Annotated in this window: 52 protein-coding genes; 35 read left to right on the forward strand and 17 right to left on the reverse strand. The window is 72.7% G+C overall.

Going from position 1 to position 55423, the window contains the following annotated elements:
• Positions 1–164: 164 nt before the first annotated feature.
• From ACZ6JT_RS18680 to ACZ6JT_RS18725, 10 genes are all read left to right on the forward strand, one after another.
• Complete coding sequence (locus ACZ6JT_RS18680; RefSeq protein ID WP_351292112.1) at positions 165–335, forward strand: LxmA leader domain family RiPP; 171 nt, start codon at positions 165–167, stop codon at positions 333–335.
• 188 nt (positions 336–523) lie between these two features.
• Positions 524–1573: a methyltransferase gene (locus ACZ6JT_RS18685; protein WP_469211063.1), complete on the forward strand. Its 1050-nt coding sequence runs from the start codon at positions 524–526 to the stop codon at positions 1571–1573.
• The gene (locus ACZ6JT_RS18690; RefSeq protein WP_469211065.1) at positions 1566–2453 is read left to right on the forward strand and encodes an ABC transporter ATP-binding protein; all 888 of its coding nucleotides are present in this window, start codon (positions 1566–1568) and stop codon (positions 2451–2453) included. The genes ACZ6JT_RS18685 and ACZ6JT_RS18690 overlap by 8 nt, the downstream gene beginning before the upstream one ends.
• Entirely contained in the window at positions 2450–3673 is a 1224-nt protein-coding gene (locus ACZ6JT_RS18695) for an ABC transporter permease (protein ID WP_469211067.1), read from the forward strand. The genes ACZ6JT_RS18690 and ACZ6JT_RS18695 overlap by 4 nt, the downstream gene beginning before the upstream one ends.
• The gene (locus ACZ6JT_RS18700) at positions 3670–5556 is read left to right on the forward strand and encodes an ABC transporter ATP-binding protein (protein ID WP_469211069.1); all 1887 of its coding nucleotides are present in this window, start codon (positions 3670–3672) and stop codon (positions 5554–5556) included. The genes ACZ6JT_RS18695 and ACZ6JT_RS18700 overlap by 4 nt, the downstream gene beginning before the upstream one ends.
• On the forward strand, positions 5553–6515 hold the full coding sequence (locus tag ACZ6JT_RS18705; protein WP_376612011.1) for an LLM class flavin-dependent oxidoreductase: 963 nt from the start codon (positions 5553–5555) through the stop codon (positions 6513–6515). The genes ACZ6JT_RS18700 and ACZ6JT_RS18705 overlap by 4 nt, the downstream gene beginning before the upstream one ends.
• Positions 6512–7243 carry a flavoprotein gene (locus tag ACZ6JT_RS18710; protein ID WP_469211072.1) on the forward strand — a complete coding sequence of 244 codons (732 nt, stop codon included), beginning with the start codon at positions 6512–6514 and terminating at the stop codon, positions 7241–7243. The genes ACZ6JT_RS18705 and ACZ6JT_RS18710 overlap by 4 nt, the downstream gene beginning before the upstream one ends.
• Positions 7240–8232 carry a hypothetical protein gene (locus ACZ6JT_RS18715; protein ID WP_469211074.1) on the forward strand — a complete coding sequence of 331 codons (993 nt, stop codon included), beginning with the start codon at positions 7240–7242 and terminating at the stop codon, positions 8230–8232. The genes ACZ6JT_RS18710 and ACZ6JT_RS18715 overlap by 4 nt, the downstream gene beginning before the upstream one ends.
• Complete coding sequence (locus ACZ6JT_RS18720) at positions 8232–10772, forward strand: insulinase family protein (RefSeq protein ID WP_469211076.1); 2541 nt, start codon at positions 8232–8234, stop codon at positions 10770–10772. The genes ACZ6JT_RS18715 and ACZ6JT_RS18720 overlap by 1 nt, the downstream gene beginning before the upstream one ends.
• Positions 10769–11101, forward strand: a complete 333-nt coding sequence (locus tag ACZ6JT_RS18725) for a hypothetical protein (protein ID WP_469211078.1) — start codon at positions 10769–10771, stop codon at positions 11099–11101. Before ACZ6JT_RS18720 ends, ACZ6JT_RS18725 begins: the two co-directional genes overlap by 4 nt.
• Positions 11102–11143: 42 nt before the next feature.
• Here ACZ6JT_RS18725 and ACZ6JT_RS18730 read toward each other — a convergent pair whose 3' ends face one another.
• Positions 11144–12106, reverse strand: a complete 963-nt coding sequence (locus ACZ6JT_RS18730; protein WP_469211080.1) for a TrmB family transcriptional regulator — start codon at positions 12104–12106, stop codon at positions 11144–11146.
• A 231-nt stretch (positions 12107–12337) separates the two neighbouring features.
• Positions 12338–13546 (reverse strand): NAD(P)/FAD-dependent oxidoreductase, encoded by a 1209-nt coding sequence (locus ACZ6JT_RS18735; protein WP_469211082.1) that lies wholly within the window; start codon positions 13544–13546, stop codon positions 12338–12340.
• 427 nt (positions 13547–13973) lie between these two features.
• Between ACZ6JT_RS18735 and ACZ6JT_RS18740 the strand changes: the two genes are divergently transcribed.
• On the forward strand, positions 13974–14747 hold the full coding sequence (locus ACZ6JT_RS18740) for a VOC family protein (RefSeq protein WP_469211563.1): 774 nt from the start codon (positions 13974–13976) through the stop codon (positions 14745–14747).
• On the opposite strand, the gene ACZ6JT_RS18745 is transcribed toward ACZ6JT_RS18740, so the two are convergent.
• Positions 14731–15603: a YhjD/YihY/BrkB family envelope integrity protein gene (locus ACZ6JT_RS18745; RefSeq protein ID WP_469211084.1), complete on the reverse strand. Its 873-nt coding sequence runs from the start codon at positions 15601–15603 to the stop codon at positions 14731–14733. The two genes, ACZ6JT_RS18740 and ACZ6JT_RS18745, sit on opposite strands and share 17 nt — an antisense overlap.
• 179 nt (positions 15604–15782) lie before the next feature.
• On the opposite strand from ACZ6JT_RS18745, the gene ACZ6JT_RS18750 reads away from it, so the two are divergent.
• Both ACZ6JT_RS18750 and ACZ6JT_RS18755 read left to right on the forward strand, forming a co-directional pair.
• A complete protein-coding gene (locus ACZ6JT_RS18750) occupies positions 15783–16979 on the forward strand; it encodes a DUF2254 family protein (protein ID WP_469211086.1) in 1197 nt (398 codons plus the stop codon).
• A 96-nt stretch (positions 16980–17075) separates the two neighbouring features.
• Positions 17076–17633 carry a potassium channel family protein gene (locus tag ACZ6JT_RS18755; RefSeq protein ID WP_469211088.1) on the forward strand — a complete coding sequence of 186 codons (558 nt, stop codon included), beginning with the start codon at positions 17076–17078 and terminating at the stop codon, positions 17631–17633.
• A 94-nt stretch (positions 17634–17727) separates the two neighbouring features.
• Here ACZ6JT_RS18755 and ACZ6JT_RS18760 read toward each other — a convergent pair whose 3' ends face one another.
• From ACZ6JT_RS18760 to ACZ6JT_RS18770, 3 genes are all read right to left on the reverse strand, one after another.
• Positions 17728–18153, reverse strand: a complete 426-nt coding sequence (locus tag ACZ6JT_RS18760; protein ID WP_469211090.1) for a hypothetical protein — start codon at positions 18151–18153, stop codon at positions 17728–17730.
• Positions 18154–18269: 116 nt separating this feature from the next.
• On the reverse strand, positions 18270–19640 hold the full coding sequence (locus ACZ6JT_RS18765; protein WP_469211092.1) for an FAD-binding oxidoreductase: 1371 nt from the start codon (positions 19638–19640) through the stop codon (positions 18270–18272).
• Between the two features lie 66 nt (positions 19641–19706).
• Positions 19707–19952 carry a hypothetical protein gene (locus ACZ6JT_RS18770; protein WP_469211093.1) on the reverse strand — a complete coding sequence of 82 codons (246 nt, stop codon included), beginning with the start codon at positions 19950–19952 and terminating at the stop codon, positions 19707–19709.
• A gap of 205 nt (positions 19953–20157) precedes the next feature.
• On the opposite strand from ACZ6JT_RS18770, the gene ACZ6JT_RS18775 reads away from it, so the two are divergent.
• From ACZ6JT_RS18775 to pucL, 7 genes are all read left to right on the forward strand, one after another.
• Entirely contained in the window at positions 20158–20898 is a 741-nt protein-coding gene (locus ACZ6JT_RS18775) for a PP2C family protein-serine/threonine phosphatase (RefSeq protein WP_469211095.1), read from the forward strand.
• A 343-nt stretch (positions 20899–21241) separates the two neighbouring features.
• On the forward strand, positions 21242–21445 hold the full coding sequence (locus tag ACZ6JT_RS18780; protein WP_030011983.1) for a cold-shock protein: 204 nt from the start codon (positions 21242–21244) through the stop codon (positions 21443–21445).
• A gap of 365 nt (positions 21446–21810) precedes the next feature.
• On the forward strand, positions 21811–23337 hold the full coding sequence (locus tag ACZ6JT_RS18785; RefSeq protein ID WP_469211097.1) for a DEAD/DEAH box helicase: 1527 nt from the start codon (positions 21811–21813) through the stop codon (positions 23335–23337).
• A 68-nt stretch (positions 23338–23405) separates the two neighbouring features.
• A complete protein-coding gene (locus ACZ6JT_RS18790) occupies positions 23406–23714 on the forward strand; it encodes an SCO5918 family protein (RefSeq protein WP_469211098.1) in 309 nt (102 codons plus the stop codon).
• 24 nt (positions 23715–23738) lie between these two features.
• Positions 23739–24110 carry a hypothetical protein gene (locus ACZ6JT_RS18795; protein WP_469211100.1) on the forward strand — a complete coding sequence of 124 codons (372 nt, stop codon included), beginning with the start codon at positions 23739–23741 and terminating at the stop codon, positions 24108–24110.
• Positions 24111–24290: 180 nt separating this feature from the next.
• Positions 24291–25640 (forward strand): aminotransferase class III-fold pyridoxal phosphate-dependent enzyme, encoded by a 1350-nt coding sequence (locus ACZ6JT_RS18800; RefSeq protein WP_469211101.1) that lies wholly within the window; start codon positions 24291–24293, stop codon positions 25638–25640.
• A gap of 230 nt (positions 25641–25870) precedes the next feature.
• On the forward strand, positions 25871–26788 hold the full coding sequence (pucL, locus tag ACZ6JT_RS18805; protein WP_469211103.1) for a factor-independent urate hydroxylase: 918 nt from the start codon (positions 25871–25873) through the stop codon (positions 26786–26788).
• A 65-nt stretch (positions 26789–26853) separates the two neighbouring features.
• On the opposite strand, the gene ACZ6JT_RS18810 is transcribed toward pucL, so the two are convergent.
• Positions 26854–27315, reverse strand: a complete 462-nt coding sequence (locus ACZ6JT_RS18810) for a histidine phosphatase family protein (RefSeq protein ID WP_469211105.1) — start codon at positions 27313–27315, stop codon at positions 26854–26856.
• 188 nt (positions 27316–27503) lie between these two features.
• Here ACZ6JT_RS18810 and ACZ6JT_RS18815 point away from each other — a divergent pair, with 188 nt between their 5' ends.
• The 6 genes from ACZ6JT_RS18815 to ACZ6JT_RS18840 all read left to right on the forward strand — a co-directional run bounded on the left by ACZ6JT_RS18815 (position 27504) and on the right by ACZ6JT_RS18840 (position 30453).
• The gene (locus ACZ6JT_RS18815) at positions 27504–27719 is read left to right on the forward strand and encodes a CbtB domain-containing protein (protein WP_469211106.1); all 216 of its coding nucleotides are present in this window, start codon (positions 27504–27506) and stop codon (positions 27717–27719) included.
• Positions 27720–27761: 42 nt separating this feature from the next.
• Positions 27762–28511 (forward strand): CbtA family protein, encoded by a 750-nt coding sequence (locus ACZ6JT_RS18820; protein ID WP_469211108.1) that lies wholly within the window; start codon positions 27762–27764, stop codon positions 28509–28511.
• Positions 28512–28533: 22 nt separating this feature from the next.
• The gene (locus ACZ6JT_RS18825) at positions 28534–28776 is read left to right on the forward strand and encodes a hypothetical protein (RefSeq protein WP_030718623.1); all 243 of its coding nucleotides are present in this window, start codon (positions 28534–28536) and stop codon (positions 28774–28776) included.
• 219 nt (positions 28777–28995) lie between these two features.
• Entirely contained in the window at positions 28996–29604 is a 609-nt protein-coding gene (locus tag ACZ6JT_RS18830) for a class F sortase (RefSeq protein ID WP_469211110.1), read from the forward strand.
• A 197-nt stretch (positions 29605–29801) separates the two neighbouring features.
• Entirely contained in the window at positions 29802–30161 is a 360-nt protein-coding gene (locus ACZ6JT_RS18835) for a hypothetical protein (protein ID WP_469211112.1), read from the forward strand.
• A 100-nt stretch (positions 30162–30261) separates the two neighbouring features.
• Complete coding sequence (locus ACZ6JT_RS18840) at positions 30262–30453, forward strand: hypothetical protein (protein ID WP_469211114.1); 192 nt, start codon at positions 30262–30264, stop codon at positions 30451–30453.
• 81 nt (positions 30454–30534) lie between these two features.
• Here ACZ6JT_RS18840 and ACZ6JT_RS18845 read toward each other — a convergent pair whose 3' ends face one another.
• Complete coding sequence (locus ACZ6JT_RS18845) at positions 30535–30942, reverse strand: hypothetical protein (protein WP_469211116.1); 408 nt, start codon at positions 30940–30942, stop codon at positions 30535–30537.
• A gap of 59 nt (positions 30943–31001) precedes the next feature.
• Positions 31002–31151: a hypothetical protein gene (locus ACZ6JT_RS18850; RefSeq protein ID WP_469211118.1), complete on the reverse strand. Its 150-nt coding sequence runs from the start codon at positions 31149–31151 to the stop codon at positions 31002–31004.
• 112 nt (positions 31152–31263) lie between these two features.
• On the opposite strand from ACZ6JT_RS18850, the gene ACZ6JT_RS18855 reads away from it, so the two are divergent.
• The 4 genes from ACZ6JT_RS18855 (at position 31264) to ACZ6JT_RS18870 (ending at position 36188) form a co-directional block, all read left to right on the forward strand.
• Complete coding sequence (locus ACZ6JT_RS18855) at positions 31264–32091, forward strand: hypothetical protein (RefSeq protein ID WP_469211120.1); 828 nt, start codon at positions 31264–31266, stop codon at positions 32089–32091.
• An 80-nt stretch (positions 32092–32171) separates the two neighbouring features.
• The gene (locus ACZ6JT_RS18860; RefSeq protein ID WP_469211122.1) at positions 32172–34166 is read left to right on the forward strand and encodes an FUSC family protein; all 1995 of its coding nucleotides are present in this window, start codon (positions 32172–32174) and stop codon (positions 34164–34166) included.
• A gap of 64 nt (positions 34167–34230) precedes the next feature.
• Positions 34231–34932, forward strand: a complete 702-nt coding sequence (locus tag ACZ6JT_RS18865; RefSeq protein WP_469211123.1) for a hypothetical protein — start codon at positions 34231–34233, stop codon at positions 34930–34932.
• Entirely contained in the window at positions 34920–36188 is a 1269-nt protein-coding gene (locus ACZ6JT_RS18870; RefSeq protein WP_469211125.1) for a sensor histidine kinase, read from the forward strand. Before ACZ6JT_RS18865 ends, ACZ6JT_RS18870 begins: the two co-directional genes overlap by 13 nt.
• A gap of 63 nt (positions 36189–36251) precedes the next feature.
• Here ACZ6JT_RS18870 and ACZ6JT_RS18875 read toward each other — a convergent pair whose 3' ends face one another.
• The gene (locus tag ACZ6JT_RS18875; protein ID WP_469211127.1) at positions 36252–38339 is read right to left on the reverse strand and encodes a PhoX family protein; all 2088 of its coding nucleotides are present in this window, start codon (positions 38337–38339) and stop codon (positions 36252–36254) included.
• 410 nt (positions 38340–38749) lie between these two features.
• Between ACZ6JT_RS18875 and ACZ6JT_RS18880 the strand changes: the two genes are divergently transcribed.
• Complete coding sequence (locus ACZ6JT_RS18880) at positions 38750–40321, forward strand: VWA domain-containing protein (protein WP_469211129.1); 1572 nt, start codon at positions 38750–38752, stop codon at positions 40319–40321.
• A gap of 78 nt (positions 40322–40399) precedes the next feature.
• On the opposite strand, the gene aspS is transcribed toward ACZ6JT_RS18880, so the two are convergent.
• Positions 40400–42217 (reverse strand): aspartate--tRNA ligase, encoded by a 1818-nt coding sequence (gene aspS, locus ACZ6JT_RS18885; RefSeq protein WP_469211130.1) that lies wholly within the window; start codon positions 42215–42217, stop codon positions 40400–40402.
• A 158-nt stretch (positions 42218–42375) separates the two neighbouring features.
• Here aspS and ACZ6JT_RS18890 point away from each other — a divergent pair, with 158 nt between their 5' ends.
• On the forward strand, positions 42376–44634 hold the full coding sequence (locus tag ACZ6JT_RS18890; protein WP_469211132.1) for a SpoIIE family protein phosphatase: 2259 nt from the start codon (positions 42376–42378) through the stop codon (positions 44632–44634).
• A 71-nt stretch (positions 44635–44705) separates the two neighbouring features.
• Here the strand turns inward: ACZ6JT_RS18890 and ACZ6JT_RS18895 are convergent, their stop codons facing one another.
• From ACZ6JT_RS18895 to ACZ6JT_RS18910, 4 genes are all read right to left on the reverse strand, one after another.
• Positions 44706–45698 carry a pirin family protein gene (locus ACZ6JT_RS18895; protein WP_469211133.1) on the reverse strand — a complete coding sequence of 331 codons (993 nt, stop codon included), beginning with the start codon at positions 45696–45698 and terminating at the stop codon, positions 44706–44708.
• A gap of 118 nt (positions 45699–45816) precedes the next feature.
• Positions 45817–46200, reverse strand: a complete 384-nt coding sequence (locus ACZ6JT_RS18900; protein ID WP_469211135.1) for a hypothetical protein — start codon at positions 46198–46200, stop codon at positions 45817–45819.
• A gap of 99 nt (positions 46201–46299) precedes the next feature.
• Positions 46300–47286 carry an ArsR/SmtB family transcription factor gene (locus tag ACZ6JT_RS18905; protein WP_469211137.1) on the reverse strand — a complete coding sequence of 329 codons (987 nt, stop codon included), beginning with the start codon at positions 47284–47286 and terminating at the stop codon, positions 46300–46302.
• Between the two features lie 84 nt (positions 47287–47370).
• Positions 47371–47829, reverse strand: coding sequence for an SseB family protein (locus tag ACZ6JT_RS18910; protein ID WP_030302361.1), 459 nt, complete (start codon positions 47827–47829; stop codon positions 47371–47373).
• A 172-nt stretch (positions 47830–48001) separates the two neighbouring features.
• Here ACZ6JT_RS18910 and ACZ6JT_RS18915 point away from each other — a divergent pair, with 172 nt between their 5' ends.
• Together ACZ6JT_RS18915 and ACZ6JT_RS18920 are read left to right on the forward strand one after the other, a co-directional pair.
• Positions 48002–49828 (forward strand): acyl-CoA dehydrogenase, encoded by a 1827-nt coding sequence (locus ACZ6JT_RS18915; RefSeq protein ID WP_469211565.1) that lies wholly within the window; start codon positions 48002–48004, stop codon positions 49826–49828.
• A gap of 168 nt (positions 49829–49996) precedes the next feature.
• Positions 49997–50722: a hypothetical protein gene (locus ACZ6JT_RS18920; RefSeq protein WP_469211139.1), complete on the forward strand. Its 726-nt coding sequence runs from the start codon at positions 49997–49999 to the stop codon at positions 50720–50722.
• A 127-nt stretch (positions 50723–50849) separates the two neighbouring features.
• Here the strand turns inward: ACZ6JT_RS18920 and ACZ6JT_RS18925 are convergent, their stop codons facing one another.
• Positions 50850–52115: an RNA-guided endonuclease InsQ/TnpB family protein gene (locus tag ACZ6JT_RS18925; protein ID WP_469211566.1), complete on the reverse strand. Its 1266-nt coding sequence runs from the start codon at positions 52113–52115 to the stop codon at positions 50850–50852.
• 98 nt (positions 52116–52213) lie between these two features.
• On the opposite strand from ACZ6JT_RS18925, the gene ACZ6JT_RS18930 reads away from it, so the two are divergent.
• Positions 52214–53506, forward strand: a complete 1293-nt coding sequence (locus ACZ6JT_RS18930) for a M18 family aminopeptidase (RefSeq protein ID WP_469211141.1) — start codon at positions 52214–52216, stop codon at positions 53504–53506.
• 20 nt (positions 53507–53526) lie between these two features.
• Here ACZ6JT_RS18930 and ACZ6JT_RS18935 read toward each other — a convergent pair whose 3' ends face one another.
• Positions 53527–55377 carry an NHL domain-containing thioredoxin family protein gene (locus ACZ6JT_RS18935; RefSeq protein ID WP_469211143.1) on the reverse strand — a complete coding sequence of 617 codons (1851 nt, stop codon included), beginning with the start codon at positions 55375–55377 and terminating at the stop codon, positions 53527–53529.
• Positions 55378–55423: the final 46 nt, after the last annotated feature.

Consider the following 55423-nt stretch of genomic DNA (forward strand, 5'->3'; position numbering starts at 1 on the left):
TGAGATCGAGGTCGACGCGGTGACCGGCGCCCCGGCCACCACCCCGTTCTGCGGCGCCGTCGCGAGCTTCGCGCTCAGCTACGTCACCACCAACGGACCCGGCTAAGCCGGAGCATCGCCCCAACTCATCCTCCACACCAACCCTTTGAAGGGAGACGAACACCATGAGCAACGACCAGAGCACGCTCGAAGACCTGGTGACCGGCTACGAGTCCTACGCCGACGCCGACGAGATCGAGGTCGACGCGGTGACCGGCGCCCCGGCCACCACCCCGTTCTGCGGCGCCGTCGCGAGCTTCGCGCTCAGCTACGTCACCACCAACGGGCCGGGCTAAACCGCCCGCGGCGGGTGCCCGACAGCGGGCACCCGCCGCCCCCCGGGGCCTCACCGCCCCCGACCCGGGCCTCACCGCCCCGCCCCCGGGCCCCGCGCCCGTACCTGACTTTCCGGGCATCGTGCCCGCCCCACATCCGGGCCCCGTGCCCACAGCCCCCTCACCTCCACAACGGGAAGCCCAGGCGAATGACCGACAACAGCGCACACGCCCAGACCCTCCTCGACATGGCCGACCTCCTCAAGCCCAACGCCGTCCGCGTGGCCGCCACCCTCGGCATCGCCGACCTGGTGGCCGAAGGAGGCGGCACCGCCGCGACGCTGGCCGAACGGGCCGGCGCGCACCCGGAGGTGTTCGCGAAACTCCTGCGCTACCTGGTGGAGCTGGGGCTGTTCACGGTCGACGCCGACGGCGTCCACGCCCTCACCGACCTGTCCCGCCCCCTGCTGCGCGGCAACGAGCCCAGCCTGGCCCAGTACCTCAGCATGGAGGGCCTGTTCGGCCGGGTCTCCCTCGGACTGGTGGGCCTGCTGCACACCGTGCGCACCGGCGAGGCCTCCCACGCCGCCGTGTTCGGCCGCGACTACTGGGACGAGATCAACACCGACCCGGTCTACGTCAGAGCCCTGGAGGCCGAGGGGCCGACCGAGGCCGGCTGGGACGCCGACGCCGTGATCAGCGCGTACGACTGGTCCGCGGTCCGCAGCGTCGCCGACGTCGGCGGCAACAACGGCACCCTACTCATCGAGCTGCTGCGCGCGCACCCGCACCTGCGGGGCACCGTCATCGACCTGCCCAACGTCGCGGGGATCGCCGCCCGCCGCATCGAGGAGGCGGGCCTGGCCGACCGCGGCACCGCCGTCGCCGCCAGCTTCTTCGAGGAACTGCCCAAGGGCCACGACGTCTACCTGCTGTCGGGGATCCTCGCCGACTGGAGCGACGAGAAGTCCGTGGCCATCCTGCGCCGCGTCGCCGAGGCCGCCGGCCCCGACGGGCGGGTGCTCCTCGCCGAGATCAACCTGCCCGAGACGGGCACGGGCCTGGCCGCCGCCGACACCGCGCTGCGCGTCGCCGCCACCGTCCCGGTCCCCGCCCGCACCGTCGAGGCCGTCAAGGACCTGGCCGACCGGGCCGGTCTCACCCCGACCTGGCAGGGTCCGGTCACCCCGGTCCGGTCCGTCGTCGAGTTCGCCCCGGCCCTCGCCGGGGACCGCGTCCCGGAGGTGGCCGGTGCTTGAGTTCGACGCCCTCACCAAGGCGTTCGGCGACAAGAAGGTCCTGCGCGGACTGTCCTTCCAGGTCCGCCCCGGTGAGCTGTACGGCTTCTGCGGCGCCAACGGCGCCGGCAAGACCACCGCCATGCGCATCGCGCTCGGCATGCTGGCCGCCGACACCGGCGAGGTCCGCTTCGAGGGCCGCCCGGTCGACAGCGCCGGCCGCCGCCTCATCGGCTACATGCCCGAGGAGCGGGGCCTCTACGGCAAGATGCGCCCCCGCGACCAGCTGGTCTACTTCGCCCGACTCAGCGGCATGGGGGCCCGCGAGGCCAAGTCCCACGCCGACGAGTGGATCGAACGCCTCGGGGTCAAGATGGGCCCCAAGGACGTGCTGGACAAGCTGTCGCTGGGCAACCAGCAGAAGGTCCAGCTGATCGCCGCGCTGATCCACCGCCCCGGTGTGCTGATCCTGGACGAGCCGTTCTCCGGCCTCGACCCGGTCGCCTCCGACGCGATGGCCCAGGCGCTCACGGAGTTCACCCGCGACGGCGTCCCCGTCGTCTTCTCCAGCCACCAGCTCGACCTGGTGGAGCGGCTGTGCGACCGGGTGGGCATCGTCCGCGACGGCGCCCTGGTCGCCGAGGGGACGGTGGAGGAACTGCGCGGCAGCACCACCCGTCGCCTGGAGATCGCCCTCGAGGGCGCTCCGGCCGGGTGGGCGTCGGCCGTCGCGGGCGCCCGCGTCGTCGAGACGCGGCACGACCGCTACACGCTGGAGGTCGACGAGCAGGTCCCCGTACGGGAGATCCTCTCGGCCGCCCAGGCCCACGGCGACATCGTCCACTTCGCCTGGCGCGAGTCGTCCCTGACCGAAATCTTCCGCGAGGCGGTGGCAGCATGAACCGGAACACCCCGCACGGGCCGCTCACCCTCGTCGGGCTCGTCGCCTGGCGCGAGATCGTCACGCAGTTCCAGCGCAAGGAACTGTGGGCTTCCCTGGTCATGATGATCCTGGTGTTCTGCGGCGCCCTCGGGCTGCAGAAGGTGTTCAGCGGCGCGGCCGACCGTCCGGTCCTCGCCGTCGTCGGCGAGCACCGGGTCCTGACCGACGCGCTGCGCGCGCAGACCGCCGGGGCATCCGGCGACGGTGGCGCGGGCGGCGTGGAGGTCGTCTCCTACGACGACGACGCGGCCGCGGAGGCCGCCGTACGGAAGGAGAAGGCCGACGCCGCACTGGTCGGCGACGGCCGCGTCCTGGTCCGCGAGAAGCTCCCCGAGCCGCTGGCCGGCCCGCTGTACGAGGCCCACCGCACGGCGCAGACCACCGAGCGGCTGCGGGAGGGCGGACTGTCCGACCCGGCCATCGCGCGGGCCCTGGCCGTACAGCCGCTGACCGTGTCCGCGCTCGACCCGGACGCGGACCGCACGACCGAGCGGACCATGACCGCCGCGATCGGCGTGATGGCCCTCTTCTTCCTGACCTTCATGTTCGGCCAGGGCATCGCCCAGGGCGTCCTGGAGGAGAAGTCCAGCCGCATCGTGGAGGTGCTGCTGGCCAAGGTGCACGCCTGGCAGCTGCTGGCGGGCAAGGTGCTCGGCATCGGGCTCGTGGCGTTCGTGCAGATCAGTGCCATGGCGGCGGGCGGCGTCACCGTCGCCATCGCCGCCGACCTGGTGGACGCGCCGTCCGACGCGATCGCGACCAGCGTGTCCGTGGTGCTCTGGTTCATCCCCGGCTTCCTGGGCTTCGCCGCCCTGTGGGCCGTCGCGGGGGCCCTGGCCTCCCGGGCCGAGGACCTCCAGCACGCGGCCGGCCCGGTCAGCATGCTCCAGACCCTGAGCCTGATGGCCGCGCTGGCGCCCTTCACCGGGATCAGCGACACCCTCACCCGGGTGTTCTCCCTGGTGCCGGGGCTGTCCTCGGCCGTGATGCCGGTCCGGATGGCGAGCGAGAACGTGCCGTGGTGGGAGATCGCCCTGGCCGCCGTCCTGTTGCTCGGTTCGATCGCCGCGCTGCTGCGCGTCGGCGGCCGGATCTACATCGGCGGCCTGCTCCAGCACGGCGGCATCGTCAAGGCGCGGGCCGCCCTGCGCAACGCCCGACTGGGGGGAATGTCATGACCGTCACCACCGAGACCAGGGCGGCCGGGGCGCAGGCCCGGGCCACCGCCGACCGCGCCCGGGCCACCGCCGACCGCGCCGAACGCGCCGCCGACTCCTGGGACGGCGAACTGCGCATCCTGCGCGAGCTGTTCCGGCGCGGCAACCGGCTCCAGATGGCCGTGATCGCCCTGCTCGCGGCGGTCTCCGCCGCCGCCACCCTCGCACTGCCGCTGGTCGTCGCCGAACTGGTCCAGCAGGTCCAGCAGGGCCAGGGCCTCACCGGGGCCGCCCTGCTGATGATCGGCACGGGCCTGGGCTCCGCCCTGGCGGGCGCGCTCGCCGCGTTCCTGCTGTCCCGCCTCGGCGAGCAGCTCGTCCGCCGGCTGCGCATCACCACGATGCGGCGCGGCCTGGCCATGCGGCTGTCCGACGCCAAGGCCGTGGGCAGCGGCGACCTCGCCACCCGGCTGACCGCCGACGCCATGCAGCTCAAGGGCGCCATCAACATCGGGCCGATCCAGCTCCCGATGGCCGCGATCACCCTGCTCGGCACCATCGTCATCATGGGCGTCCTGGACTGGGTGCTGTTGCTGATCACCCTGGCCGGGTTCGTGTGCGCGCTGGCCATCGTCGCCGTCGTGATCCGCGGTCTGCGGCGCACGTACAAGAACATGCAGGACGACATCGGCACCCTGACCCACCAGTTCATCACCGCGCTCGACGCCCTCGTCATCATCAAGGCCTACCGGGCGGAGGAGCGGGTCGGCCGGACCCTGGACGGCCACGCACGACGGCTGGAGAAGCTCGGCGTCGACGCGGCGCGCATGGAGTCGCTGGTCGTCCCCGTGATCAACCTGGGCCAGCAGATCGCCCTGCTGACCGTACTGCTCGGCGGTGGCGCCCGGCTCGTCTCCGGCGACCTCGCCCTCCCCGACTTCGTCGCCTTCCTCCTCTACCTGCTCCAGCTGACCGCGCCCCTGATCATGGCGGCCTCCGGTGCCGCGCAGATCCAGGCCGGGCTCACCTCCCGGCAGCGGTTCAACGACGTCTTCGCCCTGCCGGTGGAGGACCTGACGCCCGGCACGGCGGAGCCGACGGCGACGGCGGCCGGCCGGCACGTCCCCGGCCCGGCCCCGGCCGTCCGCTTCGAGGACGTGACCTTCGGCTACGGCGACGAACCCGTCCTGCGCGGCGTGGACTTCGAGGTGCCCGCCCAGGGCCTGACGGCCGTCGTCGGCCTCTCCGGCGCCGGCAAGTCCACCGCGCTGGCCCTCATCGAACGGTTCATGGAGCCGCAGTCGGGCCGTGTGCACCTGTTCGGCGAGGAGGCCGCGAGCCTGCCGCTGAACGAGCTGCGCGGCCGGATCGCCTTCGTCGACCAGGCGTTCACCCTGCTCGGGGACACCGTACGGGCCAACCTGAGCCTGGGCCTGGCCGCGGCCGTGACCGACGAGGAGCTGTACGCGGCGCTGGCCGCGGTCGGCCTCGACGCCCCCGTCCGGGCCCTGCCCGACGGCCTGGACACCGTCCTCGGCGGCGCCCACGACCTCTCCGGCGGTCAGCGCCAGCGGGTCGCCCTGGCCCGGGCGGTACTGGCCGACAGCAGCCTGGTCCTCCTCGACGAGCCGTCCTCGCAGCTCGACAGCGTCAACGAGCAGCGGTTGCGGCAGATCGTCGACACCCTCGCCGAGGACCGCGCCGTCCTGGTGGTCGCCCACCGCCTGTCCACCGTCCGGCACGCCGCCAAGGTCGTCGTCATGGACCGCGGCCGGGTCATCGCCGAGGGCACGCACGACGAACTGCTCGACTCCAGCCCCGCCTACATCGAACTGGTCAGCGCCCAGTTGCTCAGCGGTGCCGCCGCCCCGGCGGCCCGGTCCACGAAGGAAGTCACGGCATGACCAAGTACTCGATCATGATGCCGTTCATGCCGACCCGGCACGAGCAGGCGCTCCCGCTGGCCGCGCTGGTCGCCTCCGGCGCCGCGGACCGGCTGTGGCAGGGCCAGGCCCTGATGTCCGAGCCGTACCAGACCTTCACGTACGCGGCGGCCTCCGGATTCCGGATCCCGGTGGGCACGGCGGTCACGCTGATGCCCTTCCGGCACCCGATCGAGGCCGCGCTGCAGGCCAAGTCCCTCGCGGTGACCACTGGCCACCCGGTGGTGGCCGGCATCGGACCGGGCGCGGCGATCCTCCAGAAGAACGTGCTGGGCGCGCCCTACCGCAGCCAGCTCGGCGCGGTCCGCGAGTACTTCACCATCATGGGCGGCCTGCTGGCCGACCGCGAGGTCGAGCTGCGCGGCGAGTACTTCGACTGCCGCATCGGGCTGCCGTCCCTGCCGGGGCCGCGGGTCGAGCTCGGCGCCGGGGTGCTGCGGCCGAAGATGGCCCGGCTGGCCGGCGAGGTCGCGGACGTGGCCATCACCTGGCTGACCCCGCCGAAGTACCTGCGGGACGTCATCGTCCCCGAGCTGCAGGCCGGGGCGCAGGCCGCGGGCCGGCCGATGCCGCGCCTGGTGGCGATGGTGCCGGTGGCGCTGACCGCGCCCGACCGGGACCCGGCGAAGCTGGTCCTCGCGGGCAACACCGGGCACCTGTCGATGCCGCACTACCAGGACATGCTGCGCCGCTCGGGCATCGACATCGACCAGCCCGACCCCCTGTCCGTCGCGAAGGCCGTGATCGAGGGCGGCGCGTTCGTCCACGGCGACATCAGCGAGGTGCGGGACCGGCTCGTGGAGTACGCGGCGGTGGGCGTCGACGAGATCGCGCTGAACCTGACCGGTGTGTGCCAGGTCGAGGGGCTGCCCTCCGCGCTGGCCGACCTGCGGGCGATGCTGCCGGAGCTGACCCGGTGAGCGCCGGTACGCAGGCCGTCGCGACCCCGCTCGCGGCGGCCCCGGCGGCCGTTGCGGCGCCCCCGGCGGCAGTCCCCGCGGCGGTCCCCGCCCCCGGTGCCGTGTCCGCCGTACCGGCGCCCGCGCTGGGGATCTCGCGGCTGCTGCTCGTGGTGACCGGGGCCGTCGCCGCCGCCGAACTGCCGTACTGGCTCGGCTGGCTGCGCAGCACCTACCCGGCCCTGGAGCTGCGGATCGCGGTGACCGCGAGCGCCGAACGGTTCGTCAGCCGGGTCACCCTCGCCGGGCACAGCGGCGCCGAGGTACTGCCCGACCGGTGGGCCGAGGACGAGGTGCACGCGCGGCACGTGCTGTGGACCGAGTGGGCCGAGGCCGTCGTCGTCGCCCCCGCGACCCTGCACTTCGTGGCGCGCCTGGCCCTCGGGCTGGCCGACAGCCCCGCGCTGCTGGCCGCGCAGTGCACCACCGCGCCGGTGGTGCTGCTGCCCGCCCTGCCGCCGGGCGGGCTGCACAGCGCCGCCTACCGGGCCCACCACGCGGCGCTGGCCGCCCGGCCCAACGTGGCCGTGCTCGCGCCGCGTCCCGGGCTCTCCATGACCACGGGCCGCGAGGACGCCTGGGCGCCGGCGCCGCTGCCGGACGCGCTCGCCATGGTCGAGCAGCGTCGCGGGGAACTGGCCGCCGCGGCCCGGTCCGCGCCGCTCCCGCCGCCGTCGAGCACGCTGTGACCGCCACCGCCGTCGAGGGCGCCGTCGAAAGCCTCGCCGAAGACGTGGCCGAGAACGGGGCCGTCGGTCCGGTCCGCTTCGGGACCGGGCTGCTGCGCACGACCGTCCACGGCGGCCTGTGGATCCGGGAGCCCGGACCGCTCGCACCCGCCGGCTTCCACCCGCTGCCGGCCGCCCTCCCCGAGACCCCCCGGACCCCGGGCGTACGCCTGGTCTACGGGGAGGAGCTGCCCGGCGGCGCGCGCGCCTACCGGGGCCTGTCCGGGGACGAGTCCGTGGCGGGCCACCTGCTGCGGCACGGCCCGCACCCCGGGCTGCGCCCGGCCCTGCACGGCCTCGGCCGCGCCCTCGCCGCACTGCACACCGCCCCGGTCCCGGCCCCGGCCGGTCCGCCGGCCCCGCCCACCGCCTCGCGCGGCTGGGACCGGCTCGACGCGTGGCTCGCCGGCCGCGCGCCGGAGGTCTGGGCCGCGCAGGCCGCGTCCGTACTGCGCGAGCGGCTCGGCGCCGAACGCTGGCACCGGCTGCGCGACTGGACCGCCGAACTCGCCGCCGACCAGGCCCTCGTCGTCTCCCACGGCGCGCCCGGCCTCGGCTCGCTCGTCGCGCACCCCGTATCCGACCCCGCCGAATCCGACCCCGCCGAAGGCCCCGTGCAGCCGGCCCCCGTGGAGCTGCTGACCGGCGAGGACCTGTGCCTCGCCCCCTGGTACTCCGACATCGGCTGGGCCGTCGGCGAACTCACCGAGCTCGCCTGGCAGCTCGGCGGCGACAGCGCGGCCTGGCAGCGCCTCGTCGACGCCGTCGAGGAGGGGTACGGGCGCCCCCTCGGCCCGCTGCGGCCGCGGCTGGCGGCCCTGCGCATCGCCCTGCACCTGCACGACTACACCGCCTACGTCGGCTGGCAGCCGGAGACCGTCGAACGCTTCGCCGGCTTCCTCGGCTACCTCACCGGTTTCGGCGGTCCCACCGCACCAGGAGACCACTGATGCACCGGTTCACCCTGCCCAACGGGCTCCGGGTGCTGCTCGCCCCCTCCCACCGCCACCCCCGGGTGGCGGTGGCGGTGCACTACGGGGTCGGCTTCCGGTCCGAACCCCCCGGCCGCGAGGGCTTCGCGCACCTCTTCGAGCACCTCATGTTCCAGGGCAGCGAGCAGCTGACCGGCGGCGAGTTCTACGACCGGATCCACCGGATCGGCGGCTCCGCGAACGGCACCACGCACCAGGACTACACGGACTACTACCAGGCCGTGCCCGCCTCCGCCCTCGACGGGGCGCTGTTCGCCGAAGCCGACCGGATGCGGGCTCCGCTGTTCACCGAGGAGGCCCTCGCGGAGCAGCTGGAGGGCGTCGCCCTGGAGATCCACGGGACGACGGTGGAGCGCCCGTACGGCGGCTTCCCCTGGCCGCTGCTGCCCGCCGTGCTCTACCGCTCGTACGCCAACGCGCACGACGGGTACGGGGACGCCGCGCGGCTGCGCACGGCGACCGTGGAAGACTGCCGGGCCTTCTTCGCCGAGCACTACGCGCCCGGCAACGCCGTGCTGACGCTCGCCGGCGGCTTCGACGCGGCCGAGGCCCGCGCACTCGTCGAGCGGCACTTCGGGGACATCCCGGCGCGGCCCGTGCCCGCCCGCCCCGACCTGCGCGAGAAGGCCCCGGAGGCCGACCGGTGGGCGTACGGTACCGAACCGGGCGTGCCCGCGACCGCCGTGGCGCTCGGCTACCGGCTGCCCGACCCCGCCGAGGACCTGGCCGGGTACCTCGCGCACACCGTGCTGGCCCGGCTGCTGCGCGCCACCGGCGCGCAGGGCGGCGGCGGTCCCGTCGAGACGAGCTGCGGCTTCTTCGGGCCGCTCGACGCCCTGGCCCCCGAGACCCTCGTGGTCACCGGGCTGCTGCCGCCGGACACCGCGCCCGAGCGGTTCGTGGAACGGGTGGACGCGGGGCTGGCCCACTGGGCGGATCCGGGCACGCCGGGCCACGGCGAGGCGGTCCGCACCGCCGTCCGCGACCTGGCACTGGACCACGTGCGCCGGCACGACGACCTCCAGACCCGGGCCCGCGCGCTGGGCCGGCTGGAGCTGCTGTTCGGCCGCCCCGGACTCCTCGCCGAGCTGCCGGACCTGCTCGCCGGGGTCGCCGCCGCCGAAGTGGCCGCGGCCGCACGGGCGTTGCGCGGGACCGCGCGCGCCGTGCTGGTGCTGACGCCGGGCCCGGAGCGCACGCGCCCGGCGCCGTACGAGGCCCCGGCCGCGCCGGCCCGGTCCGCCCGCGCCACCGGCGAGCCGGTCGTGCCCGCGTGGGCCGAGACCCTCACCCCGGCCGGCACCCGCGTGGTCTGCTACCGGGACGAGCGGACCCCGCTGGCCGAGCTGCGGATCAAGGCGCCGCTCGGTCCGGGCGGCTGGCGTGCCCCGGGCCGGGTCCGGCGGCTCGCGTACGAGGCCCAGCTGCGGGCGGGCGCGGCCTGGCGGGCCACGGGCCACTTCGGCACGGTCCAGGTGACCACGGACGACCAGTGGCTGGAAGTGAGCGGTCACGCGCCGGCCGAACGGGCCGGGGACTGGCTGCGGACGGTCGTCGGTACGGTCCTGGCAGCCGGCCCGGCCGGATCGGGCGGATCGAGTGGATCGGGCGGGTCCGCGCACGCGCCGGCCTTGCCCGCCCCGCCCGCGACGGCGCTCCAGCGGACCGCCGACGCCGCGCTGCGCCTGCGGCTGCTCCCGGCTGCCGGCGGCGCTGCCGCGCCGCCCGGGCCCGCGGGCGCCGTGGTCGTCGTGACCGGTCCCGGTGACCCGGACGCCATGGCCGCCCTCGTGACCCGTACCCTCGCCGGGTGGAGCGCCGCCGACGCCGCCACGCCCGGGAGGGCGGCGCCGGGGCCCGGAACCGCCTACGGGGAGGACACCGTGCTGACCCTGCACCGGCCGGGTGCCGCCGAGGCGCACGTGACCCTCTGCGCGCCCGCGTCGATGAGCACCGCGACCGAGGCCGCGGACTACCTGGCCACGGCCGCGCTGGGCGGCTGGTTCGGCTCCCGGCTGGCCGTCGACCGCACCCCCGGCCTGACCGTGATCACCGGCCGGGACACGGCCGCGGCGGGCCACCGCGCCTACCTGCGGGCCTGGTACGAGGGACCGCACCGGCCGCAGACGGTACGGGAACTGCGGGAGCGGGTGCGCCGGATGGCGCGAGAGCCGTTCACCGCGGCCGAGGCGGACGCCACACGGGTCTTCTGCGCGGGCCAGGTGCTGAGCGTGTTCGACACACAGGAGACCCTTGCGGACATGCTCTGTCAGACCGCCGCCTACGGGCACGACGCGACCTGGCTCATGCGCCTGCCCCGGGCGCTGCGCGAGGTACCGCTCGCCGACGTCTCCCGCGCCGCCGTACGGATGTTCGCGGAGCGGCCGCTGACGGCCCTCGCCGTGCAGACCGACGCGGTGGCCGCGGACGCGGTACGGACGGACGGCGTCGGCACGGACGAGGCGGCGCGGGACCTGCCGGGCGGGCGGGCGGCATGACCGACGGCCCGCACGAGCCCGCACCGCGGGACACCGGTGAGCTGACGTTCCTGCGCGTCCTGGTGATGCCGTCCCCGGCGGCGGCGTCCGGGCCGGCCCACGAGCGGCCCGGGGCGCCGGAGACCACGGCGGTGCGGGTGTCGTCCCTGCTGCCGCCGGGATGGCGCGGAACGGTCCAGTTCTTCGCCGTGGGCTTCTCGTTGGCGGTCGTCCTGCCGGAGGCGACGCCCGCCGACGCGGTCACCGAGGAGCTGCGCAGGCTGTGGCAGGACCCGGGGCTGGTCGGGTGGGAGTGGCTGCTCGATCCCGAGGACACCCCGGGCCGCTGACGCGGCCCCGGGTGCCCCCGGCCTCACGGGATCCGGCCCTCGTCAGATCCAGCCGCGGTCGCGGGCCAGCAGCGCCGCCTGGAAGCGGTTGGCCGCGTCCAGGCGGCCCATGAGCGCGGCCACGTACTTGCGGTAGGTGCGGACGGAGACGCCGACCTCGCGTGCGCCGATCTCGTCCTTGTCGACCATCTGCATGGTGGCCAGGATCTGCCGTTCCAGCTCGGACAGTCCGCCCTCGGGGCCCCCGCCCCCGGCGGGGCTGCCCACGACCTCGTCCAGCTCGCGGCTCTCGGCCCAGATCCGGTCGAAGAGCGAGATCATGCCGCCGACGAGGCCCGGCTCGCGGACGGCCACCGCGCCCAGCGTCGAGTCGTTCGGGTCGATGGGTGCCAGCGCGGTCTGCCGGTCGAAGATCAGCAGCCGTTCGGCGGTCCGTTCCACGACCCGGATCCTCACCCCCTTGGTGGTGAGTTCCTGTAGGTAGGCGGCGGTGGCCGGATCGGCGACGGCGCCGCTCTCCACGATGGTGCGCATGGCGACCCCGCGCCGCAGCAGCTGCTCGGTGAGCGGCCGGGCGGCGGCGATGTTGTCCTTCGTCATCGGCCCGCCCGGCTGGGTGGAGAGCAGTTCGGTCCGGCAGAAGAACGACAACTCGTCGAGTTTCTCCCTGACTTTGCCCAGACCTTCGAGCCGTTCGATGAGCGGCGCGTCGGTCCCGGAGCCGGCGTACAAGCCGTCGTTCTCGAATTCCTGCTCGCGCAGCAGGGATTCGAGCAGGTCCCGGGTCTCCGAGACGTGTCGCATTTCCTCGTGGAGGGCCTTGAGCCGCCGCTCGACGAGCCGGGCCACGACCGTGCTCGGGGCGACCGGCCGGTAGGCCTCCGTCCCGTCGGCGGTGGCCATGCCCATGGCCACGAGCGTGTTCAGCACGGATTCCACGGCCTCGGCGTCGTCACGGCCGAGGTGGACCGCCAGGGTGTGGGGCGTGGCCCGCGTGCAGCGCAACAGGCCTCTGTACGCCTGCTCTTGCTTTTCCTCTACTCCGAGCCGACCCAAATGGTGATGCATGTGATTCCCCCGCATCGCTTTCACCTGGGCTTCTGGTCAAGCCCAAGCAAAATCGGATGATAGTGCGGTGATCGTTCGAGGGCCATGCTTTCCACTTTCGGACAGCATTTTCACGCCATGAGCCCGCCGACCCGAGCGTCATGGACGGCGGGCGGGCAAGGCGCCCTGCTATGCGGCCCGTTCGGGGGTGAGAGTCAGGGTCTCGGCGCGCTTGGCGGCCAGGCGCTGTCGGCGCCCGGGGCCGCCCGAGACGCGGTGCAGGCCGTAGCCGCCGGGCTTGTGCGCCTCTTCGGCCAGGTGCTTGACGATGCCCTTGCAGATCGCCTCCTTGACCTTCGCACCGAGGCGGCCGTCGACGTGGAACCACACCGCGACGTCGGACCGGTTGCCGAGCTGGAAGATGCCGGTGCCCCGCCCGAGGCTCATGCACTGGGCGCCGAAGGACTGGTTGAGGGTCTCGGGCCGCTCGCCGGCGATCCGGCTGAGGACCGTGTCGGCGGCGCGCGCGCCCATCGGCATCGCGGCCTGGCAGCTCATCCGCAGCGGCAGGTCCGACGGCGCGGCCGAGTCTCCGGCCGCGATGACGCGTACGTCGTCCACGCTGGTCAGCGTCTCGTCCGTGAGCAGCCGCCCCTGGGCGTCGGTGCTCAGCCCGCTGCGCGCGGCCAGGTCCGGCACCGCGAAGCCGGCGGTCCAGACGGTCACCTCGCTCGACAGCGTCCGGCCGTCGGCGAGCCGTACGGCGTCGCGCGTCACGGCCGTCACCTTCGTGCCCGGGCCGTCGAGCACGGTCACCCCGAGCCCGGCCAGCCGCGCGGCCACCGAGCGCCGGCCCCGGGCGTGCAGGTACGGCCCGAGGACCCCGCCGCAGACGAGGGTCACCGCCCGTCCCCGCTCGGCCAGTTCGGCGGCCGTCTCGATGCCGGTCGGACCGCCGCCGACCACCGTCACGGCGGCCGCCAGGGGAGCGCGGTCGAGCACCGGCCGCAGCCGCTGCGCCTCCTCCAGCGTGCCGAGCGGGTAGGCGAACTCCGCGGCTCCGGGCACGCCCGGGTCGGCGCTGCCGCTGCCCACGGCGTAGACCAGGTAGTCGTAGCCGACGGCCCCACCCGAGGCCAGCGCCACGCTGCGCCCGGCCGCGTCGATCCGCGCGACGGTGTCGACCACCAGCCGCACCCCGTCGGCCAGGACCTCGCGGTAGTCGACGACCGCGCTGTCGGTGCCGCCGACGAGCTGGTGCAGGCGGACCCGGTGGACGAAGGTCGCACGCGGGTTGACCAGCGTCACGCGCACGTCGCCGCGCCGCGTCAGCCGGTTGGCCGCCATCACACCCGCGTACCCGCCGCCGATCACGACGACGTCGAAGTTCTCAGCCATGGTGTCCTCCGCTCGTTGGGGTTACGCCATGTGGACAAGGGCCGCCCGCCCGCTGTGACAGCATGTGAGCCAGATCACTCCAGCGAAGCGGCTCCGCTCGCCCCGGGCCCCAACGGGTCGGACCCGGGCCCCGGTTCACGGGGACGACGGGCGCTCGGCCGGCGTGAAGAGCCGATCCAGGTGGTGATGGAGCAGCGCGAGGGCCGACTCCGGGCCGCGCCGGCCCACGAGCAGGCCGGGCCCCGGCCGAGGGTGGCCGCGCTGCGCCGCCCGGGTGCCCGTACGCCGTGTCGCCCCGGGGCCGCCGGGCGGCGGTACGAGGATGGGGCCGACGGACGGGCTCCCGGGGGCGCACCAGCGGATGGGGTGGACAGGCGTGTCGACATCGAGTCACGAGACGTTCGGCGCACCCTGCTGGGTCAGCCTGATGGCCCGCGACCCCGGCGCCTCGCAGGCGTTCTACGGCGCGGTCCTCGGCTGGCAGTTCGGCGCGGCCCGGCTCGGGGAGGGCTTCACCGTCGGCTTCAGCGACGGCGTACCGGTGGCCGGGATCGGCGCCCTGCCCCCGGCGGTCGCCGGCCCCGTCGCCTGGACCCCGTACTTCGCCGTGGACGACGCCGACGTCACGGCGGCGCGCATCCGCGAACGCAGCGGAACCGTCGCCGTCGGCCCCCTGGCCTTCGGCACCGGCCGGGCGGCGCTCGCGTCCGACCGCGACGGGGCGGTGTTCGGGATCTGGCAGGGGGACGCCATCCCGGACTGGGGCATGGGCGGGGAAGCCGCCCCCGCCTGGCTGGAACTGCGCACCCGGGACGCCTTCGACGCCGCCATCTTCTACGGCGAGGTCCTGGAGTGGGCCTGCGGGCAAACCGGCTGCTGCGAGGTCGCCTACGTCGAGGAGAACAACCGCATCCAGCTGCGCCACGCGGGCCGGACGGTGGCCCGCCTGCACGGCGGGAGCCTCGCGGCGGCCCCCGATCCGGCGCTGCGGCCGCGCTGGCACGTCCATTTCCGCGTGCCCGACGTGGAGACCGCGGTGAAGGCGGCCACCGCCCTGGGCGGCGGCACCGTCCCCGCGCCCCCCGCGGGCAGCCCCGCCACCGACTCAGGTCTCCTCTCGCACGAGGTCACCCTGCGCGACCCCGACGGCGCCCTGTTCGCCATCGCGGGCCCGGCCGGCCCGATCAGCCGGAGGGCGTGAACTGCTCCGTGACGCCGTCTCCCCGCGGGGTACCGAGCCAGCGGGCCGGCAGGGGCTCGCGGGCCACCACGTACCCGACGGCGATGGCGAGCGTGAGGACGACGAACAGCACGATCAGCCAGGACATCAGGGCGAAGACCGAGCCCAGGCTGCCGAACTGGCGCATGCTGCGCTCCACGGCGTGCGGCATGTAGAGCTTCGACGCCATCGACAGCAGTTGCACCCCCGTCCCGGCCAGCACCGCGCCGGGCAGCAGCGGCAGCCACGGGATCCGGCCGCCGAGCAGCAGGTGCTGGGTCCACCACCAGAGCAGCGTGCCGCTGACCACGGCGAGCACGAAGCCGGCGACGGGCCCGGCGCCGAAGGCGCTCTGGACCGGCCCCTGGAAGAGCAGTGCGCTCAGCCAGACGAGGAGCCAGGCCAGCCACCGCCAGGCCGCGAGCCTGGCCTTGGCCTTGGGCAGGTGCCAGGAGCGCTCGCAGGTCAGCTGCAGGGCGCGGCTGCAGGCGGTGGCCGAGATCAACGTCACCACGACGCCCACCGCGCCGGTGCTCGCGATCGCGGTGGAATCGGTGGCCGAGTACACCTGGCGCACCTGGTCCAGGGCGGCGTCCTGGAGCCCGAGCGTGGCCCGGATGGAGGTGATCAGCTCCTTCTGGAGCCAGTCGGGTGCGAGGGCGCCGATGACGAAGAGGGCCGGCAAGGCGCCGAGGAAGGCCTGCGCGGCCAGCCTGAACGCGCAGTCCAGGACCTTGACACTGGCGAGCTGTTCGAGGAGCCGGGTCAGCAGCGGCGTGTGCTTGCGCATCCACGGGGGCAGCCGCAGCCGGCGCGCGGTGGGCTGCGGACCGGACACGGTGCACTCCTCAAGGGGACGGTTGCCGACGTCGGTGACCACCCTTCCACGAGAAACAGAGAAACAGCACATATCCTGCATTTCACCGCCCGGTCCCGTCACTCCCGTGATTGCATCCCTCCCATGACCCGCAACCCGTGACCCGACCCGTGACCGTGACCGTGAGGGGGCTTGGCCGCATGTTCCAACGGCCGACGCGCGCGAAGCGCCGGGACGTGACCCAGCTGATCTGCGCGCTCGGCGGGCTGGGGCTCGGGCTGCTGGCCCCCCTGGCCGACGTGGGACCGCAGGTGGAAGCCGGACGCGTGACGACCATGCTGTTCTCGGTCGGGTTCGGCGTCATCAGCCTGGTGAGCATCATCTACTCGATGCTGTTCCTGGTCGTGCAGTTCTCCGCGAGCACGTTCACCCCGCGCCTCGCGTTCTTCCGCGACGAACCGATCGTCTGGCGCGCCTTCGCCTTCGCCGTCGGGGTCTTCGTCTTCTGCGTCGCCGCGGGCCTCGGCATCGGCACCCGCAAGCAGGTCGCGGCCCTCCTCCCCTGCACCGCCATGATCCTCACGCTGATCGCCCTCGCCCAGATGAGGACGCTACAGACGAAGGCGTTCGACTCGATCCAGCTCGCCCATTCGCTCACCGCGATCGCCACCCGCGCCCACCGGTCGTACGACACGCTGCACCTGCGGCCGTACGTTCCCGGCCGTACGGCCCCGGCGCCGCCGCCCCCGGGGAGCGGCGCCACCTCCACCGTGCGCTGGTCCGGGCCGGCGACCGTGGTCCAGCAGATCGACGTACACGCCCTGGTGGCGCTGGCCCAGCGGCACGACTGCGCGATCGACTTCCGGGTGACCCCCGGCCGGACGGTCTCACGGGGCATGGTCCTCGCCGAGGTGACGGGCGCCGAACTGACCGAGGAGGCCCTGCGCGGGGCCGTGTTCACCGGCGTGGAACGCACCTTCGACCAGGATCCCGAATTTCCGTTCAGGCTCCTGGCCGACATCGCGCTGCGCGCGCTCTCCCCCGCCGTCAACGATCCCGCGACGGCGGTGGAGACCGTGGACCGGCTGGGGGACCTGCTCACCCGGCTCGCCGACCGGGAGCTGGACTTCGGCCGGTTCACCGACGGGGCGGGGCGGGTGCGGGTGACGGTCCCCGTCCCCGACTGGGAGCAGTACGTCCGGACGGCCTTCGACGACCTCCTCTTCGCCGCCGCGGGATCCCCGATGGCCCTGCTCCGCGTACGAGATTTCCTCGGCCGGCTGGCGGAGGAGAGCCCCGAGAGCCGGCGGGCCGTCGTACGGGAGCGGCTCGAATGGGCCGAACGCACCGGCAGCGCCGCGTATCCGCTCATCTGGACGCCCGCGGCGCTGCCTTGACCCGGCCACCCGGTCATCCGCGTGCGGAGATGCGCGGCACAGCGGCGGGTGCTGCAATGACCGGGGGGCTCCGCCCGCCTGCGCGAGGAGTGGTCCATGGACGGCACCACCACCGCAACACCCTGGGTGCGCCGGCGCGCCCTGTGGGGCTGCCTGCTCCGCTCGGCGGCCTCCGTCGTCCTGATTACGGCGCTGTACTACCTGGCGCCCCTGGACGGCGAGATCGTCCTGCGCACCCTCGTGTCGCTCGTGCTGGGCCTGGGGCTCTTCGGCTGGCTGGTGGTCAGGCAGGTGAACGCCGTCGCCCGCGCGCCGTTCCCCCGGCTGCGCGCGATGGAGGCGCTGGCCACCGCCGTACCGCTGTTCCTGGTGATCTTCTCCGTGGCGTACTTCCTGCTCGCCAAGGAGGTGCGGGGGACGTTCTCGGAGTCGCTGAACCGGACGGACGCCCTGTACTTCACCGTCACCGTGTTCGCGACCGTGGGCTTCGGCGACATCGTCCCCGTCTCGGAGACCGGCCGGGTGCTGACCACCCTGCAGATGGCCGCCGACCTGCTCCTGGTGGGCGTGATCGCGAAGGTGCTCTTCGGCGCGGTCGAGATCGGGATCCGCCGGCGCGGGGAGGGCGCCGCCGCCCGGGACGACGAAGCCTGAACGGGACGCCTGAACGGACGCCTGAACGGACGCCTGAACGCACGCGGCGGGACCCCGGCCGGGGAGCCGGCCGGGGTCCCGCGTGCTCAGCCCGTCAGCACCGGAGGCCGGTGGAGGCCTCCGTCGTGGTCTCGTCCAGCTTCTGGATCTGCGGCTGGAGCTGGGTGAGGGCGTCCTTGCCGGTGGTGTCGCCCGGCAGGTCCTCGTAGCCCTTCTTGAGGTTCTCGGCGGCCGACTTCACCGCCTCCCGCTCCGCGTCCTTCAGCTTGCTCAGGTTCTCCTTGACCCCGTCCCAGTCGTCCTGGACGGCGTCGTAGGCCTCCTTGACCTGGTCCTTGGTCGCGGTGGCGGGGTTCAGGGCCTTCAGCTTGGCGTTGTCGGCCTTCAGCGCGGTCAGGTCGGTGCAGAGGTCCTTCGCCGCCTGGGTGGCCTCCTCCTCGGGCGAACTGTCGTCGGAGCAGGCCGAGAGACCGAAAGCCATGCTGACGCAGAGCAGACCGATCACGGGGAAACGCTTCATGGGGGCCTTCCTCAGTCAGACAAACCGGATGTACGGGATCTTCCGGTACACCTGCCAAAATATGCAGATCCCATGACATTCCGCATCCGCATGACTCCGGACGGCAGCGGCCCCCGCTACGGCTTGATGTTCTGGTTGAGGTGGAACAGGTTCCCCGGGTCGTACGTCCGCTTGACCTCGGCCAGCCGGTCGTAGTTCCCCCTGTAGTTGGCCCGGATGCGCCCCTGGTCGTCATCGGCCATGAAGTTGATGTAGCCGCCCTCCTCGGAGTGCGGGGCCGTCGCCTCGTAGTAGTCCCGGACCCAGGCGGTGTTGGCCTCGTTGTCGGCGGGGTCCGGCCACATGCCGGCGATGACCGTGGCGAACGAGGCGTCGCGGTAGGCGTAGGCCGTCGCGTCCGGGGCGACGCGGTGGCAGGCGCCGTTCACCGGGTAGATGTGGACCGTCGAGTTCACCGCGGGCAGCCGCGGGGCGTGCTCCAGGTGCGCCGCGATCGCCTCGTCGGTGAGCTCGGTGACGAAGTTGGCCTTCCAGTAGTGCTGGAGGCCCGGCGGCACCAGGGCGTCGAAGGCGCTGTTGAGCGCGGGGTACGGCATGGGACCCACGTGCTCGGCGACCACCGGCGCGAAGTCGTGGAAGGCCTCCAGGGCCCGCGGCCCCTCCTCGAGCGGCCCGGCCCAACAGGCCACGATCAGCGCGAACGGCTGACCGTGCCGGTCCTCCGGGATGAAGGGCAGCGGCGGCGCGATCTGGAAGGCCGGGAACCCGCCCAGCTCCTCCGGGGCGTCGGCGATGTGGTCCGCGAAGGAGCGCAGCACGGTGGCGGCGTCCTCCAGCTCGAACAGCATCGGCCCGCCGTAGATGTCCTTGACCGGGCCGAGCCGGTACTCGAAGGAGGTCACCGCGCCGAAGTTGCCGCTGCCGCCGCGCAGCGCCCAGAAGAGGTCCGCGTTCTCCTCCTCGCTCGCCACGAGGAGCCGGCCGTCCGCGGTCACCACATCGGCCGAGATCAGGTTGTCGCAGCTCAGACCCATTCCGCGGCACAGGTAGCCGATGCCGCCGCCCAGGGTGAGCCCGCCGATCCCGGTGGTCGAGATGATCCCGCCGGTGGTGGCCAGCCCGAAGGCGTGCGTCGCCGCGTTGAAGTCTCCCCAGGTCGCGCCGCCCTCGGCGCGCGCCGTCCGGCGCGCCGCGTCCACGCGGACCCCGCGCATCCCCGACAGGTCGGCGACGACGCCGTCGTCGCAGGTGCCGAAGCCGGGCACGCTGTGCCCGCCGCCGCGCACCGCCAGATCGAGCCCGTTCTCACGGGCGAACTCGACGGTGGCCATGACGTCGCCCGCGTTGGCGCAGCGCACGACGGCGGCCGGCCTCCGGTCGATCATGGCGTTGTTGACCTTGCGGGCCTCCTCGTAGGCCGCGTCTTCGGGCGTGACGACCGCCCCGCGGACCCGTTCGCGCAACTGGTCGATCGAGAGCTTGCCCATGGCCGTCGCTCCTCGTGCCTGGTGCTCTGAAGCTGGTCCCGTAGCCGGCCCGCGTGCCGGTCCGCGCTACGGCTGGAGGTGGCTGAAGCCCACCTCGAAGCGTTCGACGGAGACGATCCGCTGGCCCTCCCGCCGCGCCGTCTCCTCGCGGATGCGGGCGGCCTGCTCCTCGCTGTCGTCCATGGCCCGCTCGTCCTCCCACAAGGTCAGCGACTTGGCCTCCCCCGTGGCCCGGTCGACGAGGTAGTAGACGCCCCGGAAGCCGGGAGCGTCCTTGACCTGGCTGACGACCGCCTCCGAACTCGCGGTCACGTCTCCCCCCGCGGGGACCGGTGATCCCTGGTAGGTGCTCAGCCTCGCGAACATCTCCAGTCCTTCCTGGCCGGGCCGCCGGTCGGCGAACAGACGGCTCCACGACCAGGGTGCTCCGGCAGACCGCGCCCCGCATGCCGGGACGGCGCGACAATGGGGGAGGTACGCGTCTGCCGTTGCCGTTGCCGAGAGGCGGGTCATCGACGTGCCCTACATAGCTGTGACCGCCCTGAGTCATGTCGGGCTGGTGCGCGAACACAACGAGGACAGCCTCGTCGTCGGTCCGTGGACCCTGTGCGGGACCGTGACCCAGAACCCCCAGACCCTGCTCTTCCCCTTCGGCAGACCCCTCGTCGTCGCCGTCGCCGACGGGCTCGGCGGCCAGCCGGCCGGCGAGGTGGCCAGCGAGCTGGTCGTACGCCACCTCGCCTCGCTCGGCGCCGAACTGGACGGCGAGGACGCCCTCGCCGACGCCCTGCGCCGCTGCAACCAGGCCGTGCACTCGGCCACCGACGGCCGGCCGGACCTGGTCTCCATGGGCACCACGATCGCCGGGGCCCTCGTCCTGCCCGAATCGCTGGTGGTGTTCAACATCGGCGACAGCAAGGTGTACCGCGCGGCCCCGGACGGCCTCCACCAGGTCAGCGTCGACGACAGCCCGTCGCCGGCCCCCGGGCACCGCACCACCTCGGCGGTGACCCAGACCCTCGGCGGCAGCCGCGGCTACCACACGATCGCGCCCCACATCGCGGCCTTCGAGCTGACCGAGGGCGACCGCTACCTGGTGTGCACCGACGGGCTGACCGACCCGGTGCCCGACGAGGAGATCGGGGACCTGCTGCGCGTGCACGACGACGGCAGGGCCGCCTTCGAGCTGTGGCGGGCCGCCATCGACGCCGGCGGCCCCGACAACATCACGCTCGCGCTGGTGCGGATCAGCGCCTAGGTGTGTCGTCCGGGCGGGCCCGACCGGTCCGTGAACCCACGCAGCGGCACACGTGTTTATACGATTTTCACGCGTGGATTTCTCTCCCCGCGGGTGCAGAATTTCGCCACACCTGCTACAGGAAAAAAATTTAAGCCCCGCGAGCCAACGCCCGTGCTACTGTGAAGTCAGTTGCAGTTGTGGTTCCCAAAAACTTACAAGTGCTCTCACCGGATTTTCGGTGGGCGCACTTTTTATTTCCGGTGCATGCAGTGAGATTTGCACATTCCGGTCGGGGCAATCATCGCGGCGACGCCGGGCTCGCACAGTGCGGACCCGGGCACTGCCCCAAGGGAGAATTCATATGGCATCTGGCACCGTGAAGTGGTTCAACGCGGAAAAGGGCTTCGGCTTCATCGAGCAGGAGGGCGGCGGCGCTGACGTCTTCGCTCACTACTCGAACATCGCCTCTTCCGGCTTCCGTGAGCTTCAGGAAGGCCAGAAGGTTACCTTCGACGTCACGCAGGGCCAGAAGGGCCCGCAGGCCGAGAACATCGTTCCCGCCTGACGCTGACGCGTACACGCAGCTGAGGCCCGCACCTTGGGGTGCGGGCCTCGGCGCGTTGCTTTTTCCCCGCTCACGCCCTGTCGGCCTCCGACGAGCCGCGTGAGCGGCGGGTGACGGCGCTCGGCGCCGACCCGCCTCAACGTCCGGCCGGGCGGCAGTGTCTCCCACGACGCACCGCCCCGCCCCCCGTCGCACACCGTCCGCCGCACCCCGGCTCTCCGACGCGCAGCGCGGCACCCTCTGCCCGACGGACCGGCCCGCCTTTACGGCACGGCACGGCCCGTCCCGGTTTTACTCCGGCTCGTTCTCGCGAATCCCCCTGCCCGGGAATTCCTCGATACGCGCCGCATCGAGGAAGGTTCTGCATGAACCGCACCACTCGCACGAACGACCGCACCTCCCGCACCTCCCGCCAGGGCGGCTCCGCGGGCTTCGGCGGCTCCGGCCGCGGCAGCCGTTTCGGCTCCTCCGCCGCCAGCCGCTCCGGCGGCTCGGGTTACGGCGGCTCGGGCGGCTCCGGCCGTTCCGGCGGCTACGGCGGCCGCCGCCGCCCCGCCGCCCTCCAGGGCGAATTCGCCCTCCCCGAGACGATCACCCCGGCGCTCCCCGCCGTCGAGTCCTTCGCGGACCTCGACATGCCCGAGCAGCTGTTGGCCGCCCTCGGCGCGCAGGGCGTGACCGTGCCGTTCCCGATCCAGGGCGCCACCCTGCCGAACTCCCTCGCGGGCCGTGACGTGCTCGGCCGCGGGCGCACCGGCTCCGGCAAGACCCTGGCCTTCGGCCTCGCCCTGCTGGCCCGCACCGCCGGCCAGCGCGCGGAGCCCCGCCAGCCGCTCGCCCTCGTCCTCGTCCCCACCCGCGAGCTCGCCCAACAGGTCACCGACGCCCTCGCGCCGTACGCCCGCGCCATGAAGCTGCGCACGGCCACCGTCGTCGGCGGCATGCCCCTCGGGCGGCAGGCAAACGCGCTGCGCGGCGGCGCCGAAGTCGTCGTCGCCACGCCCGGACGGTTGAAGGACCTCATCGACCGCGGCGACTGCCGACTGAACCAGGTCGCGATCACCGTCCTCGACGAAGCCGACCAGATGGCCGACATGGGCTTCATGCCACAGGTCACCGCGCTACTGGACCAGGTGCGCCCCGAAGGCCAGCGCATGCTCTTCTCCGCCACCCTCGACCGCAACGTCGACCGGCTGGTCCGCCGCTACCTGACCGACCCGGTCGTGCACTCCGTCGACCCCTCGGCCGGCGCCGTCACCACGATGGAGCACCACGTACTCCACGTCCACGGCACCGACAAGCACCGCACCACGACGGAGATCGCGGCGCGCGAGGGCCGGGTGATGATGTTCCTGGACACCAAGCACGCCGTGGACCGCCTCACCCAGGACCTCCTCAACAGCGGCGTCCGCGCGGCGGCCCTGCACGGCGGGAAGTCCCAGCCGCAGCGCACCCGGACCCTGGCCCAGTTCAAGACCGGGCACATCACCGTCCTGGTCGCGACCAACGTCGCCGCGCGCGGCATCCATGTCGACAACCTCGACCTCGTCGTGAACGTCGACCCGCCCACCGACCCCAAGGACTACCTGCACCGCGGCGGCCGCACCGCCCGCGCCGGCGAATCCGGCAGCGTCGTCACCCTGGTCACCCCCAACCAGCGGCGCGAGATGACCCGTCTGATGGCGGCCGCGGGCATCGTCCCGCAGACCACCCAGGTCCGCTCCGGCGAAGAGGCCCTGAACCGGATCACCGGCGCCCAGACCCCTTCCGGCATCCCGGTCACCATCACCGCACCGCAGCCGGAGCGGTCCGGGCGCAGCGCGCGTTCCTCCCGCGGCCGGCGCAGCCGCCCCGCCCAGGAGCGCCGCCGCTCCCTGGGCATGGCCGCCTGACCCGCGCCCCGCGACGCCCCTGTTCCCGCCGGCCCGTCCCGCCCTCTTCGTCACGTCTGTGAGGCATCATGCGCTTCGTCATCGCCCGGTACCCCTTCGACCTCGAAAAGAGCGAGGTGGAGGAGAAGATGAAGGGCGTCAAGGCCGAGCCCGTCACGGGAGCGTCGGTGATCATCAGCCGCCGCACCTACCCCGTCAAGCAGGTCGGTGAGGTCATCACCCGGCAGGACCGGCGCGACTTCACGGCGGCCGAGGTCACCCGGGCGCTGACCCGGCTCGGCTTCACCTGCCGCGATCTTCCGGCACCGGTGCCGGTGCCCGCGCTGACCCCGCTCCAGGAGGCCGCGGCACTGTTCGGAAGCCCGGCCGATGCCTGACCGCGCTTGCTAGAGTCGGTGTCCATGTCGATCCCTGACGACCTGCTCCTCGATCTCGCCGCCATGGTCGAGTCGGAGCAGACCAATCAGATGTCCCTGACCGTCGTGGTCCACGGTGCCGTCATCACGGGCCGGCTCGCCCCCGAGAGGGTCTGGCGTCAGCGGGTGGCCGAGGTCCTGCGGGACTCCGACCAACTGGGCCCGTTCGCCGAGATCTTCAGTTCCGCCGGCCGCCGTGACAGACAGGCCGCGGCGGCACCCTCGCACCTGCACTTCCACGTGGCGCGCATCCTCCAGGGCACCCTGGGCATCCCCGAGACGGGCGGGATGTACCGGATCGCGGTGAAGGACGTCAGCGCGTGGACCGTCGGGGATTTCAGCTACTCCGACAAGTAGGCCCTCGCCGCGGAACGCGGAAGGAAGGCTCCCGCATTTCTTCTGCGGGGGCCTTCTCGTAGCCGGCGCCGCCCGTTCGGCCGTCGCGTCCGTCGTCACCGCCTGAGATCGCCGCCCTGTACGGCGAGGCCGGTGGGCGACCCCCGCCATGTCCACATCCTGGACAACTACGCTCGTTTCATGAACGCAGAAGCCGACGCCCTCGCCACCGTGAAAGACGCTGACCGGAAGCACGTTTTCCACTCCTGGTCGGCGCAGGAGCTCATCGACCCGCTCGCCGTCGCCGGCGCCGAGGGGTCGTACTTCTGGGACTACCGGGGCAACCGCTACCTCGACTTCTCCAGCGCCCTCGTCTACACCAACATCGGCTACCAGCACCCCAAGGTCACCGCGGCCATCCAGGAGCAGGCGGCCAGGCTGTGCACGGTCGCGCCCGGCTTCGCCGTCGACGTGCGCTCCGAGGCGGCCCGGCTGATCGCCGAGCGCACCCCGGGCGACCTCGACAAGATCTTCTTCACCAACGCCGGGGCCGAGGCCGTGGAGAACGCCGTCCGCATGGCCCGGCTGCACACCGGCCGGCCCAAGGTGCTGTCCGCGTACCGCTCGTACCACGGCGCCACCTCCACCGCGATCAACCTGACCGGTGACGCCCGCCGCTTCGGCAACGACTCCGCGACCGCCGGCGTCGTGCACTTCTGGGGGCCCTTCGCCTACCGCTCGCCCTTCTACGCGGCCACGGAGGCCGAGGAGTGCGAGCGGGCCCTGCGGCACCTGGAGGACACCATCGTCTTCGAGGGCCCGCAGTCCATCGCCGCGATCATCCTGGAGACCGTCGGCGGCGCCCCGGGCGTCCTCGTGCACCCGGACGGCTACCTGGCCGGCGTGCGCGAACTCTGCGACCGCTTCGGCATCGTCTTCGTCCTCGACGAGATCATGGTCGGCTTCGGGCGCACCGGTAAGTGGTTCGCCTCCGAGCACTGGGACGTGCGCCCCGACCTGATCTGCTTCGCCAAGGGCGTGACCAGCGGCTACGTTCCGCTCGGCGGTGTCGCGATCTCGACCGCCATCGCCGAGACCTTCGCCCGCCGGCCCTACCCGGGCGGGCTGACCTACTCCGGGCACGTGCTGGCCTGCGCCGCCGCCGTCGCGACGATCAACGTCATGGAGGAGGAGGGCACCGTCGAGCAGTCCGCCCGCACCGGCGCCGAGCTGCTCGGCCCCGGCCTGCGCGCGCTGGCCGAACGGCACCCGTCGGTCGGCGAGGTCCGCGGCCTCGGCACCTTCTGGGCCTTGGAGCTCGTACGCAGCCGGGAGACCCGCGAGCCGCTGGTCCCGTACAACGCCGCCGGGGCGGACAACGCGCCGATGGCCGAGTTCGCCGCCGCCTGCAAGAAGGGCGGGCTCTGGCCGCTCGTCGCCGGCAACCGGATCCACGTCGCGCCGGCCTGCAACATCGCGCCGCAGGACGTGGCCAAGGGTCTGGAGATCCTCGACCAGGCCCTCTCGGTGGCCGACGCGCACACGGTCTGACCTGCCCAACCATACGGTCGCCCAATCCGTGGGTGCCTGTCTTGGACGTTCCGCGCCATTACGAACACCACGTGAACGTGCTGAAATCCGAACAGAGCACCTACGGACCGGGATGCACGTCAGTCCCGGGGCGGTCTCCGTGACCGAACGGCGGGGAGCGGGCCTTCCGCTGGACGCCGGGCGTACGGGATCCACTCAGCCGGACTCCGTGTACCCGAAGGAAGACAGCCATGAGCAAGCACGTCCTGGCACAGAACCAGTACGGCAAGGCCGAGAACCGCATCGTCAAGGTCACCCGCAAGGGCGGCGACAGGTCCTGGCACGAGATCCGCGACCTCAACGTCTCCGTCGCGCTCCGCGGCGAGTTCCGCGACGTCCACCTCACCGGCGACAACGCCAACTGCCTACCGACCGACACCACCAAGAACACGGTGTACGCCTTCGGCAAGGAGCACGGCATCGACTCCCCCGAGGCCTTCGGCATCCTGCTCGCCAAGCACTTCGTCTCCTCGCAGCAGCCGATCCGCGAGGCGCAGATCCGCATCGAGGAGTACGTGTGGGACCGCATCCCGGTCCCGACGCGCAAGGAGCAGCACTCCTTCGTCCGCAAGGGCCAGGAGGTGCGCACCGCGCAGATCACCTACAGCGAGACGACGGGCCTGCAGGTCATCTCGGGCCTGAAGGACCTGACGGTGATGAACTCGACCAACTCCGAGTTCCACGGCTACATCAAGGACAAGTACACGACCCTTCAGGAGGCGTACGACCGCATCCTGGCGACCAAGGTCACCGCGCGCTGGGCACACTCGGCGCTCGCCGCCGACGACGCCTCGTACGACTGGGACCAGTCGTACAAGAAGGTCCGCAAGAACATGCTGGAGGCCTTCGCGGAGACGTACTCGTACTCGCTGCAGCAGACCCTGAACCAGATGGCCGAGCGGGTGCTCGACAACTGCCCCAAGGTCAACGAGGTGCGCCTCAACCTCCCCAACAAGCACCACTTCCTCGTCGACCTGGAGCCCTTCGGCCTCAAGAACGACAACGAGGTCTACTTCGCGGCGGACCGGATGTACGGCCTGATCGAGGGCACCGTGCACCGCGACGGCGTACAGCCGGTGATCGCCACGTCCGACTGGATCGTCGCGTAGCGCTCGACGAGAAGGCCAGATCGTCGGCCCGGACCGCGTCGCGGGGTCCGGGCCGAAGCGCTGCGTCAGCCCTGATCCGCTTCCTCCGGGCCGCCCACGAGGAGGTTCCAGCGCCCCGCCCGCCCGGTGAGGGTGGTCACCGACTCCGGCCGGACGTCCAGCCGCCAGAAGACCGGCGCCGGCAGCTCCAGGGCGTACACCACGGCCGCCCGTACGACGGCCTGCTCGACCGCCGGCCGGTGGGTGCCGGCGGGCAGTGCGGCCAGCTCCGCCCCGACGCGCGCGATCAGCGCGGCCGTGGACTCCCCGCCGGGGGGCGCGTATCGGGGGTCCGTCATCCACGCCTGCAGGGCCGCCGGGTCCCCGGCCGCCACCTCGTCCAGGGTGCGCCCCGCCCATTCCCCCGCGTCCAGGCCGCGCAGCCCCTCGTACCCGGGGCAGGGCCGGGCGTGACCGAAGCGGCCCTGGCGGGCGGCCGTGTCCAGTGGGAGCGCGGAAAGACGGACACGTACCAACGGGGTCTTCATAAGGGGAGCGTAAGCGCGGTACGGTCCGGACGACACAACTGCATGACGACGGTCCGACGGAAGCACCGGTGAGAATCCGGCACGGTCGCGCCACTGTGAAACCTCCCGGAGGGGGAGGCGAGTCAGACCCGTCACCGTCGTCGAGAGCACCACTGACCGGGACGCGTGTTCCCTCTGGAGGTTCTGCCATGGCCCACCCCGCCGTGCCCACGACGAACGCCCCCGCCATCGCCCCCATCTCGCTCTCCGCACTGGCCCCCTGGGCCGTGTTCGTCGGAATCCTGATGCTGGTCCTGCTCTACTTCGTCGGCGCCGAGCAGGGCGCCACCGCGGTCTTCCAGGGCGAGACGATCCACGAGTGGTTCCACGACGGACGCCACCTCCTCGGGTTCCCCTGCCACTGACTCCCCTGCACCTGACCTCCGTCTCCGCAAGGGAACCGACCCATGAACGTTTCCCCCCGCACGCTGCTCGTCAGGGGCATGCTCGCCGGTCTGCTGGCCGGCGCCGCCGCTTTCCTCGTCGCGTACCTCCTCGGTGAGTCCAAGGTGGACGCGGCGATCGCCATCGAGGAGGCCTCCTCGGCCGGACACCACCACGGCGAGGAGGCACCGGTCAGCCGGGCCCTCCAGGCCACGGCCGGACTCGGCACCGGCGTCCTGCTGTACGCGGTCGCGCTCGGCGGCATCGCCGCGCTCGTCTACTGCTACGCGCTGGGCCGCATCGGCCGCTTCGGCCCGCGGGCCACGGCCGCGCTGGTCACCGCGGCCCTGTTCGTCACCGTCACCCTGGTGCCGTTCCTCAAGTACCCCGCCAATCCCCCCGCCGTCGGCGACCCGGAGACCGCCGGGCGGCGGACCGCCCTCTACCTCCTGATGATCGTCCTGAGCGCGCTGCTGGCGGCGGGCGCGCTGATCCTCGGTCGGCGGCTCGCGCCCGGACTCGGCAACGGGAACGCGTCGGTCGCCGCCGGTGCGGCCTTCGTCGTCGCCGTCGGCGTCTCGTACGCCCTCCTGCCCGGCGTCAACGAGGTCCCCGCGGGCTTCCCGGCCGCGTTGATCTGGGACTTCCGCGTCACGTCCCTGGCCGTCCAGACCGCACTGTGGACGACTTTCGGCCTGGCCTTCGGCTATCTAGCCGAACGGGCCCTTGCGCCCACCTCCGCCCCCAAGGAGGCTGTGCAGCCGACGAGTTGACGACGAGGGGGGCCGGTAGCACATGCCGACGGCGATCAGGGAATGGCGGGGCTGGACGGGCGCCGCCCCGTTCTGGCTGAACTCGTTCCTGCTGCTCCTGGCCCCCTGCTGCGCCGTCACGCTGTTCGGCCAGATCGGCGTCATCGCCGCCCTGGCCGCCCTCGGCGGCCTGGTCCGTCACCTCTGGTACGGCGACTACGGCCACCCTGCCGTGCACCTCGCCGCCGTCGTGATGGGCGCGGGCACGGCCGCCGTCGTCATGTGAGACACCGGCGCCACCTTCCCGTCACCCTTTCGGGCGCATCGCCCGCGGGCTCGGGAAGGGGCCCGGGCACACGGTGCGAGCTGGGGAAACGCGGGAATCCCGGGACGACACGCCAGTGACGGAACGTCAGTCCCCCGTGTTTCACAGGGTGCCGGTGGGCACAGGAGGTGTCCACTGCTCACATGACCCGGCCGCACGCGCCGGACAGGAGGGATTCCCATGCCCCGCGCCCAGTGGGTCGTCGCCTCGCTGACGGTGGCTCTGTTGTCCACCGGGATCGTGGTGTTGCAACGGAGCGAAGGCGCCAAGCCCGCCGCCGTGACCACCGACGACGCACTGCCCTCGCGGGCGCTGGGGCTGTCCGGACACCGCCGGCTCGTTCGGGAGCTGGAGCAGTCCGGGCAGTCCGAGCAGCACACCCCCGGCCGCGGGCAGCGGTCGCCGAGGACCGCCGCCGGGCCGCTGCGGACGGTCACGGGACCCCTGCGGTCCGCCCGGCCGCTGCGGCTGCGCATCCCCAGCCTGGGCGTGGACGTGCCGCTCAGCGGCGACCGCGACGAGGTCGTCTGGGACACCGACGGTCCCGCACCCGGGGCAGCCGGAACGGCCGTGGTCACCGCCGAGGGGCTGCGCCTCGGCGAGCTGCGGCGGGGCCGGACCATCGAGATCCCGCGCGCGGACAGCCGTACGGCCGTGTTCACCGTCGTACGGGTCTCCCCCGGCGGGGCCACCGCCCGGGAGGATCCGGCCGGCCGGCCCCAACTGCGGCTGCTCGGCGGCGAGACCGCCGTGCTGGCCCGGCTGACCGGGCAGCGCCGCACCCACTGACCCGACCCGGCGGTCCAGGCGGTCCGGCGTGACCGCATCCGCCAACCCGCCCCCACGGCCCCGCGGTCCGGCGCGGCCGCACCCGCTACCCGCCCCCACGGTCGTCCGTCAGCCGTGGGGGGCGTATTCGTCCCCCGGTCGGAGGCTTCTCGGGGCCGGTCGGGGAGTCGCCCGGCGTGGCGGGGCACACCCCTCGCATGAGCGGGAGGCGACGCGCACGTACGGCACTGACCCGGGCCCTGACCGCGGCCTGTGTCGTGCTGCTGTGCGTGTTCGGCGCCGGCCCGGCCGGCGCCGCGGCCGCCGAGTCCCGTCCCGCCTCCATGGCGCCTTCCGAGCCCGGCGAACCGGGCGAGGGCCAGTCCGATCCGGCCGCCGACCCCGAGGCACGGGCGGCCGTACGGACCATCGCGCGCGGGCTGCCCGGCGTACGGCGGGTCACCCTTGCGGTGTTTCACGTGAAACACCCGGACGCGCCGCCGTGCGGGCCGGCCGCGGAGACGGCCGACCCGGCCCTGTCCCTGCGGACGGTGCGGAGTGTGGTCCTGCGCTGCTGAGCGGGCCGAGGAGGTGTCCGCCCCCTCCCGGCAGGACATCCCCGGGACATCCCCGGTCGCAACGCAGCCCCCACACCCCTGAGCACCGTGAGGTTCCGCCATGCCCATCGACCCGTACGCCGCACTGAACGCCATGCTCCGCGCCGAGGTCACGCGATTCACCCCACCGGTCCGCACGACCGAGCCGACCGAACCACCGAAGGCCCAGGCCCAGGCACAAGCCCAGGCTGTCGGCCTCGCCGTCGAGTCCGAGAGTGAACCGCAGACGGCCACCGCCGACTCCGCCGCATAGGGGCGACCGGGGTGCCCGCAGGACCGTGCGGTCCTGCGGGCACCCCGGTTCAGGCGTGGCTCCGCGCCTCGGGTCCAGGCGTCAGTTCTCGCGCTGGTAGTACCGGTAGAAGGCCGCCAGGCCGATGCCGATGCCGACGAAGAGGCCGGTCATGGTGGCACGGAGCACGGAGCAGTCGGTGAGGCTGTGCAGATAGCCCGCGGCGATGCCGAGGAAGACGCCGTACGAGGCGGCGTGGACCTCGCGCCTGAGGCGGGGGCCGATCCGGGCCAGGGCGAACATGATCCCGGCGAACAGCACGCCGCAGAGGATCCCGAAGAACACGTTGCCCGCGTCGACCGGACCCATCTGGCGCTGGATGAAGGCGGCCCATACGCCGTACACGAGTCCGGCGAGCAGAGGTCGCACGTAGGCGCCCTTGCTCAGGTGGGCCATGTCCGCCGACTGCCAGGGCTGCCGTCTGGGGGCGGTGGGTGCCGCATGTGCCATGACGGGCTCCTCTCTCCCATCCTCCAGGGCACACCCGCCACCCCGGACCGGCAAGTGGATCAACGGGCAGCGTGCGCGAGGGCCCGCTGCGGTCGTCCGGTGGTGCGGTGTCGCTCCCGCGCGGCGAGCCAGGCGGCGAGGGCCTTGCGCCAGGCCGGTTCGGCCCCGGTCATGGCGTGGGCGATGGCGCAGTCGGCGGCATCGGCCACCGGGACGCCAGCGCCACACGTGCAGGCACGGGTGCCGCGCCGCCGGACGGCCGACCCCCCAACCGCAGCAACACCGCTCGCGCCACGGCCCGCGCCCGCTTTCCCTGGTGACGTGCGCACCATCCTGTCGGCGGTACTGATCGCGCTCGTGGCCCTCCTGGTACCCGCGAGCGCCGTCGCGTACTGGGCGGACCACGAGCTCGGCGACGCAGGCCGCTACACCGCCGCCATGTCCCCGCTCGCCGCGAACCCCGCCGTCCAGGAAGTCGTCGTCACCCAGGTCACCCGCGCCCTCGCCGGGCAGATCGACGCGGGCCCCTTCCAGATGGGCGTGGACGCCCTGCTGGGCGAGGCCCTGCACTCCTTCGCCGGCACCCCCGCCTACCAGACGGCCTGGGACGCGGCCAACCGCGCCGCCCACGCCGCCTTCCTCGACGCGCTCACCACCGGCCACGGCGACGCCGTCACCATCGACCTCGCGCCCGTCATAGCCGAGGTCAAGGGCGAACTCGTCGAGGGTGGCGTGCCCTTCGCCGACCGCATCCCGGTGACGCACCTGTCCGTGAAGGTCATGGAGTACGACAACCTCGGCGCCCTCCGGGAGAGTTTCCACATGCTGCAGATCGCCGGCGTCTGGCTGCCCGTGCTGACCGTGGTCCTGGCCGCAGCCGCCATCGCGGTCGCCGTCCACCGCAGGCGCGCCGTGATGGCCACCGGACTCGGGCTCGCGGTCGGGGCGGGACTGCTGTGGCTCACGGTTGAGGTGTGCCGCCGGCTCACCCTGGACGACCTGCCCGCCGACATCGACCGGCCCGCCGCCGGAGCCGTGTACGACGCCCTCACCGCGTTCCTGCGCACCACCGCCTGGGTGGTGCTGGTGATCGGGCTCACCGCCGCACTGGCCGCATGGGTGACGGGCCGACTGCGCCGCACCCCATAAGCTCGGAAGGTACCAACACGCGCAGAACGACGCAGAAGAGCCCAGAAGAACCGATTCGCGAGCGGCGGCACGGAAGCGGGATGAGCACCGAACGCACCGAACACATATCGTCGCGGCGAGCCCGGCACCATCCGCTCGCTCCCCCCGACTGGCTGCTCAACGGGCTGAAGCCGAGTTCCGCCCCGATCCCCTGGGCCGCCGTGGCGCGCGCCGCGGTCGCCCTGGCCACCCCGCTCGCCGTCGGCTTCGCCCTGGACGAGCCCGAATACGGGGCGCTCGCCTCCATGGGCGCCCTCGCCGGAGTCATCGGCGACACCGCCGACGCCTACCGGATGCGGGTCCTGAACATCGCCGTCCCGCAGCTCTTCGGCGCCGTCGGCGTGGCCCTGGGCACCCTGGTCTACGGGCACGGCTGGCTGGCCGTCGGCGCCCTCACCCTGATCGCCCTGGTCTCCGGGATGATCTCCTCCATCGGCACGGTCGCCTCCGTGTCCGGGCTGCTGCTCCTCCTCAACGCCGTCATCGGCGCCGGACTCCCGCTCCCCCAGCCCTGGTGGACGGCCCCCCTGCTGCTGGGCGCGGGCGGACTGTTCGTGCTCGCGCTGACCCTGCTGGGCTGGCCGCTGCGCGGCCGGCAGCCGGAGCGCACCGCCGTGGCCGACACCTACCGGGCCCTGGCCACCGCCCTGGAGGCCGCGGGCGGGCCCGGCGCCCTCTACGACGAACGCCGCCAACAGGTCACCCACGCCATCAACCACGCCTACGACCTCGTACTCGGCCGCCGGGCCCGGGTACACGGCCGCAACCCCTCCCTCGTGCGGATGCTCGCCCAGCTCAACGTGGTGATCCCGCTGGTGGAGGCCGCACCCGCCGCACACCTGCGCGGCAGGCCGCTGCCACCCGAGATCCCGGCGGCCGTCCGGGACCTCGCCGACGCCATCGAGGAAGGCCGCACCGGAACCCCGGTCCTGGAACTGCCCGCCGCGCACACCCCGGCCGAACGGGCCGTCGACGCGGCCCTGCGCCATGCCGCGAAGATCGTGTACCTCGCCGAACCGGACCTGCGCAACGTGGACGACCGCCTCGGCCGGCCCGCCGCACTGCGCGTGCGGGCCCGGCGGGCCGTGCGCGACATGATGTTCTCCGAGGCCTCCTGGCGGTACGGCCTGCGGCTCGCGCTGTGCATCGGGCTCGCGCAGTCGCTCGTCTCGGTGATCGAGGTCGAGCGCTCCTACTGGGTCGCGCTGACCGTCACCTTCGTCCTCAAGCCCGACTTCGGCTCGGTGTTCTCGCGGGCCGTGCTGCGCGCGGTCGGCACCGCGGGCGGCCTCGTCATCGCGGCCGCCGTGCTCGCCGAGGTGCCGCGCGGCTGGTGGGACGTACCGGTGCTCATGGTGCTCGGCGCACTGATCCCCGCCTTCTCCGTCAAGGGGTACGCCTTCCAGACCGCCGCGATCACCCCGGTGATCCTGCTGCTCTCCGACCTCCTCAACCACCAGGGCTTCGACCTGATCCGCCCCCGGCTGCTGGACAGCCTGCTCGGCTGCGCCATCACCCTCGTCGCGGGATACCTGCTGTGGCCCGAGAGCTGGCACACCCGGATCGGGGACCGGCTCGCCGACACGGTGGACGACGCCGCCCGCTACCTGGAACGGGCCTTCGCCCCCCTCCCGGACGCGTCCGCGCACGCGGCGGCGCGCACCGCCCGCCTCCAGGCCCGGCGGCGCATCTACCGCGACCTGTCGGGTGTGCGCAGCGAGTTCCAGCGGGCGCTGACCGAACCGCCGCCGACGGGGGCACGGGCGGCAGCCTGGTGGCCGCTGGTCGTCGCCGTCGAGCGGATCGTGGACGCGACCACCGCCGCCCGCGTCCGGGTCAACCACGGCGCGGCGCCGCCCGGCCCGGACGAGGTGGAGGAGATCGCCTCCCGGCTGCGCGAACTGGCCGGGCGGGTCCGCAGCAGCACCGTCCCGGAACGCGTCGAGGCGGAGCCCCCGGGCGGGACGTCGAGCGTCCTGGCCCCCGTCCACCAGGAAGTCGCGGCGGCCCGCGCCATCGCCCGGCCGGAGCCCTGACCCCCGGTCCCCCGGATGGGCCTGAGTCCGGGCCGGGAACCGCCCGGCGGGGGAGCATCGGAACATGCACCGCGCCCCGGCCCTGGTCGTCCTCGCCGTCCTCCTGGCGGGGTGCGCCGACGTGGAGGGGCTGAAGAACGAGGGCGGCCTCGGCACGGTGCACGCACCGCTGAGCCTGTGGAAGGACATCCGCCCCGACCCGCCGGCGCCGGACCAGAAACCGGGCACGGCCGCCGTGGTACCCGGTCTCCCCAAGGTGGCCGGCCTGAGCATGCGCGGGGTGAACGCGCTGGGCGTCGTACGCGCCGACATCACCTCCGCCACCGAACAGGACGGCGGGACCGGCCGGCTCGTCGACCCCCGGGCCGTCCAGCGGCTCGCGCTCTGCACACAGGCTGTGGACGGCGGGCCCGACTGCCCGGTGCGCCCCGCGGTCCTGCACGACCTGACGGGCAACGGCCGGGAGGAGCTGATCACCGCACTGGACCTCGACGGCCGGCTCAGCGAACTGCGCGTCTACACCGTCCAGGACGACGGGAGGATCGCCCGGATCCTGTCCCTGCGGGCGGTGCTGGAGGGCGTGGAGGTGGCCGCCGAACACCTCGCGGTCCGCGAACCGACCTCGAACCCCACGTACGTCGCCGTCTCCGACTACGTCTGGGACCCGAAGGCCGGGATCATGAACCTCTCCCAGCTCACGCTCGACGACTGCCCGTCCCTCACGGGTGTCCCGCTCAGCCCGGACCGGCAGCGATGCACGCGCTGAGCAGCCTCCGCTGGAAGATCGCCCTGACCACCACGATGGTGTGCTGCATGGTCGCCGCCGTGCTGGGGATCCTCGTGCACAACGTGGTCGCCGAGCAGATCGTCGGCGCGGTCCGCAAGGACGCGGACACGGCTCTGGAGCACGCCCTCAGCCACTACGAGTACGGCACCACGCACGGCGACGTGAACGTGGTCCTCGACCCGCCGCAGCTGCCCGCGCTGCTGCGGGAACTCGTCGACCGCGGCGACACCGGCAGCATGGTCGGCTCGTACGACGGCAAGCCCGTCATGTGGGCCGCCGCCCCCGCCGACGAACAGGCACTCGCCGTCTGGATCCCGTTCCAGAGCACCCGCAGCCGACTGCGGGACATCGACACCGCGATCCTCGCCTCCGCCGCGCTCGCCGCCGGTGTGGTGGCGCTGGCCGGCCTCTTCCTCGCCGACCGGATCAGCCGGCGGCTCGCGACCACCGCCGCCGTGGCCCGCAGGATCAGCGCCGGGGACCTCGACGCCCGGGTGGGCTTCCCCTCCCGCGCGGACGATCGACGGCGGGGCCGCCGCTCCCGGGACCGGGACGAGGTACGGGACGTGGCGCAGGCGCTGGACTCGATGGCCGGCTCGCTCCAGGACCGTCTGGAGGCGGAGAAGCGCTTCACGGCGGACGTCGCGCACGAGCTGCGGACCCCGCTCACCGGCTCGCTGGCCGCGGCGGCGCTGCTGCCCGAGGGCCGCCCCAAAGAGATGATCAACGACCGGTTGAAGGCCCTGCACCTGCTGACCGAGGACCTGCTGGAGATCTCCCGGCTGGACTCGGGCGTGGAACGGGCCGATCTGGCCCGCGTGGAACTCGGCCGGGCCGTGGAACGGGCCGTCGCGGGCGCCGGACCCACCGCCTCCGTCCGGGTCGTCCGGGACGCCGTGGTCCTCACCGACCGGCGGCGGCTGGACCGGATCCTGGCCAACCTGCTGGCCAACGCCCACCGGCACGGCCGGCCGCCGGTCGAGGTGACGGTGGAGGGCCCGGTGGTGACGGTTCGCGACCACGGGCCGGGCTACCCGCCCGAGCTGATCGAGCAGGGCCCCCAGCGGTTCCGGACCGGAGACCCGGGCCGCGGACGCAGCCACGGGCTGGGGCTCACGATCGTGGCCGGACAGGCGGCGGTCCTGGAGATCACGCTGAGCTTCGCCAACGCGCCCGACGGGGGCGCGGTGACGACACTCGCGCTCCCGGTCGGGCGGCTGACGGACGGCAATTGACCGGGCTCGGCGGATGTTTCACGTGAAACATCGCTCACGTGGGACATCCGCCCAACAGCCGGATCAGACACCGATGTTCTTGCCGTCCTTGCGCCAGACCGAGACGACGGCCGGGCGGACGATCTTGCCGGGACCGTCGGGCCACACCGACTGCGGCTTCTCGACGGACGCGCCGTCGATCTCGCCCGGGTGCTGGACGGACACCAGGACGCGCTTGTCCTGGATGAGCGGGCCGCAGGTCTCGGCGCCGCGCGGGACGGTCAGGAACTGCTTCAGCTCACCGCGGCGGTCACCGGCCGTGGCGACGCCGAACAGGCCGTCGTGGGAGCCGAGCTGGTTGCCGTCCGTGGAGATCCACAGATTGCCGTGCGGGTCGAAGGCCACGTTGTCCGGGCACGAGATCGGGCTGACCTTGTCCTTCGGGAAGCCCGCGAAGTACGTCGCCGGGTCGTTGGGGTCACCCGCGACCAGGAAGAGCCGCCAGGCGAAGCCGTCACCGGCCGGGTCGTCGAAGTTCTCGGCGAGCTCCAGGATCTGGCCGTGCTTGTTGTTGGTGCGCGGGTTCGCCTCGTCGGCGGGAGCCTTGCCGGCCGCGCCGCGGTCCTTGTTGTTGGTCAGCGCGATGTAGACGCGGCCCGTGCGCGGGGAGGGCTCGACGTCCTCCGGGCGGTCCATCTTGGTGGCGCCCACCTTGTCGGCGGCCTGGCGCGTGAAGACGTACACCTCCTCGGCGGTCATGCCCTCGACGTGCGAGACGTTGCCGGTGGCGAGCTTGATCCAGACGCCGGAGCCGTCGAACTCGCCGTCGGACGGGAGCTTGCCGGTGCCGTCGACCTGGGCGGCCGGGGAGTCGCCGGTGAGCTTGGCGACGTAGAGGGTGCCCTCGTCGAGCAGCGTCAGGTTGTGCTCCTTCGCCGCGCGCGAGTCGCCCTTCTTCATCCGCTTCGAGGAGACGAACTTGTAGAAGTAGTCGAAGCGCTCGTCGTCGCCCATGTAGACGACCGGGCGGCCGTCCTCGGTCAGGCGCGGCTGCGCGGCCTCGTGCTTGAAGCGGCCCAGCGCGGTGCGCTTGCGCGGGACGGAGTTCGGGTCGTACGGGTCCAGCTCGACGACCCAGCCGAAGCGGTGCGACTCGTTGGGCTCCTGCGCCACGTCGAAGCGCTTGTCGAAGAGCTCCCACTTGCGCTCGGTGGCGCCGGCGCTCACGCCGTAGCGCTTGAGGCGGGCGGCGGCGGTCGGGTCGGTGACCTGGCCGGCGTTGCCGAAGTACTGGTTGAAGTTCTCCTCGCCGTGGAGGGTGGTGCCCCACGGGGTGGTGCCGCCGGCGCAGTTGTTGAGGGTGCCCAGGACCTTGGTGCCGGTGGCGTCGACGGAGGTCTTCAGCAGGGCGCTGCCCGCGGCCGGACCCGTCAGCTTGAACTCGCTGGTGGCGGTCAGGCGGCGGTTGAGCTGGTGGCGGGTGACCGCGGTCAGCTTGCCGCTGCGGTGGTCCTCCTGGACGACGACCACGGACAGGCCGTGCGCGGCCCAGGCGATCTCGACCTGCTCGCGGGTCGGGTTGGCCGGGTCGTAACCCTTGAACATCAGGTTCTCGTCCGTGTACTCGTGGTTGGCCACGAGCAGCTGCCGGCGCTCGTAGTCCCCGCCGAGCGGGAGGAGGCTCAGGAAGTCGTTGTTGTAGCCGAACTGACCGGCCTGCGCGGCGGCCGTCTGCTGGTCGGGGTTGAAGCCCGGAGCGCCCTTGAGGATCGGCTCGCCCCAGCGGATGACCACGTTCTGCTCGTGGCCCTCGGGGATGGTGACCTTGTCGTCGGTGTTGGGCGCGACGGCCTTGAAGCGCAGGCCGCGGGCGGCCTCGCCGCCCTTGCCGGCGCCGGCGGCCGCGGCCTCACCGGCCGGGGTGGCGTTGGCGGTCTGCCCCGGGCCGCTGAGGGCCACGGCGGAGCCGGCGGCGGTGGCGACCGTCACGACGGCGGCGGAACGCAGCATCGAGCGGCGGGAGTAGGCACGGGCTATGACGTCGCCCGCGTACTCGTTGTCGCTTGTGTTCGGCACCTCGTGGAAGCAGGCGTCGCCACAGCGGTAGCGACAGGTGAGAGCGGACCGACCGCTCCCATGCGGGTTGCCGATGAGCGGCAGAAGCTTGCGCACGAGTTCCTCCGAGTAGCTGCGTGGGCGCCGACAACGTGTCGGAACGATCCAGCCGTGACGCTAGGCCCGGGTTGCGCCGAAGCGGCGGCGCGGGGATGAACGATCGGTGAACCCGGCACGTCGGAGCGGGAGTTCGACACCGGTGTGGGCGTGTGTGGAAGCCGGACGCCACGAAAGGCGCCCCTGCCGAAGATCCAGCCGGGCGGCCGATAACCTTACGTGTCCACTCTGGGCAGGGATCAACCGCGCAGCACGGACAAATGACGCACGCACTCATGCGAAAGGCCTGGCCCATGGGTATTCGGAGCTTGTTGCGCAAGGTGTTCGGACGGACTGAAGAACCCGTTCCGGAGACTACGGACGCCCCCTCGGCCGCTGTCCCCAACCAGGCGGAACGTACGCCCCTGGATGTGGCAGCCGATCTGGTGGCGGCGTCCTTCGACAACCCCACCGTTCCTCCTCAGTCCGCTCCGCGGGACCGCGAGCCCGGGACCGTCCTCACGGCCCCCGCCCCGGCCGCGGACCCCACGGTCCCGGAAGCCCGCCGAGCGCCTGCGGCGAAGCCCGGCCCGGAATCCACCCCGCCCGCAGCGGAGCAGCCCGACCCGGCTGCCGCCGACGCCGTCGCGGAGCCGGAGGCCGCACCGGCCGCCGAGCCGGAGCCGCAGACCGCCGGAGCCACCGAGCCGGAGCAGGACACCGCCGCAGCTGCGGAACGGCCCGAGCCGGCGGCAGCCGAGGCCACCGCGCCGGAGGCGGGCACCGCCGCCGCCGCGGAGCCCGAGGCGGAGGCCGCACCGGCGGCCGAGCCCGAGCCCGAGCCGGAGCCGCAGATCGCCGAAGCCGCACCGGAGGCCGAGCCGGCGGCAGCCGAAGCCGAGGCAGCCGCGCCCGAGGCGCAGGACGAGCCGGCGGCAGAGGCCGACGCGGCCACGCCGGAGGCGGAGCCCCTGGCCGAGGTCGTCGCGGAGCCCGAAGCCGCGCCGCAGGCGCAGGACGAGCCCGCGGCAGCCGAGGCCACCGCCTCGGAGGTGGAGCAGCCCGCGGCTGACACCGAGCCCGAAGCGGAGCCGGCCGGCGCCGAAGCCACCGCACCGGAGGCGGAGACGGCCACGGACGCGGAGCCGGAGGCCGAGCCCGTGGCCGCCGCCGCGGACCAGGCCGAGGCCGAACCGGCAGCCGAAGCCGACGCGCAGGACGAGCCGCAGGCGCAGGACGAGCCGGCGGCAGCCGAAGCCGCCGAGCCCGAGCCGGTGGCCGCCGATGCCGACGTAGCCGCGCCGGAGGGGGACGAGGTCGAGGGGGCCACCGAGGCCACCCAGACGGCTGCGCACGCGCCCGCCGCCGTACGTCGCAGGGCGCCCGAGATCGCCGGCGCCTACAAGGCCGCCGGCCAGGTGCTCCGCGGCAAGGGCAAGGCCGGCGCGCGGGCCAAGGTGTACCTCGTCCTGGACCGGTCCGGGTCGATGCGCGGCTTCTACAAGGACGGCAGCGCGCAGTACCTCGCCGACCACGCCCTCGCCCTCGCCGCGCACCTCGACGACGAGGCGACCGTGCACACCGTGTTCTTCTCCACGGAGGTGGACGGCACCGCCGACCTGTCCCTCGACTCCCACGACGCGGGCTGGGTCGAGGCCCGCCACGCCGAGCTCGGCCGGATGGGCCGCACCAGCTACCACGTGGCCGTCGAGGCCGTCGTCGAGCGCTACCGGAAGGACGGCGGCGAGGGCCCGGCCCTGGTCGTCTTCCAGACCGACGGCGCCCCCGACAACCGCCAGCCCGCCCGTCAGGCGATCACGGACGCCGCCGCCACCGCGCCCGGCATCCTCTGGCAGTTCGTCGCCTTCGGCGAGCACGACAACAAGGCGTTCGACTTCCTGCGCAAGCTGGACGCCGAGAACGCCGGCTTCTTCCACGCCGGCCCGGCCCCCGCGGAGCTGACCTCCGCCGCCCTGCTGAAGGGCATCCTGGAGCGGTTCTAGCCGGAACACGACGAAGGGCCCGGGATCCAGTGGATCCCGGGCCCTTCGTCACATCACGTCACGTCCCAGCGGAAGCGATCAACGCGCGGCGTCCGGGTGGACGGCCTCCGCGATCGGCTTGGCGTCCGCCGCCTTCGTCTCGACCGGCTTGCGCAGCGCGATGTTCAGCTCGCGCAGACGGGCCTCCTCCAGCACGGTCGGCGCGCCCATCATCAGGTCCTGCGCGTTGCCGTTCAGCGGGAAGGCGATCGTCTCGCGGATGTTCGGCTCGTCGGCCAGCAGCATCACGATGCGGTCGACGCCCGGGGCGATGCCACCGTGCGGCGGGGCGCCGAGGCGGAACGCGCGCAGCATGCCGGCGAACTCGCGCTCGACGGTCTCCGCCTCGTAGCCGGCGATCTCGAAGGCCTTCAGCATGACCTCGGGCTCGTGGTTGCGGATGGCGCCGGAGGACAGCTCGATGCCGTTGCAGACGATGTCGTACTGCCACGCCAGGATGTCGAGCGGGTCCTTCTCCTCCAGGTCCTTCATGCCGCCCTGGGGCATGGAGAAGGGGTTGTGCGAGAAGTCGATCTTGCCGGTCTCCTCGTCCTTCTCGTACATCGGGAAGTCGACGATCCAACAGAAGCGGAAGACGTTCTCCTCGAACTGGCCCGCACGCTTGGCCGCCTCGACGCGAACGCCGGACATGATCTTGGAGACCTCGTCGAACTCGCCCGCGCCGAAGAACACCGCGTGCCCGGGGGCCAGGCCCAGGCGCTCGGTGAGGACCTTGACGTTCTCCTCGGTGAGGAACTTGGCGATCGGGCCGGTCAGGGCGCCGTCCTCGCCGACGCGGACCCAGGCGAGGCCCTTGGCTCCCAGCGAGATCGCGTACTCGCCGAGGCCGTCGAAGAACTTGCGCGGCTGCGCGGCGGTGTCCGGGACGGCCAGCGCGCGCACGTGCTTGCCGGCGAACGCCTTGAACTCCGAGCCCTCGAACACGTCGGTGATGTCGACGAGCTCCAGCTTGGCGCGCAGGTCGGGCTTGTCGTTGCCGTACTTCAGCATCGACTCGCGGAACGGGATCCGCGGGAACGGCGAGGTGACCTCGCGGCCGCCTCCGAACTCGGTGAAGAGCTCGGTCATCAGGCGCTCGATCGGCTGGAAGACGTCCTCCTGCTCGACGAACGACATCTCCACGTCGAGCTGGTAGAACTCGCCCGGCGAGCGGTCGGCGCGGGCGTCCTCGTCGCGGAAGCAGGGCGCGATCTGGAAGTAGCGGTCGAAGCCGGAGATCATCAGCAGCTGCTTGAACTGCTGCGGGGCCTGCGGCAGGGCGTAGAACTTGCCCGGGTTCAGGCGGGACGGCACGACGAAGTCACGGGCGCCCTCGGGAGAGGTCGCGGTGAGGATCGGCGTCGCCATCTCGTTGAAGCCGAGGGCCACCATCTTGGAGCGGATGGAGGCGATGACCGCCGAGCGCAGCATGATGTTGCGGTGCATGCGCTCGCGGCGCAGGTCGAGGAAGCGGTACTCCAGGCGCCGCTCCTCGTTCACACCGTCGTCGGTGTTGATCGTGAAGGGCAGGGGGGCGGCCGCGCCGAGCACCTCGACCTCGGCGACCTCGATCTCGATCTCGCCGGTCGGCAGCTCGGGGTTGACGTTGTCCGCGCCGCGGGAGACGACCTTGCCGTCGATGCGGACGACGGTCTCCTTGGAGACGCTGCTGAGCGCCTCGTTCGCGGCGGTGCCGGGCCGGGCGACGAGCTGCGTGATGCCGTAGTGGTCCCGCAGATCGATGAAGAGGATGCCGCCCAGGTCTCGACGGTTGTGCAGCCAGCCGCTCAGCCGGACGTCGGCGGCGACGTCAGAAGCGCGGAGCTCGCCGCAGGTGTGGGACCTGTACCGATGCATCAGTCATCCAGTTCTACGCGATACCAGGGTGGATTCAACCGTCCCAAGGTTACCGCCCGGGAGGGTGACGGGTCGGGCACTCCCTCCAGCCTGCGCAAATGCGTCCGGCTGTCCCTCCTGACAGGCACGTGCCGGATATGACCTGTAAAGATGGCCGGGTGCGCACCGAGGACGTCCTGGCCGCCATCGCGACGGGCCTGTGGCGGTGGGACAACGCCTCCGGGACGGTCACCCTCGACGGTGAGGCCGCCCGGCTCCTCGGGCTGCCCGCCGAGCCCGTGGTGCTGCCGGAGGTCTCCGTACGGTCCCGTTTCCACCCGGTGGACTGGAACGAGATCAACGGGATCGTGAACCTGGCGGTCGCCGAGGGCACCCTCGCCGAGGCCCGGCTGCGGATCATGGACGTGGACGGGCGGGTCCTGCGGACCGTACGCAGCCGCTCCAAACCGCTGGAGAGCCGCTCCGCCGACGGGCGCGTCGACTACGAGCTCATCGGCACCATCCAGGAGATCGCCGAGCCGCAGCCCGGCACCACGGCGGCCCACACCCCCATCACGGGCGACTGGCGGCGCTCCCGCGAGGCCTTCCTGCTGGACGCGGGGCGCGCGCTGGCGGAGGCCCGCTCCACGGCCGAGGTGCTGCGGGTCGCGGCCTCGCTGTCCATGCCGGGGTTCAGCCCGGACGGGCTGGCCGTCTTCGGCGTGGCCGGGGACCGGTTGTCGGTCATCGGGCACCACGGGCACGATCCGGGGGACGAGGAACCCTTCACGGACATGCTGCTGGAGACGGACTACCCGGCAGCGGAGGTCGTCCGTACGGGCCGGGCGATCTACCTGGCCACGCCGGAGGACTACAAACGGCGGTTCCCGGCCACCTGGCCGCTCGTCCGGCGCTTCGACCGGGTGTCCTGGGCCTTCCTGCCGCTGACCGTGGCCGGGCGGACCATGGGCGCATGGATGGCCGCGTTCAAGCACCCGGCGTCGTTCTCGCCCGACGAACGGTCCGTCCTGACGACCGTGGCCCGGATGCTGGCCCAGGCGCTCCAACGCGCCGGAGTGGCCGAGTCCGAGCGGGAGCTCACCACCGGCCTGCAGCGGTCGATGATGCCGCAGCTCGGCCCCGAGATCCCCGGGATGCAGATCGCCGCGCGGTACGTCCCGACCGGCGGCGGGCTCCAGGTGGGCGGCGACTGGTACGACATGATCCCGCTGCCCTCGGGCCGGTTCGCACTGGTCATCGGCGACGTGCAGGGCCACGACGTACGCGCGGCCGGGCTGATGGGCCAGCTGCGGATCGCCGTACGGGCGTACGCGTCCGAGGGCCACCGGCCGGACGCGGTGCTCTCCCGCGCCTCCCGCTTCCTGGCCGGGCTGTGCGCCTCGCAGGAGTCCGATCCGTACGAGGCCGCGGGCGCGGGCACCGGCGTGGGCCCGGGGCAGGCCGCCGAGATGGACGCGGACTTCCAGAGCCCGCGGTTCGCGACCTGCCTGTACGCGGAGTGCGACCCGAAGACCGGGATGCTGGAGGTGGCCCGCGCCGGCCACCCCGACCCCGCGATCCGGATGACCGACGGAACCGTCCTGATGCGCCCCACCGCGGGCGGACTCCCCCTCGGGATCGTCCCCGACACCGACTACCCCACCACCCGCTTCACCCTGGAACCCGGCGAGACGATGATGCTGTGCACCGACGGGCTCATCGAGACCGGCGGGCACGACCTGGACACGGGCTGGGCGCGGCTGCGCGCGGTCCTGGAGTCCGACACCCGCGGGCCGGCCGGCGCGCACGAGCCGCAGGGCCCGGGCGCCGGACGCTTCGAGCCGCCGCACCTCGAACGGCTGGCCGACCTGCTGGTCCAGGCCGTGCACGGGCCGTCCTCGCACCACACCACGGGCCCGCTGGCCGACCGCCGCGAGGACGACATAGCCGTGGTGCTGCTGTGCCGCGACGGCGAGGGCGACGGCTTCGCCTTCGGCACCCCGCCGGCGCACCCGGCCCGCCCGGCGCGCCGCACGGTGCTGACGGTGGCCCAGGACGAACCGGAACGCATCGCGGGCGCCCGCCGTCAGGTCCGCGAGCTGCTGCACGACTGGGCCGACGCCGACCAGGTGGACTCGGCGGTGCTGATGGTCTCCGAGATCGTCACGAACGTACTGCTGCACACGGACGGCGACGCGCTGCTGGTGGCGGAGGCGGCGGGCGAACTGGGCGCCCGCCGGCTGCGCGTGGAGGTCGCGGACGGGAGCGACGAGCTCCCGCACAAGCGGCACCCGGGGGAGATGTCCTCCAGCGGCCGCGGGGTGCTGCTGATGGAGATGCTCGCCGACACGTGGGGCGTGGACCCGCAGGGCGAGGGCAAGTCGATCTGGTTCGAGCTGCACGAGCAGTCGAAGACGGGCGCCGACCAGGCGCCGTGAGCCCGGCGGACGCCGCGCAGGGCGGGACGCAGGGCGGGACGGGCTCCCGGCCGGGAGCCCGTCGGAGCCGGTCAGTCCTCCGCGTCTCCGGCGCCGCGGTGGCCGAGCCCGGTGCGCGCGGTGGTGGGGATGCGGCCCAGCCGGCCGGCCTGGAAGTCGTCGAAGGCCTGCTGGAGTTCGTGCTGGCTGTTCATGACGAACGGACCGTAGTGCGCCATCGGCTCCCGGATCGGACGGCCGCCGAGGATCACGACCTCCAGGTCCGGGGCGTTGGAGTCCTGGGACTCGTCCGCCCGCACCGTGAGCGAGCCGCCCTCGCCGAAGACGGCCGTCTGCCCGGTGCGGACGGGCCGGCGGTCCTCGCCGACGGACCCGCGTCCGGCCATGACGTACGCCAGGGCGTTGAAGTCCTCGCGCCACGGGAGGGTGATCTGCGCGCCCGGCGAGACGGTCGCGTGGATCATCGTGATCGGGGTGTGGGTGATGCCCGGGCCCTGGTGGCCGTCGAGCTCACCGGCGATCACGCGCAGCAGGGAGCCGCCGTCCGGGGTGGTCAGCAGCTGGACCTGGCCGCCGCCGATGTCCTGGTAGCGCGGGGGCATCATCTTGTCGGAGGCCGGGAGGTTCACCCACAGCTGGAGGCCGTGGAAGAGCCCGCCGGACACGACGAGGGACTCCGGCGGGGCCTCGATGTGCAGGAGGCCCGATCCGGCGGTCATCCACTGGGTGTCGCCGCCGTTGATGACTCCGCCGCCGCCGTTGCTGTCCTGGTGGACGAAGGTTCCGTCGATCAGGTACGTGACGGTCTCGAAGCCGCGGTGCGGGTGCCAGGGGGTGCCCTTGGGCTCTCCCGGCGCGTACTCCACCTCGCCCATCTGGTCCATCATGATGAACGGGTCGAGGTACTGGTAGTTGATCCCGGCGAAGGCGCGGCGCACCGGGAATCCCTCGCCCTCGAACCCACCGGGGGCGGAGACGACGGCCAGCACCTTGCGCGGGACGGCGGCCTGCGGCTCGGCCACTCGCGGAAGGGTCAACGGGTTCTCAACAGTCACTGCGGGCATGGTCAGGACCTCCTTCTGATCCGAGTTTAGTTGAAACTCGAACTTTCTGCCACACCTCGCAGAACGGAAGCGGCCCCGGAGGAATTCCCCCCGGGGCCGCCATGTGCTCAGGCGCAGGTCAGCAGTGGTCGAGCCCGTACCAGTCCGGGTGCGCGTCGAAGGCCGAGGACGTGTTCACGTACTGGGCGGGAACGAACCCGAACGCGCCCCGTACGTCCCCGCGGGCGCCGTACCAGGTGGTGTTGCCGCCACCGTGCCGGTCACCCGTGGTCCAGCAGTCGAACCGGCTCGGGTTGGTCTTCAGCGTGTCCGCGTACGGCGCGCCGAAGCCCGCCCACCGGTACATGTCGATGTTCGGGGTGTTGCCGCAGTACAGCGTCCCCCCGCTCACCCCGCACCCGGCGGCCTGCGCGGGCGACGCCGCCAGGACCCCCGTACCCAGCGCCATCACCCCCGTGGCCGCCACGGCCGCGAGCTTCGTGCGCAACGACGTTCCTGACATCGAAGTCTCCTGTTCCTGGGAGCGGGCGTCCCCCGCAGCACCGATACTCGGGAGCCGCGGCCGCGGCCGCGATGGTTTCGGGCAGGGCCGAAGGGTGCGTCAGCCGCCGCTGCGCAGCAGGTCCACGCCCAGGCCCGTCACCGAGTGCAGCACCGCCTTGCCGTCGCGCTCGGTGGTGATCAGCCCGGCCGCGCGCAGGGTGCGGGTGTGCTCGGAGACCGAGGGCAGGCTGATGTCGAGCTCCCGGGCCAGTTCGCTCGTCGTGCGCCGGCGCACCAGCTGCTGGAGCACGGCCGCCCGGGTACGGCCCAGCAGGGCGTCCAGCGCGCCCTCCGCGGGCCCGGCACCGACCAGGGGCAGCGAGGTCAGCGCCGGGTACATCAGCACGGGCGGCCCCTGCGGCCCGCCCGGTCCCTCCGCGACCAGCGGGCGCCCGGTCCAGAACGGCGAGGGCATCAGCAGCAGCCCGCGCCCGCCGAGCCGGACCTCGTAGTGCGGCGGCCGGTCGACCTCCAGGACCGTGCCCGACCACGCGGCCCGCGGGTGCGTACTCGCCAGGCAGGCCCTGATGCCGTGGGTGGCCAGCAGCCGCGTGCGCCAGGCGACGTCCGCCTGGTAGGACTGCCGGATCCGGGCCCACTGCGGGGCCACCACGGCCTCGTGGCCCGCCCTGAGCGCCCCGCCCAGCTGGTCCCACGCGTCCCGGTCCCGGCCCCACAGCGCCCGCAGCCAGGAGTCCGGCCCCGGCGCCCGGGCCGCGGCGCGGGCGAGCTGCGCGCCGGTCAGCGCCGGCGCGGCCTCCCGTACGGCGGCCAGCCCCTCCTCCAGCGTGCGCGTGTACGGCTCGACGAACTGCGGGTTGTCACCGTCCGGGCGCAGCAGGTCCAGCAGCGGGCGCACCCGGCCCGGCAGCTCCCGGCCGACCCTGCCCCGCCACCGGCCGAAAACCGCCGGTTCGTCGGTGCGCTGCCAGGCGACCAGCGCCATGGCCAGCTCCACCATCGGCAGCGGCTCGCTCACGAAGGTGACGTTGAGCAGGTCCTCGGCCGTGAAGTGCACCCGCAGCATCGCCCCGCCCCCCGTCACGCGTCAGCCGGTACGGCCGACCCTCCGCACAGCCCTGGCCGTCCGCACGGCAAGGGCGCCTGGCCGCCCGCGCGGCGAGGGCGTCTAGCCGTACATGCGGCGCATGGCGAAGTCGACCATCTGCTCGACCGCCTTGGCGTCGAAGACCATCCGGTGGTCGCCCTCCATGTCGAGGACGAAGCCGTACCCGGTGGGCAGCAGGTCGATCACCTCGGCGCCGGTGATCACGAAGTACTTGGACTCCTTGCCGGCGTACCGGCGGAGCTCCTTGAGCGTGGTGAACATGGGGATGACCGGCTGCTGCGTGTTGTGCAGCGCCAGGAATCCGGGGGTCTCGCCGCGCGGGCAGTAGACCTTCGAGGTGGCGAAGATCTGCTGGAAGTCCTCCGCGGACAGCGAGCCCGTGGTGAAGGCCCGCACCGCGTCGGCGAGCGACGGCGGCGATGGCTCGGGGTAGAGCGGCTGCTCGCCGTACCCGCCGGCCATCTGCTGCGGGGCGGCGTACTGCTGCCCTGCGCTCACGTTCTGGTCGTAGCCGTACATGAGGGGAAGACTACCGACCTGCCCGGCACGCCCGGACACGCATTTCCCGCCAGGCTTGACGCTGGTCACAGTCGCCAGGGGTTGCGTCTTATTACCGGCGGGTAGCATCATTACGTTACCGATTGGTATGTACGAGGAACCTCTCTCCCCGAGCCTTAACGGAGCCGTCGCCATGGGGCACTACAAGTCGAATCTCCGCGACATCGAGTTCAACCTCTTCGAGGTGCTCGGCCGCGACAAGCAGTACGGCACCGGTCCGTTCGAGGAGATGGACACCGAGACCGCCAAGAGCATCCTGGCCGAGCTGGCCCGCCTCGCCGAGAACGAGCTGGCGGAGTCCTTCGCGGACGCCGACCGCAACCCGCCGGTCTTCGACCCGGCCACCAACACCGCGCCCGTCCCGGCCTCCTTCAAGAAGAGCTACGAAGCCTTCATGGACTCGGAGTACTGGCGCCTGGGCCTGCCCGAGGAGATCGGCGGCACCACCTCGCCCCGCTCCCTCATCTGGGCCTACGCGGAGCTGCTGCTCGGCTCGAACCCGGCCGTGTGGATGTACTCCTCCGGCCCGGCGTTCGCCGGCGTCCTCTTCGAAGAGGGCAACGAGGCGCAGAAGAAGATCGCGCAGATAGCCGTCGAGAAGCGCTGGGGCTCCACCATGGTCCTCACCGAGCCGGACGCCGGCTCGGACGTCGGCGCCGGCCGTACCAAGGCCATCCAGCAGGCCGACGGCTCCTGGCACATCGAGGGCGTGAAGCGCTTCATCACGTCCGGTGAGCACGACATGGAGGAGAACATCCTCCACTACGTCCTCGCGCGCCCCGAGGGCCACGGCCCGGGCACCAAGGGCCTGTCCCTCTTCCTCGTCCCGAAGTTCCACTTCGACTGGGAGACCGGCGAGCTGGGCGAGCGCAACGGCGTCTACGCGACGAACGTCGAGCACAAGATGGGCCTCAAGGCCTCCAACACGTGCGAGATGACCTTCGGCGACCAGCACCCCGCCAAGGGCTGGCTGATCGGCGACAAGCACGACGGCATCCGCCAGATGTTCATGATCATCGAGTTCGCCCGCATGATGGTCGGCACGAAGGCCATCGCGACGCTCTCCACCGGCTACCTCAACGCGCTGGAGTACGCCAAGGAGCGCGTGCAGGGCCCGGACCTCGCGAACTTCATGGACAAGACCGCGCCCAAGGTCACCATCACGCACCACCCCGACGTGCGCCGCTCGCTCATGACGCAGAAGGCCTACGCCGAGGGCATGCGCGCCCTCGTCCTGCACACCGCGACCGTCCAGGACGAGATCCAGGTCAAGCAGGCCGCGGGCGAGGACGCCTCCGCCCTCATAGGCCTGAACGACCTGCTCCTGCCGATCGTCAAGGGCTACGGCTCCGAGAAGTCGTACGAGCAGCTCGCGCAGTCCCTGCAGACCTTCGGCGGCTCCGGGTACCTCCAGGAGTACCCGATCGAGCAGTACATCCGCGACGCCAAGATCGACACCCTCTACGAGGGCACCACGGCCATCCAGGGCCAGGACTTCTTCTTCCGGAAGATCGTCCGCGACCAGGGCGCCTCGCTGAACCTCCTCTCCGAGACGATCAAGAAGTTCCTCGCCGAGGCCGTCGGCGGCGAGGAGCTGGCCGGCGCCCGCGACGCGCTCGCCAAGGCCGCGGTCGACCTGGAGGCCATCGTCGGCCAGATGATCGTCGACCTCACCGCCACCGGCGAGGACGTCAAGAACATCTACAAGGTCGGCCAGAACACCACCCGCCTGCTGATGGCCTCCGGCGACGTGGTCGTCGGATACCTGCTGCTCCGGGGCGCCGCCGTGGCCGCCGAGAAGCTCGCGACCGCCTCCGCGAAGGACGTCCCCTTCTACACCGGCAAGATCGCCGCCGCGAAGTTCTTCGCGGCCGAGATCCTCCCGGGCGTCTCCGTCCAGCGCGCGCTGGCCGAGGCCGTCGACAACTCCCTCATGGAGCTCGACGAAGCCGCCTTCTAGGCAGCTCGCGGGCCGCACCGGCCCGCCGCACCAGTACGCCGTGTACGCACAGCGGCCGGGTCCCCCGCACGGGGGCCCGGCCGCTGGCGCATGCGCCACCTGGTCCGCCCCGGGGCCCCTGTCCTGCGGCTTTCCCCTATGTCAGTCGTTCATGGGACGCTCGTACGCATGAGTCCACAGGATCAGCACGGCAGCAGGGGGTACTCCGTCCCCACCGGACGCCCGTACGCCCTCAAGGAGCTGCAGGCGAGCCTGGGCAGTCTCGGCGACCACCTGCGCGAGCTGTACGACGGCGCCCACCCCGCCGAGTACGACACCATCGCCGACGCGCTGTACGTGGCCTTCCAGACCGCCGCCGGACTGGCCCCCGCCAAGAGCTACACCGGCTGCTCCGAGCACCCCAACGGCGCGCTCGACCCCGAAGCGCCCGACGGCTGGGGCCGCTGCCTCATCTGCAACGACCGGCGCCGCCTCGGCCGGCGCCGACGGGGCGGCCCCCCCGCCCCAGCCGGGGAACAGCGCCGCCTCGGGTACCCCGTACCGGAGGGCCCCTACACCCTCCAGGCCCTGCGCGCCTGCGTGCGCACCGTCGAGGACCAGCGGTTCCACCTGGGCCTGTCCTCCCCCGCCGAGGACTTCGTCCGCATCGCCGACGACCTCCACCGCGCCTTCATCGTCGCCCGCGAACTGTCCCGGCCGCGCAACGCCTCGGGCTGCTCCGAACACCCCGGCGCACCCATCGACCCCGACGCACCCCCCGGTGAGGCCTGTATCTTCTGCGCCGGACGCAAGAGACGCGCGCAGCGCTCCCCGCAGACCCCGGAGATGCTCCCGCGCATCCGACGGGGCGAGCGCAGACAACTGCAGCGCCGATTCGAGCGACCGCCGGGCTGAGAACCGACAAGGACAGCGGAGGCACGCGGCCTGTAGGGCCGGCCCTACGGGCCGTTCGCGCTGTCCGGGCGTGACGCACACGAACCCCGGCCCTCGTTAAGGTGAACCACTTGGCTTCCTCCCCTCCCTAGCCGGAGGGGATTCCCACACTCACGCGTGGGGATTCCTGTTTCGCCACGGACCGCCCCGACCGAGAGGAGGACTCCCGTTGAGGTCTCACATCCGCTCCACAGGCAGTGACCGCCAGCCCGGCGGCCAGAAGATTGAGCGCGGCGTTCCCGTCCCGGTCATGAGCGGTCCCGCAGCCCTCACAGGTCCACTCGCGGACGCCCAGAGGCATCGCGCCGGCGATCACCCCGCATGCCGAGCACCGTTTGGAGCTGGGAAACCACCGATCGACGACGATCAGCTCGCGGCCGTACCAGGCCGTCTTGTACTCGAGCATCGACCGCAGCTCACGCCAGGCGGCGTCGCTGATGGAACGTGCCAGTCGATGGTTTTGCAGCATGTTGGCAACCATCAGATCCTCGATCACGAGCGTTTGGTCTTCGCGCACGAGACGAGTCGTCAGCTGGTGCAGGAAGTCCCGGCGCCGGTCGGCGATCCGGGCGTGGATCCGCGCCACACGGGTACGAGCCTTGATCCGGTTGTTGCTGCCCTTCTCCTTCCGCGACAGAGCTCGCTGCACGCGGGCCAGACGCTCCCGGTCCTTCCCCTCATGCCGGGGGTTGGGAACCTTCTCACCCGTGGACAGCGTGAGCAGGGCCGTCAGTCCCGCGTCGATGCCGACCGCTCTCAGGGTGGCCGGCATCGGATCCGGGGTGTGCTCGCACAGCAGCGAGACGTACCAGCGACCGGCGTTGTCGCACGAAACCGTGACCGTGGACGGCGTCGTCCCTTCCGGCAGTGGGCGGGACCACACGATGTCCAAGGGCTCGTCCATCTTCGCCAGATGCACCCGGCCCTCCGCGTAGCGGAAGCCGCTGCGGGTGTACTCGGCGGAGGCACGCGACTTCCGCTTCGACTTGAATCTCGGGTACTGCGACCGCTTCTGCCAGAACCCCACGAACGCCGCCTGCAGGTGACGCAGAGCCTGCTGCAGCGGTACCGAGGACACCGCTGCCAAGAAGGCCAGTTCATCGGTCTTCTTCCACGCGGTGAGCATGGCCGACGTCTGCCCGTAGCCCATCCGCTCGCCGCTCGCCTTCCAGGCCTCGGCCCGGGCGGCGAGTGCCAGGTTGTAGACCTTCCGCACGCACACGAACGTCCGCGACAGTTCCACAGCCTGCGCGTGCGTCGGATAGAAACGGTACTTGAGCGACCGCTTCACAGAACGTGTCCCCACACCCCGGACGCTAGGGTCGGTCACGATCCGAACACAAGCACAGGTCATAGCCTCACGCTGCGGCAATCCGCCGCAGCGGGGCTCCGAGCCGGAAACGCGTATCCTCACCCGGCTGAAGCCGGAGGCTTCCACACAAGGGAAATACGATGAGCTCTCCCGCCCGCTTCGACCGCGGCCACACCGACGATCTGATGACCTTCCTGACGGCCAGTCCGTCGCCGTACCACGCCGTGGCCAACGCGGCCGAGCGGCTGGAGAAGGCAGGCTTCAGGCAGTTGTCGGAAACGGACGCCTGGGATGCGGGCACCGGGGGCAAGTTCGTGCTCCGCGGCGGTGCGCTCATCGCCTGGTACGTCCCCGAAGGCGCGGCCGCGCACACCCCGTTCAGGATCGTCGGCGCGCACACCGACTCCCCGAACCTGCGGGTCAAGCCGCAGCCGGACACGGGCTCCCAGGGCTGGCGGCAGATCGCCGTCGAGATCTACGGCGGCACCCTGCTCAACACCTGGCTCGACCGCGACCTCGGCCTCGCCGGCCGGCTGACCCTGCGCGACGGCAGCGACCGCCTGGTCAACGTGGACCGCGCACTGCTGCGCGTGCCCCAACTCGCCGTGCACCTGGACCGGTCGGTGAACAGCGACGGCCTCAAGCTCGACAAGCAGCGGCACATGCAGCCGATCTGGGGCCTCGGCGACGTGCACGAGGGCGACCTGATCGGCTTCCTCGAAGAGGAAGAGGGCCTGGAGCAGGGCTCGGTGGCCGGCTGGGACCTGATGGTCCACTCCATCGAACCGCCCGCGTACCTCGGCCGCGACCGCGAGCTCGTGGCCGGCCCGCGCATGGACAACCTGCTGTCCGTGCACGCGGGCGTCGCGGCGCTGGCCGCGGTGTCGGGCTCCGAGAAGCTCGACCACATCCCGGTGCTCGCCGCCTTCGACCACGAGGAGAACGGCTCGCAGTCGGACACCGGCGCGGACGGCCCGCTGCTGGGCAACGTGCTGGAACGTTCAGTCTTCGCACGCGGGGGCTCGTACGAGGACCGCGCGCGGGCCTTCGCCGGCACCATCTGCCTGTCCTCGGACACCGGCCACGCCGTGCACCCCAACTACGGGGAACGGCACGACCCGACGCACCACCCGCGCGCCAACGGCGGCCCCATCCTGAAGGTCAACGTCAACCAGCGGTACGCCACGGACGGCAGCGGCCGCGCGGTGTTCGCGAGCGCGTGCGAGCGGGCCGGCGTGCCGTGGCAGACCTTCGTCTCCAACAACTCCATGCCGTGCGGCACGACCATCGGCCCGATCACGGCCGCCCGCCACGGCATCCAGACCGTGGACATCGGCGTCGCGATCCTGTCGATGCACAGCGCGCGCGAACTGTGCGGCGCGGACGACCCGTACCTCCTCGCCAACGCCCTGGTCGCCTTCCTGGAGGGCTGACCCCCCAGGAAGGCGGTACGTCACTGCGCGGCGGCCTCGTCCATCCCGGCGAGGACGAGGGGCAGCCGGGAGGCGCCGCCGGCGGTGACCCGGACGGGCACGCCCCAGTCCTGCTGGTGGACGTGGCAGGCCGGGTACTCGTTGGCCGGGTCGTCGTCGCAGGACGCCGCCATCGCGGACACGTGCAGCACGCCCTCGGTGACCTCCGGGCTCAGCACCAGCTCCCGGAACAGGTCCGTCCCGGCGCCCTCGCCCCCGGCGAGGAGCTCCGGCGGGGTCGAGGAGACGAGCAGCCGGGTCGACGGCCCGTAGCGGGTGTCGAGCTTCTGCCCGGCCGGCGCCTGGAACACCACGTCGAGCCGGAGCGTGCCGGGCGCCACCTCGGTGGCGGCCCGCTGCGTGCGGTGCGCCACGGACTCGACCCGTACGGCCTCCTCCGGGAGCCGCAGCCGGGTCAGCCGGTGCCGGGCCGACTCGACGACCACGATGTCGTCGCCGACCAGCACGGCGTCGCTGGGCTCGCGCAGATCGGTGGCGAGCGTGGTCACCTGCCCGGTGGCGGGGTCGTAGCGGCGCAGCGCGTGGTTGTACGTGTCGGACACCGCGACCGAGCCGTCGGGCAGCGCGGTCACCCCGAGCGGGTGCTGGAGCAGGGCCTGGCCCGCGTCCCCGTCCCGGTGCCCGAAGTCGAACAGGCCCGTGCCGACGGCCGAGGTGACGGCGTAACCCGTGTCGGTGGCATGGACGTACCGCAGGGCGCTGGTCTCGGAGTCGGCGATCCACAGCCGGTCCCCGGCGGCCGCGAGCCCCGAGGGCTGGGCGAACCAGGCCTCGGCGGCGGGCCCGTCGAGCAGCCCCTCGTTGGTGGTCCCGGCGGCGACGGCGACGGTGCCGCTCTCCGGATCCCAGGTCCACAGCTGGTGCACGCCGGCCATCGCGATCCACACCTTGCCCTGCCACCAGGCCACGTCCCACGGCGAGGACAGGTCCACCTCCAGGGCGGGGCCGGAGGTGGGCGAGCCCTGCCACCACTGGCGTCCGGTCCCGGCGACGGTCTCGACGTGCCCGGTGGCCGGGTCGTAGGTCCGCAGCGCGTGGTTGACGGTGTCGGCGACCACGACCCGGCCGTCGGGCAGCAGCGCGAGGCCCTGCGGCTCGCTGAAGGCGTCACCGCCGAAGCCGCGCTCGCCGCTGCCGACGCGGCGTACGACGCTCTCGCCGTCCGCGTCCAGCTCGACGAGCTGGTGCCGCGTGGTGTCCGAGACCAGCAGGTTGCCGCTCGGCAGCAGCACCGCCTTCCCGGGGAACCGCAGGTCGCTCGCGACGGGCTCCGGCGCCACGTACGGCCCGTCCCCGCGCCGCAGCGTCCCCTTGGCCTCGTGCTCGGCCTCCAGCTCCTCGACCAGCTTCGCGATGGCGTGCGCGTGCCCCTCACCGGCGTGCTGGGCGACGATGTACCCCTCGGGGTCGATCACGACGAGCGTGGGCCAGGCGCGCACGGCGTACTGCTTCCAGGTCGCGAGCTCGGGATCGTCCAGCACGGGGTGGTGCACCTCGTACCGCTCGACGGCGTCGACGACGGCGGCGTGCTCGGCCTCGTGCACGAACTTCGGCGAGTGCACACCGATGATCACGACGGTGTCGCGGTGCTTCTCCTCCAGCTCGCGCAGCTCGTCGAGGACGTGCAGGCAGTTGATGCAGCAGAAGGTCCAGAAATCCACAACAACGCACTTACCTCGCAGGTCAGCGAGAGTGAGCTCTTTGCCGCCGGTGTTGAGCCAGCCGCCCTTGCCGATCAGCTCGGGGGCACGGACACGGGCACGCTTGCGGGGTGCGGGCGCAGGGGTGGGCGCCGGAGCAGCATCGTTCATCCTTCAAGCTTGCCATCCGGGTGTGAACACCGGGTCACAGGTCCAG

Source organism: Streptomyces sp. NPDC046308, from assembly GCF_055588065.1.

What these genes read in the sequence shown, in the direction of transcription:
- ACZ6JT_RS18815 (WP_469211106.1), top strand. Translation starts at nt 27,504, where the DNA reads ATGGCCCACCCCGCCGTGCCCACGACGAACGCCCCCGCCATCGCCCCC.
- ACZ6JT_RS18720 (WP_469211076.1), top strand. Translation starts at nt 8,232, where the DNA reads ATGCACCGGTTCACCCTGCCCAACGGGCTCCGGGTGCTGCTCGCCCCC.
- ACZ6JT_RS18685 (WP_469211063.1), top strand. Translation starts at nt 524, where the DNA reads ATGACCGACAACAGCGCACACGCCCAGACCCTCCTCGACATGGCCGAC.
- ACZ6JT_RS18920 (WP_469211139.1), top strand. Translation starts at nt 49,997, where the DNA reads ATGAGTCCACAGGATCAGCACGGCAGCAGGGGGTACTCCGTCCCCACC.
- ACZ6JT_RS18765 (WP_469211092.1), bottom strand. Translation starts at nt 19,640, where the DNA reads ATGGGCAAGCTCTCGATCGACCAGTTGCGCGAACGGGTCCGCGGGGCG.
- ACZ6JT_RS18900 (WP_469211135.1), bottom strand. Translation starts at nt 46,200, where the DNA reads ATGTCAGGAACGTCGTTGCGCACGAAGCTCGCGGCCGTGGCGGCCACG.
- ACZ6JT_RS18760 (WP_469211090.1), bottom strand. Translation starts at nt 18,153, where the DNA reads ATGAAGCGTTTCCCCGTGATCGGTCTGCTCTGCGTCAGCATGGCTTTC.
- ACZ6JT_RS18810 (WP_469211105.1), bottom strand. Translation starts at nt 27,315, where the DNA reads ATGAAGACCCCGTTGGTACGTGTCCGTCTTTCCGCGCTCCCACTGGAC.
- ACZ6JT_RS18750 (WP_469211086.1), top strand. Translation starts at nt 15,783, where the DNA reads ATGTTCCAACGGCCGACGCGCGCGAAGCGCCGGGACGTGACCCAGCTG.
- ACZ6JT_RS18725 (WP_469211078.1), top strand. Translation starts at nt 10,769, where the DNA reads ATGACCGACGGCCCGCACGAGCCCGCACCGCGGGACACCGGTGAGCTG.
- ACZ6JT_RS18910 (WP_030302361.1), bottom strand. Translation starts at nt 47,829, where the DNA reads ATGTACGGCTACGACCAGAACGTGAGCGCAGGGCAGCAGTACGCCGCC.
- aspS (WP_469211130.1), bottom strand. Translation starts at nt 42,217, where the DNA reads ATGCATCGGTACAGGTCCCACACCTGCGGCGAGCTCCGCGCTTCTGAC.
- ACZ6JT_RS18930 (WP_469211141.1), top strand. Translation starts at nt 52,214, where the DNA reads ATGAGCTCTCCCGCCCGCTTCGACCGCGGCCACACCGACGATCTGATG.
- ACZ6JT_RS18825 (WP_030718623.1), top strand. Translation starts at nt 28,534, where the DNA reads ATGCCGACGGCGATCAGGGAATGGCGGGGCTGGACGGGCGCCGCCCCG.
- ACZ6JT_RS18915 (WP_469211565.1), top strand. Translation starts at nt 48,002, where the DNA reads ATGGGGCACTACAAGTCGAATCTCCGCGACATCGAGTTCAACCTCTTC.
- ACZ6JT_RS18700 (WP_469211069.1), top strand. Translation starts at nt 3,670, where the DNA reads ATGACCGTCACCACCGAGACCAGGGCGGCCGGGGCGCAGGCCCGGGCC.
- ACZ6JT_RS18740 (WP_469211563.1), top strand. Translation starts at nt 13,974, where the DNA reads ATGGCCCGCGACCCCGGCGCCTCGCAGGCGTTCTACGGCGCGGTCCTC.
- ACZ6JT_RS18835 (WP_469211112.1), top strand. Translation starts at nt 29,802, where the DNA reads ATGAGCGGGAGGCGACGCGCACGTACGGCACTGACCCGGGCCCTGACC.
- ACZ6JT_RS18870 (WP_469211125.1), top strand. Translation starts at nt 34,920, where the DNA reads ATGCACGCGCTGAGCAGCCTCCGCTGGAAGATCGCCCTGACCACCACG.
- ACZ6JT_RS18785 (WP_469211097.1), top strand. Translation starts at nt 21,811, where the DNA reads ATGAACCGCACCACTCGCACGAACGACCGCACCTCCCGCACCTCCCGC.
- ACZ6JT_RS18860 (WP_469211122.1), top strand. Translation starts at nt 32,172, where the DNA reads ATGAGCACCGAACGCACCGAACACATATCGTCGCGGCGAGCCCGGCAC.
- ACZ6JT_RS18925 (WP_469211566.1), bottom strand. Translation starts at nt 52,115, where the DNA reads ATGACCTGTGCTTGTGTTCGGATCGTGACCGACCCTAGCGTCCGGGGT.
- ACZ6JT_RS18935 (WP_469211143.1), bottom strand. Translation starts at nt 55,377, where the DNA reads ATGAACGATGCTGCTCCGGCGCCCACCCCTGCGCCCGCACCCCGCAAG.
- ACZ6JT_RS18680 (WP_351292112.1), top strand. Translation starts at nt 165, where the DNA reads ATGAGCAACGACCAGAGCACGCTCGAAGACCTGGTGACCGGCTACGAG.
- ACZ6JT_RS18795 (WP_469211100.1), top strand. Translation starts at nt 23,739, where the DNA reads ATGTCGATCCCTGACGACCTGCTCCTCGATCTCGCCGCCATGGTCGAG.
- ACZ6JT_RS18695 (WP_469211067.1), top strand. Translation starts at nt 2,450, where the DNA reads ATGAACCGGAACACCCCGCACGGGCCGCTCACCCTCGTCGGGCTCGTC.
- ACZ6JT_RS18840 (WP_469211114.1), top strand. Translation starts at nt 30,262, where the DNA reads ATGCCCATCGACCCGTACGCCGCACTGAACGCCATGCTCCGCGCCGAG.
- ACZ6JT_RS18820 (WP_469211108.1), top strand. Translation starts at nt 27,762, where the DNA reads ATGAACGTTTCCCCCCGCACGCTGCTCGTCAGGGGCATGCTCGCCGGT.
- ACZ6JT_RS18865 (WP_469211123.1), top strand. Translation starts at nt 34,231, where the DNA reads ATGCACCGCGCCCCGGCCCTGGTCGTCCTCGCCGTCCTCCTGGCGGGG.
- ACZ6JT_RS18755 (WP_469211088.1), top strand. Translation starts at nt 17,076, where the DNA reads ATGGACGGCACCACCACCGCAACACCCTGGGTGCGCCGGCGCGCCCTG.
- ACZ6JT_RS18845 (WP_469211116.1), bottom strand. Translation starts at nt 30,942, where the DNA reads ATGGCACATGCGGCACCCACCGCCCCCAGACGGCAGCCCTGGCAGTCG.
- ACZ6JT_RS18735 (WP_469211082.1), bottom strand. Translation starts at nt 13,546, where the DNA reads ATGGCTGAGAACTTCGACGTCGTCGTGATCGGCGGCGGGTACGCGGGT.
- ACZ6JT_RS18790 (WP_469211098.1), top strand. Translation starts at nt 23,406, where the DNA reads ATGCGCTTCGTCATCGCCCGGTACCCCTTCGACCTCGAAAAGAGCGAG.
- ACZ6JT_RS18780 (WP_030011983.1), top strand. Translation starts at nt 21,242, where the DNA reads ATGGCATCTGGCACCGTGAAGTGGTTCAACGCGGAAAAGGGCTTCGGC.
- ACZ6JT_RS18800 (WP_469211101.1), top strand. Translation starts at nt 24,291, where the DNA reads ATGAACGCAGAAGCCGACGCCCTCGCCACCGTGAAAGACGCTGACCGG.
- ACZ6JT_RS18705 (WP_376612011.1), top strand. Translation starts at nt 5,553, where the DNA reads ATGACCAAGTACTCGATCATGATGCCGTTCATGCCGACCCGGCACGAG.
- pucL (WP_469211103.1), top strand. Translation starts at nt 25,871, where the DNA reads ATGAGCAAGCACGTCCTGGCACAGAACCAGTACGGCAAGGCCGAGAAC.
- ACZ6JT_RS18830 (WP_469211110.1), top strand. Translation starts at nt 28,996, where the DNA reads ATGCCCCGCGCCCAGTGGGTCGTCGCCTCGCTGACGGTGGCTCTGTTG.
- ACZ6JT_RS18895 (WP_469211133.1), bottom strand. Translation starts at nt 45,698, where the DNA reads ATGCCCGCAGTGACTGTTGAGAACCCGTTGACCCTTCCGCGAGTGGCC.